This window comes from Micromonospora sp. NPDC023869, from assembly GCF_055559695.1.
Genome location: NZ_JBVHKD010000001.1, coordinates 1,104,663 through 1,159,311, shown reverse-complemented (window position 1 = coordinate 1,159,311; position 54,649 = coordinate 1,104,663). Strand labels below are relative to the sequence as shown.

General features: G+C 71.5%; 63 protein-coding genes and 1 tRNA gene (2 of these 64 only partly in view). 46 read left to right on the top strand and 18 right to left on the bottom strand.

What is annotated here, in order from left to right:
• The 7 genes from ACZ31C_RS05095 to ACZ31C_RS05065 form a co-directional block, all read left to right on the top strand.
• On the top strand, positions 1-954 hold the 3' portion of the coding sequence (locus ACZ31C_RS05095) for a DUF5047 domain-containing protein (protein WP_465794229.1). 168 nt of this gene lie to the left of the window's left edge; 954 of the gene's 1,122 nt are visible here — the last part of the coding sequence; its start codon lies beyond the left edge, outside the window; the stop codon is at positions 952-954.
• A gap of 1 nt (position 955) precedes the next feature.
• A complete protein-coding gene (locus ACZ31C_RS05090) occupies positions 956-1,651 on the top strand; it encodes a hypothetical protein (protein ID WP_465794228.1) in 696 nt (231 codons plus the stop codon).
• Between the two features lie 12 nt (positions 1,652-1,663).
• Positions 1,664-2,230 (top strand): hypothetical protein, encoded by a 567-nt coding sequence (locus ACZ31C_RS05085; protein WP_465794227.1) that lies wholly within the window; start codon positions 1,664-1,666, stop codon positions 2,228-2,230.
• A gap of 15 nt (positions 2,231-2,245) precedes the next feature.
• Positions 2,246-3,184, top strand: a complete 939-nt coding sequence (locus ACZ31C_RS05080; protein WP_465794226.1) for a hypothetical protein — start codon at positions 2,246-2,248, stop codon at positions 3,182-3,184.
• Positions 3,181-3,612 carry a hypothetical protein gene (locus ACZ31C_RS05075; protein ID WP_465794225.1) on the top strand — a complete coding sequence of 144 codons (432 nt, stop codon included), beginning with the start codon at positions 3,181-3,183 and terminating at the stop codon, positions 3,610-3,612. Before ACZ31C_RS05080 ends, ACZ31C_RS05075 begins: the two co-directional genes overlap by 4 nt.
• Positions 3,585-3,965: a hypothetical protein gene (locus tag ACZ31C_RS05070; RefSeq protein WP_465794224.1), complete on the top strand. Its 381-nt coding sequence runs from the start codon at positions 3,585-3,587 to the stop codon at positions 3,963-3,965. The genes ACZ31C_RS05075 and ACZ31C_RS05070 overlap by 28 nt, the downstream gene beginning before the upstream one ends.
• 229 nt (positions 3,966-4,194) lie before the next feature.
• Complete coding sequence (locus ACZ31C_RS05065; protein WP_465794223.1) at positions 4,195-4,572, top strand: hypothetical protein; 378 nt, start codon at positions 4,195-4,197, stop codon at positions 4,570-4,572.
• Between the two features lie 189 nt (positions 4,573-4,761).
• On the opposite strand, the gene ACZ31C_RS05060 is transcribed toward ACZ31C_RS05065, so the two are convergent.
• Positions 4,762-5,010: a hypothetical protein gene (locus ACZ31C_RS05060; RefSeq protein WP_465794222.1), complete on the bottom strand. Its 249-nt coding sequence runs from the start codon at positions 5,008-5,010 to the stop codon at positions 4,762-4,764.
• A gap of 149 nt (positions 5,011-5,159) precedes the next feature.
• On the bottom strand, positions 5,160-5,426 hold the full coding sequence (locus tag ACZ31C_RS05055) for a hypothetical protein (protein WP_465794221.1): 267 nt from the start codon (positions 5,424-5,426) through the stop codon (positions 5,160-5,162).
• A gap of 131 nt (positions 5,427-5,557) precedes the next feature.
• Between ACZ31C_RS05055 and ACZ31C_RS05050 the strand changes: the two genes are divergently transcribed.
• The 10 genes from ACZ31C_RS05050 to ACZ31C_RS05005 all read left to right on the top strand — a co-directional run bounded on the left by ACZ31C_RS05050 (position 5,558) and on the right by ACZ31C_RS05005 (position 11,029).
• Complete coding sequence (locus tag ACZ31C_RS05050; protein WP_465794220.1) at positions 5,558-5,767, top strand: hypothetical protein; 210 nt, start codon at positions 5,558-5,560, stop codon at positions 5,765-5,767.
• A gap of 89 nt (positions 5,768-5,856) precedes the next feature.
• On the top strand, positions 5,857-5,985 hold the full coding sequence (locus ACZ31C_RS05045; RefSeq protein WP_465794219.1) for a hypothetical protein: 129 nt from the start codon (positions 5,857-5,859) through the stop codon (positions 5,983-5,985).
• 78 nt (positions 5,986-6,063) lie between these two features.
• Positions 6,064-6,225 carry a hypothetical protein gene (locus tag ACZ31C_RS05040; RefSeq protein WP_465794218.1) on the top strand — a complete coding sequence of 54 codons (162 nt, stop codon included), beginning with the start codon at positions 6,064-6,066 and terminating at the stop codon, positions 6,223-6,225.
• Positions 6,222-6,479, top strand: a complete 258-nt coding sequence (locus tag ACZ31C_RS05035; protein WP_465794217.1) for a hypothetical protein — start codon at positions 6,222-6,224, stop codon at positions 6,477-6,479. Before ACZ31C_RS05040 ends, ACZ31C_RS05035 begins: the two co-directional genes overlap by 4 nt.
• Entirely contained in the window at positions 6,476-6,646 is a 171-nt protein-coding gene (locus ACZ31C_RS05030; protein ID WP_465794216.1) for a hypothetical protein, read from the top strand. The genes ACZ31C_RS05035 and ACZ31C_RS05030 overlap by 4 nt, the downstream gene beginning before the upstream one ends.
• The gene (locus ACZ31C_RS05025) at positions 6,643-6,882 is read left to right on the top strand and encodes a hypothetical protein (protein WP_465794215.1); all 240 of its coding nucleotides are present in this window, start codon (positions 6,643-6,645) and stop codon (positions 6,880-6,882) included. The genes ACZ31C_RS05030 and ACZ31C_RS05025 overlap by 4 nt, the downstream gene beginning before the upstream one ends.
• Positions 6,882-7,196: a hypothetical protein gene (locus ACZ31C_RS05020; protein ID WP_465794214.1), complete on the top strand. Its 315-nt coding sequence runs from the start codon at positions 6,882-6,884 to the stop codon at positions 7,194-7,196. Before ACZ31C_RS05025 ends, ACZ31C_RS05020 begins: the two co-directional genes overlap by 1 nt.
• Positions 7,193-8,632: a hypothetical protein gene (locus tag ACZ31C_RS05015; RefSeq protein WP_465794213.1), complete on the top strand. Its 1,440-nt coding sequence runs from the start codon at positions 7,193-7,195 to the stop codon at positions 8,630-8,632. Before ACZ31C_RS05020 ends, ACZ31C_RS05015 begins: the two co-directional genes overlap by 4 nt.
• 3 nt (positions 8,633-8,635) lie before the next feature.
• Positions 8,636-10,648 (top strand): cell division protein FtsK, encoded by a 2,013-nt coding sequence (locus tag ACZ31C_RS05010; RefSeq protein WP_465794212.1) that lies wholly within the window; start codon positions 8,636-8,638, stop codon positions 10,646-10,648.
• A 144-nt stretch (positions 10,649-10,792) separates the two neighbouring features.
• Positions 10,793-11,029, top strand: a complete 237-nt coding sequence (locus tag ACZ31C_RS05005) for a hypothetical protein (protein WP_465794211.1) — start codon at positions 10,793-10,795, stop codon at positions 11,027-11,029.
• Positions 11,030-11,257: 228 nt separating this feature from the next.
• Here ACZ31C_RS05005 and ACZ31C_RS05000 read toward each other — a convergent pair whose 3' ends face one another.
• Positions 11,258-11,422, bottom strand: coding sequence for a hypothetical protein (locus ACZ31C_RS05000; RefSeq protein WP_465794210.1), 165 nt, complete (start codon positions 11,420-11,422; stop codon positions 11,258-11,260).
• A gap of 206 nt (positions 11,423-11,628) precedes the next feature.
• Here ACZ31C_RS05000 and ACZ31C_RS04995 point away from each other — a divergent pair, with 206 nt between their 5' ends.
• From ACZ31C_RS04995 to ACZ31C_RS04980, 4 genes are all read left to right on the top strand, one after another.
• Positions 11,629-11,871, top strand: coding sequence for a winged helix-turn-helix domain-containing protein (locus ACZ31C_RS04995; RefSeq protein WP_465794209.1), 243 nt, complete (start codon positions 11,629-11,631; stop codon positions 11,869-11,871).
• Between the two features lie 55 nt (positions 11,872-11,926).
• A complete protein-coding gene (locus ACZ31C_RS04990) occupies positions 11,927-12,334 on the top strand; it encodes a GntR family transcriptional regulator (protein ID WP_465794208.1) in 408 nt (135 codons plus the stop codon).
• A gap of 212 nt (positions 12,335-12,546) precedes the next feature.
• Complete coding sequence (locus ACZ31C_RS04985) at positions 12,547-13,566, top strand: hypothetical protein (protein WP_465794207.1); 1,020 nt, start codon at positions 12,547-12,549, stop codon at positions 13,564-13,566.
• Between the two features lie 130 nt (positions 13,567-13,696).
• A complete protein-coding gene (locus ACZ31C_RS04980) occupies positions 13,697-14,128 on the top strand; it encodes a hypothetical protein (RefSeq protein ID WP_465794206.1) in 432 nt (143 codons plus the stop codon).
• A gap of 85 nt (positions 14,129-14,213) precedes the next feature.
• On the opposite strand, the gene ACZ31C_RS04975 is transcribed toward ACZ31C_RS04980, so the two are convergent.
• Positions 14,214-14,300: transfer RNA gene (locus tag ACZ31C_RS04975), tRNA-Ser, on the bottom strand.
• Between the two features lie 192 nt (positions 14,301-14,492).
• Here ACZ31C_RS04975 and ACZ31C_RS04970 point away from each other — a divergent pair.
• On the top strand, positions 14,493-15,470 hold the full coding sequence (locus ACZ31C_RS04970) for an NAD(P)H-quinone oxidoreductase (protein ID WP_465794205.1): 978 nt from the start codon (positions 14,493-14,495) through the stop codon (positions 15,468-15,470).
• Here the strand turns inward: ACZ31C_RS04970 and soxR are convergent.
• Positions 15,467-15,949 carry a redox-sensitive transcriptional activator SoxR gene (gene soxR / locus ACZ31C_RS04965; RefSeq protein ID WP_465794204.1) on the bottom strand — a complete coding sequence of 161 codons (483 nt, stop codon included), beginning with the start codon at positions 15,947-15,949 and terminating at the stop codon, positions 15,467-15,469. The two genes, ACZ31C_RS04970 and soxR, sit on opposite strands and share 4 nt — an antisense overlap.
• Before the next feature lie 46 nt (positions 15,950-15,995).
• On the opposite strand from soxR, the gene ACZ31C_RS04960 reads away from it, so the two are divergent.
• Both ACZ31C_RS04960 and ACZ31C_RS04955 read left to right on the top strand, forming a co-directional pair.
• Positions 15,996-16,721 carry a transketolase gene (locus tag ACZ31C_RS04960; protein ID WP_465794203.1) on the top strand — a complete coding sequence of 242 codons (726 nt, stop codon included), beginning with the start codon at positions 15,996-15,998 and terminating at the stop codon, positions 16,719-16,721.
• 2 nt (positions 16,722-16,723) lie between these two features.
• Positions 16,724-17,614: a transketolase family protein gene (locus ACZ31C_RS04955; RefSeq protein WP_465794202.1), complete on the top strand. Its 891-nt coding sequence runs from the start codon at positions 16,724-16,726 to the stop codon at positions 17,612-17,614.
• Positions 17,615-17,672: 58 nt separating this feature from the next.
• Here the strand turns inward: ACZ31C_RS04955 and ACZ31C_RS04950 are convergent, their stop codons facing one another.
• Positions 17,673-18,380 (bottom strand): glycosyltransferase family 2 protein, encoded by a 708-nt coding sequence (locus tag ACZ31C_RS04950; RefSeq protein WP_350698076.1) that lies wholly within the window; start codon positions 18,378-18,380, stop codon positions 17,673-17,675.
• Between the two features lie 125 nt (positions 18,381-18,505).
• Between ACZ31C_RS04950 and ACZ31C_RS04945 the strand changes: the two genes are divergently transcribed.
• On the top strand, positions 18,506-20,740 hold the full coding sequence (locus ACZ31C_RS04945; RefSeq protein ID WP_465794201.1) for a hypothetical protein: 2,235 nt from the start codon (positions 18,506-18,508) through the stop codon (positions 20,738-20,740).
• Between the two features lie 28 nt (positions 20,741-20,768).
• Here the strand turns inward: ACZ31C_RS04945 and ACZ31C_RS04940 are convergent, their stop codons facing one another.
• From ACZ31C_RS04940 to ACZ31C_RS04930, 3 genes are all read right to left on the bottom strand, one after another.
• Entirely contained in the window at positions 20,769-21,281 is a 513-nt protein-coding gene (locus tag ACZ31C_RS04940; protein ID WP_465794200.1) for a hypothetical protein, read from the bottom strand.
• A 117-nt stretch (positions 21,282-21,398) separates the two neighbouring features.
• Positions 21,399-22,397 carry a phosphotransferase gene (locus ACZ31C_RS04935; protein ID WP_465794199.1) on the bottom strand — a complete coding sequence of 333 codons (999 nt, stop codon included), beginning with the start codon at positions 22,395-22,397 and terminating at the stop codon, positions 21,399-21,401.
• Positions 22,398-22,453: 56 nt separating this feature from the next.
• Positions 22,454-23,626 (bottom strand): thiolase family protein, encoded by a 1,173-nt coding sequence (locus tag ACZ31C_RS04930; protein WP_465794198.1) that lies wholly within the window; start codon positions 23,624-23,626, stop codon positions 22,454-22,456.
• Between the two features lie 112 nt (positions 23,627-23,738).
• Between ACZ31C_RS04930 and ACZ31C_RS04925 the strand changes: the two genes are divergently transcribed.
• The gene (locus ACZ31C_RS04925) at positions 23,739-24,200 is read left to right on the top strand and encodes a PH domain-containing protein (RefSeq protein WP_465794197.1); all 462 of its coding nucleotides are present in this window, start codon (positions 23,739-23,741) and stop codon (positions 24,198-24,200) included.
• On the opposite strand, the gene ACZ31C_RS04920 is transcribed toward ACZ31C_RS04925, so the two are convergent.
• The gene (locus ACZ31C_RS04920; RefSeq protein WP_465794196.1) at positions 24,184-25,095 is read right to left on the bottom strand and encodes a rhomboid family intramembrane serine protease; all 912 of its coding nucleotides are present in this window, start codon (positions 25,093-25,095) and stop codon (positions 24,184-24,186) included. The two genes, ACZ31C_RS04925 and ACZ31C_RS04920, sit on opposite strands and share 17 nt — an antisense overlap.
• 143 nt (positions 25,096-25,238) lie before the next feature.
• On the bottom strand, positions 25,239-25,769 hold the full coding sequence (locus ACZ31C_RS04915; protein ID WP_350698069.1) for a peptidylprolyl isomerase: 531 nt from the start codon (positions 25,767-25,769) through the stop codon (positions 25,239-25,241).
• A gap of 59 nt (positions 25,770-25,828) precedes the next feature.
• On the opposite strand from ACZ31C_RS04915, the gene ACZ31C_RS04910 reads away from it, so the two are divergent.
• Positions 25,829-26,644, top strand: a complete 816-nt coding sequence (locus ACZ31C_RS04910) for a hypothetical protein (RefSeq protein ID WP_465794195.1) — start codon at positions 25,829-25,831, stop codon at positions 26,642-26,644.
• 54 nt (positions 26,645-26,698) lie between these two features.
• On the opposite strand, the gene corA is transcribed toward ACZ31C_RS04910, so the two are convergent.
• The 3 genes from corA to ACZ31C_RS04895 form a co-directional block, all read right to left on the bottom strand.
• Positions 26,699-27,757: a magnesium/cobalt transporter CorA gene (gene corA, locus ACZ31C_RS04905; protein WP_465794370.1), complete on the bottom strand. Its 1,059-nt coding sequence runs from the start codon at positions 27,755-27,757 to the stop codon at positions 26,699-26,701.
• 471 nt (positions 27,758-28,228) lie between these two features.
• A complete protein-coding gene (locus ACZ31C_RS04900; protein WP_465794194.1) occupies positions 28,229-29,323 on the bottom strand; it encodes an aminotransferase-like domain-containing protein in 1,095 nt (364 codons plus the stop codon).
• Between the two features lie 147 nt (positions 29,324-29,470).
• The gene (locus ACZ31C_RS04895; RefSeq protein ID WP_465794193.1) at positions 29,471-29,965 is read right to left on the bottom strand and encodes an ester cyclase; all 495 of its coding nucleotides are present in this window, start codon (positions 29,963-29,965) and stop codon (positions 29,471-29,473) included.
• A gap of 137 nt (positions 29,966-30,102) precedes the next feature.
• Here ACZ31C_RS04895 and ACZ31C_RS04890 point away from each other — a divergent pair, with 137 nt between their 5' ends.
• The 5 genes from ACZ31C_RS04890 to ACZ31C_RS04870 all read left to right on the top strand — a co-directional run bounded on the left by ACZ31C_RS04890 (position 30,103) and on the right by ACZ31C_RS04870 (position 33,873).
• Positions 30,103-30,552, top strand: coding sequence for an NUDIX domain-containing protein (locus ACZ31C_RS04890; RefSeq protein ID WP_465794192.1), 450 nt, complete (start codon positions 30,103-30,105; stop codon positions 30,550-30,552).
• The gene (locus ACZ31C_RS04885; RefSeq protein WP_465794191.1) at positions 30,549-31,316 is read left to right on the top strand and encodes a hypothetical protein; all 768 of its coding nucleotides are present in this window, start codon (positions 30,549-30,551) and stop codon (positions 31,314-31,316) included. Before ACZ31C_RS04890 ends, ACZ31C_RS04885 begins: the two co-directional genes overlap by 4 nt.
• Before the next feature lie 73 nt (positions 31,317-31,389).
• Positions 31,390-32,121: a phosphocholine cytidylyltransferase family protein gene (locus ACZ31C_RS04880; protein WP_465794369.1), complete on the top strand. Its 732-nt coding sequence runs from the start codon at positions 31,390-31,392 to the stop codon at positions 32,119-32,121.
• Positions 32,109-33,176, top strand: coding sequence for an iron-containing alcohol dehydrogenase family protein (locus tag ACZ31C_RS04875; protein ID WP_465794190.1), 1,068 nt, complete (start codon positions 32,109-32,111; stop codon positions 33,174-33,176). The genes ACZ31C_RS04880 and ACZ31C_RS04875 overlap by 13 nt, the downstream gene beginning before the upstream one ends.
• The gene (locus ACZ31C_RS04870) at positions 33,160-33,873 is read left to right on the top strand and encodes a CDP-alcohol phosphatidyltransferase family protein (RefSeq protein WP_465794189.1); all 714 of its coding nucleotides are present in this window, start codon (positions 33,160-33,162) and stop codon (positions 33,871-33,873) included. Before ACZ31C_RS04875 ends, ACZ31C_RS04870 begins: the two co-directional genes overlap by 17 nt.
• Positions 33,874-34,449: 576 nt before the next feature.
• Here the strand turns inward: ACZ31C_RS04870 and ACZ31C_RS04865 are convergent.
• Complete coding sequence (locus tag ACZ31C_RS04865; RefSeq protein WP_465794188.1) at positions 34,450-35,853, bottom strand: glycosyltransferase family 4 protein; 1,404 nt, start codon at positions 35,851-35,853, stop codon at positions 34,450-34,452.
• A gap of 24 nt (positions 35,854-35,877) precedes the next feature.
• Here ACZ31C_RS04865 and ACZ31C_RS04860 point away from each other — a divergent pair, with 24 nt between their 5' ends.
• The 8 genes from ACZ31C_RS04860 (at position 35,878) to ACZ31C_RS04825 (ending at position 45,459) form a co-directional block, all read left to right on the top strand.
• Entirely contained in the window at positions 35,878-36,738 is an 861-nt protein-coding gene (locus tag ACZ31C_RS04860; protein ID WP_465794187.1) for an Fpg/Nei family DNA glycosylase, read from the top strand.
• Positions 36,739-37,063: 325 nt separating this feature from the next.
• Positions 37,064-38,575 (top strand): sugar transferase, encoded by a 1,512-nt coding sequence (locus tag ACZ31C_RS04855; protein ID WP_465794368.1) that lies wholly within the window; start codon positions 37,064-37,066, stop codon positions 38,573-38,575.
• A 39-nt stretch (positions 38,576-38,614) separates the two neighbouring features.
• Positions 38,615-39,841 carry a sensor histidine kinase gene (locus ACZ31C_RS04850; protein WP_465794186.1) on the top strand — a complete coding sequence of 409 codons (1,227 nt, stop codon included), beginning with the start codon at positions 38,615-38,617 and terminating at the stop codon, positions 39,839-39,841.
• A complete protein-coding gene (locus ACZ31C_RS04845) occupies positions 39,838-40,617 on the top strand; it encodes a LytR/AlgR family response regulator transcription factor (protein ID WP_350698057.1) in 780 nt (259 codons plus the stop codon). The genes ACZ31C_RS04850 and ACZ31C_RS04845 overlap by 4 nt, the downstream gene beginning before the upstream one ends.
• A 187-nt stretch (positions 40,618-40,804) precedes the next feature.
• On the top strand, positions 40,805-41,206 hold the full coding sequence (locus ACZ31C_RS04840) for a hypothetical protein (protein ID WP_465794367.1): 402 nt from the start codon (positions 40,805-40,807) through the stop codon (positions 41,204-41,206).
• Entirely contained in the window at positions 41,207-42,847 is a 1,641-nt protein-coding gene (locus ACZ31C_RS04835; RefSeq protein WP_465794185.1) for a sodium/solute symporter, read from the top strand.
• A 174-nt stretch (positions 42,848-43,021) separates the two neighbouring features.
• The gene (locus ACZ31C_RS04830; protein WP_350698055.1) at positions 43,022-43,786 is read left to right on the top strand and encodes an ABC transporter ATP-binding protein; all 765 of its coding nucleotides are present in this window, start codon (positions 43,022-43,024) and stop codon (positions 43,784-43,786) included.
• Positions 43,771-45,459, top strand: coding sequence for an ABC transporter permease (locus tag ACZ31C_RS04825; protein WP_465794184.1), 1,689 nt, complete (start codon positions 43,771-43,773; stop codon positions 45,457-45,459). Before ACZ31C_RS04830 ends, ACZ31C_RS04825 begins: the two co-directional genes overlap by 16 nt.
• Here the strand turns inward: ACZ31C_RS04825 and ACZ31C_RS04820 are convergent.
• The 3 genes from ACZ31C_RS04820 to ACZ31C_RS04810 form a co-directional block, all read right to left on the bottom strand.
• Positions 45,443-46,216, bottom strand: coding sequence for an endonuclease domain-containing protein (locus ACZ31C_RS04820; RefSeq protein WP_465794183.1), 774 nt, complete (start codon positions 46,214-46,216; stop codon positions 45,443-45,445). The genes ACZ31C_RS04825 and ACZ31C_RS04820 overlap by 17 nt on opposite strands.
• A 1,006-nt stretch (positions 46,217-47,222) precedes the next feature.
• On the bottom strand, positions 47,223-47,429 hold the full coding sequence (locus tag ACZ31C_RS04815; protein ID WP_465794182.1) for a DUF397 domain-containing protein: 207 nt from the start codon (positions 47,427-47,429) through the stop codon (positions 47,223-47,225).
• On the bottom strand, positions 47,426-48,226 hold the full coding sequence (locus tag ACZ31C_RS04810) for a helix-turn-helix domain-containing protein (protein WP_465794181.1): 801 nt from the start codon (positions 48,224-48,226) through the stop codon (positions 47,426-47,428). The genes ACZ31C_RS04815 and ACZ31C_RS04810 overlap by 4 nt, the downstream gene beginning before the upstream one ends.
• 766 nt (positions 48,227-48,992) lie before the next feature.
• On the opposite strand from ACZ31C_RS04810, the gene ACZ31C_RS04805 reads away from it, so the two are divergent.
• From ACZ31C_RS04805 to ACZ31C_RS04780, 6 genes are all read left to right on the top strand, one after another.
• Positions 48,993-49,760, top strand: a complete 768-nt coding sequence (locus tag ACZ31C_RS04805) for a flavin reductase family protein (RefSeq protein WP_465794366.1) — start codon at positions 48,993-48,995, stop codon at positions 49,758-49,760.
• Positions 49,761-49,952: 192 nt separating this feature from the next.
• The gene (locus ACZ31C_RS04800) at positions 49,953-50,306 is read left to right on the top strand and encodes a DUF485 domain-containing protein (protein ID WP_465794180.1); all 354 of its coding nucleotides are present in this window, start codon (positions 49,953-49,955) and stop codon (positions 50,304-50,306) included.
• 5 nt (positions 50,307-50,311) lie between these two features.
• Positions 50,312-51,979, top strand: a complete 1,668-nt coding sequence (locus ACZ31C_RS04795) for a solute symporter family protein (RefSeq protein WP_465794365.1) — start codon at positions 50,312-50,314, stop codon at positions 51,977-51,979.
• Positions 51,980-52,144: 165 nt separating this feature from the next.
• A complete protein-coding gene (locus ACZ31C_RS04790; protein WP_396743554.1) occupies positions 52,145-53,119 on the top strand; it encodes an NAD-dependent epimerase/dehydratase family protein in 975 nt (324 codons plus the stop codon).
• Positions 53,120-53,187: 68 nt separating this feature from the next.
• Entirely contained in the window at positions 53,188-54,408 is a 1,221-nt protein-coding gene (locus ACZ31C_RS04785) for an LCP family protein (RefSeq protein WP_465794179.1), read from the top strand.
• A 235-nt stretch (positions 54,409-54,643) separates the two neighbouring features.
• Positions 54,644-54,649: the start of an LCP family protein gene (locus ACZ31C_RS04780; RefSeq protein WP_465794178.1), read on the top strand. It continues 1,182 nt past the right edge of the window; the window shows 6 of its 1,188 coding nt (coding positions 1-6); the start codon lies at positions 54,644-54,646; the stop codon falls past the right edge of the window.

The following is a 54,649-nucleotide window of genomic DNA, read 5'->3' as shown; positions in this document are numbered from 1 at the left end:
ACGGTGGACCTGCAGGTGGTCGGCCGTGGCCTGTGGCCGACGTCGCCGGCCTCGCTGCTCGCCCCGTACGGCAACGAGCTGCACATCCGACGCGGCATCCGGTTCGGCAACGGCACCACCGAATGGGTCAGCCTCGGATACTTCCGGATCTACTCGCCGTCACAGGAGCAGGTGCCCGATGGGCCGATCCGGATCGCGGCGCAGGACCGGATGTCCGGGATCGTCGAGGCCCGGCTTCTCGCCCCGGTGCAGTGGTCGGCGGGGACGTCGCTCGGCGCGATCGTCGAGCAGCTGGTGACCGAGGTGTATCCGTCGGCGGTGATCGAGTGGGACGACAACGCGCACCTGGAGCCGCTCGGCCGGCAGCTGCTCGCCGAGGAAGACCGCTACGCGTTCTTGTCGGAGCTGGTGACCGGGGCGGGGAAAATCTGGTACTGGGACCACCGCGGCATCCTGGTGATCAAGTCGCCGCCGCCGGTCACTACCCCGGTGTATCGGGTCTCCCACGGTGAGGGCGGGGTGTTGGTGCGGCTGTCGCGGGAGTTGACCCGCGAGGGCATCTACAACGGCGTGGTCGCGTATGGGGAGGCGGCGGACACACTCGTGCCGGCGCGGGCCGTGGTAGTCGACGACAACCCGGCCTCTCCGACCTGGTGGCATGGCCCGTTCGGCAAGGTCCCCCGCTACTACAGCTCGCCGTTTCTGACGACGAACGGTCAGGCGGCCTCGGCCGCGGCGTCGATGCTGACCCGCGCACTGGGCCTGCCCTACAGCGTGTCCTTCTCATCGGTGCCGAACCCGGCCCTCGAACCGTTCGACCCGGTGCAGATCACGTACCCGGGTGGCCGGGCGGAGACGCACGTCATCGAGCGGCTGACGGTGCCGCTGACCGCCGCCGGCGAGATGCCGGCCGTCACCCGGGAGCAAACCCTGATCATGCTCGGAGAGATCTGACATGCGCGGCGACGACCTGGTGCCGCTGCTCGTGCCACCCCCACAGACTGGGCTGGGTTTCCGGCAGGGCGTGATCCAAAGCTGGAACCCGGACACCGCTGAGAACCTGGTGCTGGTCGGCGGGACCCTCGTGCAGAACCTGCCGATCCTCAACACCAGCGAGGCGTTGCTGCTCGGCGAGGGCGCGGTGGTCGCCGTCATCACCTACGGCCCGTCGTGGTTCATCCTCGGCCGGGTGACGATCCCGGGCACCCCGGACGCCGCCAGCGCGCTGCAGATGGTCGCGAGCCGACTCGTCACCCACGTCATCCCCACCTCGCAGGCCACCACCTCCGGCACCTACACCGACCTGGCCACCGTCGGGCCGACTGCAGCGGTACGCGTCGGCCTGTCCGGGAAACTGCTCGTCACGATCTCCGCCACGATCAACTACAACTCGGCGTCGGGCGGCACCGACGGCGGTGAGATGAGTTTCGACGTGGCGGGCGCGTCCACCGTGGCGGTCGGCACCCACCAAGCATTCGACATCGGCGGCGTGAGCGGGTCGGTCGTGTTCGGCCGCGTCGGCACCGTCGGCGGCACGTTCCTGCTCACCGGCCTCAACGCCGGCATGCACACCGTCACCGCCAAGTACCGGTCGTCCTTCGCCCGGTCGGTGTCCTTCTACAACCGCGTCCTCGTCGCGCAAGGACTGTGATCAAGGAGAGTCATGGGCACCACACCGATCTACGAGCTCCGCTACCAGACACTGGACGACTCGCCGGACGGCCCGGACCTCGGCGAGAACCTCGCCCTGGACGTCGAGACAGAGCTCGCCCGCATCGACGCCGCCATGGTGCCCCGGCCGATCGGGAAAGCGTTCTCAGCCACGGCGCAGACCGGTGTCACGGCCGAGGCGGTCTCCCTGACGGTCGCCAGCTTCACCTTTCGGGCCGGCCGGGCGTACCGGGCGAGCATGAGGGGCGCGGTGTACGGCACGGCCGCCGCCCAGGCCCATTTCCGGATCCGCAAGACCAACGCGTCCGGGGCGGACTGGGGTGAGTACGGGCGGGTGCGCTGCGAGGGCACCAGTCAGGGCACCTCGGCGATGGCCAACGGATCGCTGATCCTGCTCCGCACGGCGGGCACCGACCTGACGACGGACGTCGCGCTGACGGTGGCCGGAGGCTCCGGCACCGTCAACGTTTTCGCGGCCGCCAGCTCGCCGCGCTACCTGCTGATCGAGGACATCGGCACCGCGACCGCGTACGCCGACCTCGGCGTAGCCGTCACCTGACCTCAAGGAGCGACCATGACGCGCGCACCCGCGAACCTGATGGCCGTCCGCCGGCTACTGCTCGACCATCTCGACGTCGACCCCGGCCGCGCCCGCGATGCCGACCTGGAGCCCAACGAGGTCGGCATCGTCGGCGACGCCAACCACCGCGGCGGCTACCACACCGGATCCGACCGGATCGTCACGAACGACTACTCGGTGATCGAGTCGCCCCGGGACCGCAACGGTCTGACCCTGGACGCGTCCGCGCTGGACGTCGGCATGTTCCGGGTGGCCTCCGGCGGCAAGGTGTACGACCTGCCGCACTTCTCCGCGTGGTGCGTCGCCCAGTGCGTCGCGAACACGGCGGACTCCCGCGACATCCGCGAGATCATCTGGTCGCCGGACGGCAAGGTCGTACTCCGCTGGGACCGGCTCAAGCGGCGCAGCACCGGCGACCGTTCCCACCTGTGGCACACCCACTTCAGCTTCTTCCGCGATTCGATCAAGGCGGGGCGTGACCAGACGCCGCTGTTCCGCCGCTATCTGACCACCATCGGGCTCATCAAGGCCCCGACCAGCCCAAGCAAGGAGACGGACGCGATGGACCAGGCGACTTTCACGAAGCTCTACCTCGGGGCGATCCGGAGCGACGCGGTGTCGCTTCAGGAGCGGGCCCGGCCGTGGCAGTACGTCGGTGGCGGCATCCCGCAGGGGATGTCCACCCTCGGCGTCTTGAACGGCATCTACCTCACCGGGCGGGCCACGCTCGATGCCATCGAGGGCCTGGACACGGCGGCGATCCTGCGCCGTATCGACGAGCACGCGGCCGCCGAGGCGGCCCGGGACGAGGCGGCGTCGGTCGACCGTGCCGCCCTCGCCGAGCTGGTGCGGCAGGGGCGATCCGGGGAGCTCGACGCCGACGAGGTCGTCCGACTCATCGGCGAGCGGCTGACCGTAGCGCCGACGTCGTGACCGGAGCGCGGCTGCGCGGCCGACCCGGCCGACGCGGCACCGCGCTGCTCGTCTTCGCCGGCCTCGACGTCGCCTACGCGCTGCGCCTGGCCACCGTGCCGCCACCAGCGCAGGACTTCTACGCCTGGCTGCACTCCCCGATCCCGCTGTGGGCGTGGGGCATCCCGTGGCTGGCCGTCGCCGTCCTGTGCGTCGCCGGGGCATGGCAGGACTGCGACCGGGTCGCGTTCACCGCCGCCATCGGCATCAAGGTGCTGTGGGCGTGCCTCTACCTGTCCGGATGGCTGATCGGCGAGGTGCCCGACGGGTGGCTGTCGATGTGCGTGTGGGGGGCGTTCGCGGCGTGCGTGTGGCTGATCGCCGGCTGGCCAGAGCCGGTCAACGGGAGGGGGAGGCCAGCGTGGACGCCGCCGTCTGGGCAGCCATAGCGTCAGGGCTGGCGGCGGTGCTGGCCAGCGTCATCACCAACCGGGTCGCCGGCCGGGCATCCCGCCGCGACTCCCTGCTGAAGTGGGCCGAGCAGCTCCAGGCCTCGGAGGAGGCGGCCCGGCAGCGCGCCGACCGAATCCGCGATCAAGCCGACGCCGACGTGGAAGAGCTGCGCACGAAACTCAACGGCGTCATGGACCAACTCCGCCAGGCGCAGGGGCTGGCGGCCCGGCTGACCGACACCCTGACGTCGGTGGCCGCCGAGGTGTGGCGACCCGAGCCGGACCTTGCGGCGTTGCGACGGCTGGTGGGCCGCCCGACGTCGCCGGGCGTCAACGGGCATCCGCTGTAGGCCACTCCCACGGGTGCCCGTGCTGCACCACCCACCGGCACCCGTCGGCCTGGCATCGCCACTGGCGGCCCATCTCGTGACACACCCGGCACTGCCCCCACCCGGGGGTGGTGCGCGGCCGTCCGTCCGGGCTGCGATGCAGCGCCGGGCACACCTCAGGCACCTCGGCGACACCGCCGGGGACCTGCCGCAACCTCGTCACACCCAGACCGTACCCATGGAGGTACCTGTGAAGATTTTCGGCCGCGAGCCCGCGCTGGTCATCGGCGCCATCGGCTCCCTCATCACCGTGCTGGCGGCACTCAACCTGCCCGGCCTGTCCGCTGGGCAGGCCGCCGCCATCACCGCGCTGGTCACCGCCGCCATCATCGCCTGGACGACCCGACCGGTCGCCCCCGCCCTGTACGTCGGTGTGGTCGCTGCCACGGCGGTGCTGCTCGCGCAGTACGGCTTCAACGTGTCCGACCAGGCGGTGGCCGCGATCGGCGGTGCGGTGCTGGCCGGGTTCGCGCTGTTCGGGGTGCGCCCGCAGGTGACGCCGGCCGCCGATCCGAGACCCGGTGTCGGCGCGTCGGAGCACCGGATCGGTGTCGCACCCGGTCGGTAGACTCCACGGCGCGGTGCCGGCGGTACGCGACCGGCCGGGACCGACCACATGCAGACGGCCCCGCTCTCCCTGGTGGGAGGGCGGGGCCAGTCTGTGTGTCCAGGCAAGCGGGGGAGGAAAGCGGTTTCCGGCGGCTGGTGTGCCGCCCGGGCGGGTGGGTCGGGTTGCCCCGGCCCACCCGGGGTGGGGTCACCCCCAGCAGGCGCACCCGATCTTCGGGGCCTTCACCTCGGCAGTGTCGCAGTTGAAGCACCAGGCGAGCCCGGTCTCCGGGTCGATCTCGTACTCACCGTCGACCATGTGGCCGGGGCAGGTGATGAGCCGGCCGGCCTGGGTGCTCTTGCAGTAGCCGCACCGCTCGCCCTCGGTGAGCTGGCTGGCGATCTCGATCATCCGCTCGATGGTGGTCTGGGGGGCGGTGGTGGTGGTGGCCTGCATCTTCGTCTCCCTCGCTTGCTTGCCTGTACCTAAAGTGTAGTGGGTACCTAGTCACTTTGACAAGCCCCCCACTACACCCACTTTCCGCCAACGACGAAGCGCCCCCTCCGCCACGCGGCGGACAGGGGGCGCTTCGTCGTTGATGCAGGTCACGCGTCCGGCTTCGCACCCTTCCCGCCGCCTGCGCGGCCCTCGGCGATCTGCTGGATGCGGTTGCGGTGCAGCCCCAGCTCCTTGCCGATGTCAGCGAAGCTCATCTGCCGGCCGCGCATCTCCAGTACGGCGGACTGCCGGATCTTGCGTAGGCGCTCCTGCCACGCGGGCACGGCGGCGAGGCGCTGGCCGGCTTGGCGTGCGCGCTCGGCGGGGTCGGTGATGCGTTCGATGTCGTCGATGTCGGCCAACGGGTTCTCCACCTCGTGATCGTAAGGGCTCCCTGTGCAAACACGAGTGTAGTGGGTACCTTGACGCTTGCCTAGGTACCCACTACATTTGGGTTCAGCGGCCAAGCCAGACCGGCTGGCACCAGACGAGAGAGGAGCCCCACGTGGGCCTGTTCAGCGACAAGACCCGACGGATGGCGGCGGACCTCGGCGTGACGCCGGAGGCACTCCCGCACGCACTCAAGCAGTCCGAGCAGGAGCGGCAGGGCCGCGACAAGCAGTTCCAGCGATCGAAGGCCATCACCGACGCGCACGCCGCCGGCCAGTCCTGCGGCGGCGACTGCGCGGTCTGCCGTGGTCGCGGGCTGATCTGACCGCTCCCGTGGCCACCGGCACAGCGCCGGTGTCGGTGGCACGCGGAAGGGGCCAGACCGGCTGGCACCGAGACAGAACGGAGTACGGAATGGCCAAGGGGATCGTCCAGAAGATCAAGGACAAGGTCGCCTACGAGAGGAAGTCCTACCGACTGAGCAGCGAGGAACTCAAGAGGGTGCTCGGCAAGGACAACAAGGGCGACAAGAACAGCAAGTAGACCAGCAGGACGGCCCCCGGCCAGGCGACGCAACCGCCGGCCGGGGGCCTCAGACCAGACCCCACGGAGGTCCGACCCATGTCCATGATGATCGACCGCTGGGTGAAGCGCACCGTTCTGGTGGCCGCCGCCCTCGCCGGTTTCGCGTTCTACGCCAACCACACGACCCAGCCCTGCACCGGCCACCAGGTGGGCGCGGGCGGCATGTGCGTCACCGTCCAGGCCGGAGGTGCCCGGTGAGCCTCGGAAGCCGCATCTGCACTGTCACGTTCGGCTCGCTGCCGTTCACCGCCGCGTGGGAGTTCGCCATCCACGCCACCGCCGACACCGCTCCGCCGACGTGGATGGTGCTGGCCGGGCTCGCCCCGCAGGTCATCGCCGGGGTCATGGTCGTCGCCCTGATCGTCGAGGAGTTCGGCGGCGCGTCGGACCCGGCCACCGTGCCGACCCAGCGTCGCGCACCCGCACCGGCCAGGCGGGAGCTGGCCCGATGAGTAGCCACCACGAGCGCATGCAGCGCGACATCCGCGACACCTACCAGCGCCGGGAGCGCGGCGAGCTGACCGAGCGGCAGCGGATGGACCGGCTCAAGGAGATCCACGACGAGCACCTCGCCGCCTGCCGGGACCAGCACGAGAAGGCCGAAGGGGGAGCCCGATGAGCGTGCAGTGGTGGTCGTGGGCCCTGACCCTCATCGGCCTCACCGGCTGGTGGCTCACCGGCCGCCGCCTCTGGCACGGCTGGGCCGTCAGCCTCGCCGTCCAGGCCCTCTGGCTGGCGTACGCGCTCGCCACCAGCCAGTACGGGTTCATCGTCGCCGCCCTCGCCTACGGGGCGATGGCCGCCCTCAACCTCCGCCGGTGGCGCGCCGAGGCCCGACAGGAGGTGCCGGCCTGATGTGCACCATCTCCGGCACCTGCGGCTGCAAGGGCGGCACCGGCACCTTCCTGGCCGCCCTCGCGCTGCGGCGGCTCGCCAACCTCGCCCGGTGGCTGCTCCAGGCGCTGCAACTGCTCGCCCTGGCCCTCATCGTCGCCGGACGGTGGGCGATCCCGCGCGGCTGGCGGCTGACCGTACGCGGCGCCCGGGCGGTCCGGCGCAGGTGGGCGATGCGGCCCGTCCTGCTGCCCGACCGGCCCGCCATCACCGACACCAGCACCGCCCCGACCCTCGCCGACCTCATGCCGAAGCAGGAGGCCAACGTCCGATGATCTTCCGACGTGCCATCGACCCCGAGATGGAGCGTGCCCGCGCCGAGGCCGCCCGCGAACAGGCCCGCGCCCAGGTCGAAGCCGAACGGCTTCGCGCTCAGCTCGCCCGCGACCAGATGGAGGCCCAGGCCGAGTTCGACCGCCGCCAGGCCATCGCCGACGAGCAGGAGAAGCGTCGCCGCGACGCCTTGCGCCGCACCGAGCGGGCCGAACGCCGCGACCGCAACCGCAAGGCCCGCGCCGAGTTCACCGCCAAGGCCCGCCCCGTCCTGCCGCTGCTGCTCATCAACGGCGGTGCCGCGTACGCCCAGGCCGCCTACGCCTACGAGTCCGTCGCCCCCGGCGCCTGGAACGTGCCGTCGAAGTTGGCATTCGCCGTGGCGTTCGCGGTCGCCATCGAGTCCATCGCCGTCTACGTGCAGTGGCACGCCCACGACGCGCTCATGCTCAACGCCCACGCCACCGCCGCATCGCTGCGCCGGGCCTCGTGGGGTATCGCCGCCGTGGTCGCCGGGATCAACTACGCCCACTTCGCCGCCGAGGGCGGTGCACCCACCGCCGCCGCCGTGGCGTTCGCCCTCCTGTCGCTGCTCTCCCCGTGGCTGTGGGGCTTGCACACCCGCCGCGCCCAGCACCTGCAACTACTCGCTGAGGACGCCGACCTCATCGACGAGGGCGGCGTGGAGTTCTCGCCGCAGCGGCGCCGGGCGTTCCCGATCCGCGCGGTGCTCGCCAAGCGGTGGTCGATCGACAACTACGAGCGGGATCCGCGTAAGGCGTGGGAGGGCTACAACGCCGAGCGGACGGCACGGCGGACCGCGCAGACAGCGGTCGGTCCCCGCCGCCGCCCCAAGACGTGGCCGCTGATCGCCGGCATCGTGCTCACCCTCGTCGGGTTCGTGGCTCCGGAGTCGGTGCGCTGGATGGCCGTCTACCCCGGGCTGCTGCTGAACACGCTGTTCGTGGTGTGGTGGCTCAACGCGCCACGCGTCACCCCGCCGACGCCCGCCGTCCCCGACGACGGCCAGGGCGACAGCCTGTCGGCGCTCGTCGATGTCGTCACCCCGGCCACCGACCCAGTGACCGTGGCCGCCGACGCGCCGGTGGTCGACCGGCCACGCCTGCGGCCATCCGCCGGCCGGACCATGTCCCGGCTCGCCCGCCGTCGACCGGCCATCAACGTCACCGTCGTGGCCGCCCCCGCGCCGCGCCGACCGGCCACCGAACCGGCCAACGGTGGCCGCCGGACAGCCGGGGGCGGGGCGGCCAAACCACCGGCCACCACCGAGGCGAAGGTGGCCGCTGCCCGAGCCAAGAACCCGACCATGACCCAGGAGGAGGTGGCCAAACTCCTCGGCTTCGGGGAGCGCACCGTCCGCCGCCACTGGAAGCAGCCCGCCACCGTCAACGGCCACAACCACACCCAGGAGCAGTAAGCCATGACCACGCTCCCCGCCGAGTACGACGACGAGCGGCACGTCATCCAGGCCGACAAGGTCGGCGGGCCCGTCGACCCGCCCGACCGCAGGGCGACGTTCGCCGACGTCCTCGGCCGCGACGACGAGCGGCCGCCCATCGTGCCCGCCGCCCTCCGGTCCGCCGACGGACGCCGAGCCGCCGCACGCTGGGCGGTCCGGTACGCCCTCTACCTGGCCGGACGGCACGCCTGGAACTCGCCCAAGTACCTGGTCAAGCTGTCCTGGTACGCGCCCAAGGGTGCGCTGCGGCTGGCCTTCCAGGCGTGGCGGTGGGCGTACGACATGGAGCAATGGGCCGAGCGACAGCGCGTCGCGAACCGCGACGACGTTGACGCGTACCTGCGGCTCATGAGCACCGCCGACCGGCACCGCCGTGGCCGGGTGCCGATCCTCCTCGCCTGCCTGATCGCCCTGGTCGCGCTGGTCGCCCTGGTCGTCGTGTTCGCGCCGTGGTGGGTGCAGGTGGCCGCCGCCGCCGGCACCACCGCAGTGCTCGCCCGGGTCGGCCGCCCCGTCGACAAGCCGATCCTCGACCGAGTCATCACCAAGGCCCCGTTCACCAAGCTCACCGGCGAGATGGTCCGCCGCGCCGTCGTTGACCTGGGCATCGGGGTGAAGGAACCCGGCCAGATCGTGTTCCCGCCGCCCGGCATCCACAAGAACGGGCCGGGCTGGATGGCCCGCTTCGACCTGCCCGGCGCCATCGTGGCCACGAAGGTGCTGGAACGGCGCGACGGCCTCGCCGCATCGCTGCGGCTACCCGTCGACCAGGTGTGGCCCGAACCCGGCGACGGCCACCCCGGACGCGTCGACCTGTGGGTGGGCTTCCAGCCGTCCAGCAAGATGGGCCAGCCGCGCTGGCCGCTCGCCGCCGACAACGCCCGCACCAGCGTGTTCGAGCCGCAGCCGTTCGCCACCGACGCCCGACAGCGCCTCATCTCCACCGTGCTGTTCGAGCGGAACTTCCTCATCGGCGGCCAGCCCGGATCCGGGAAGAGCTACGGGGCCCGCACCCTGGCCACCATCGCGCTGCTCGACCCCACCGTCGAGCTGAAGGTGGCCGAGTTCAAGGGCGTCGGCGACTTCCTCGACATCGCCGACCTGTGCTCCACCTACGTCGTCGGCGTCGATGACCAGGCGTTCGAGACCGGAAGCGACATCATCGCGTGGGCGCTCGCCGAGTGCGAACGCCGCGGCAAGCGGATCCTGGCGGCCAAGAAGCGTGGCGAGGCACCCCACGGGAAGATCACCCCCGAGTTGGCCGCGAAGCCGGGCTCCGGGCTGCACCCGGTGGTGATCGTGCTCGACGAGGTTCACGAACTCTTCGCCGCCGAACCGACCGCCGCCGAGGGCTGCGAGCGGGCCATCAAGCGCGGCCGGGCACTGGGCATCATCTTCGTGCTGGCCACGCAGATCCCCGACAAGGACAGCCTGCCGCCGAACATCACCCGCTGCGTCACCGTCCGCTGGTGCCTCAGCGTCGGCGGCCAGGTCGAGAACGACATGATCCTGGGCACCGGCGCGTACAAGAAAGGCCTGACCGGCACCGTCTACCGGCCGGGCGTCGACGCCGGATGGGGCGTCATCACCGGCCTAGACAAGCCGGGCAGCGTCCGGTCGTTCTTCCCCAAGCCGGAGGTGACTGCGGCGATCGTCGCGCGCGCCGGCCAGCTACGCGGCCACCGGCCGGTCGGTGAGCAGATGGAGCGGGTCGAGGCCCGGGACATGCTCGCTGACGCCCGCACCGTACTGCTGCCGGGTGAGTCGGGCCTACCGTGGGCGGTCCTCGCCGAGCGGCTCGCCGAGCTGGCGCCCGAGTTCTACACCGGGATCACCGCCGACATGGTCCGGGAGTCTCTCGCCCGGTACGGCGTCGACTCCCAGGACGTGAAGGTGGGCCGCAACAACATCAAGGGCGCCCGCCGGACCGCCCTCGACGCGGCCCAGCAGCGCCGTGAAATCGAGTCCGAGTAGGTCGCGGAGGATGGTCGCGGCGCAGGCCTTGGTCGCGGAAGTGCGACCAGCCCCGCGACCAGCCCTGACCTGCAAGAACGTGTCGTTGGTCGCGGGTCGCGGCACCCCCGCCGCAACCCCGAAAACCACCCCTGGAGGCACCTCGTGACCCTCACGCTGACCGCGACCGTCGCCGCTGTGCTCCTGGCGGTGGGCTACTACATCGAGTGCGCCGTCTTCCCGTGGGGGAAGTGCCTCAAGTGCGAGGGCAACGGCAAGAAGATGTCCCCGACGGGGAAGCACTGGCGGCCCTGCCGACGCTGCAAGGGCACCGGTAAGAGGCTGCGGGTCGGCCGCCGGGTGTGGAACTGGCTCCAACGCCGACACCGCGACGCCACCTGACCCCCCGCACACGACTGCGCCCCACCAGCCAGACCGGCCGGTGGGGCGCATCGTCGTCTCAGACCCTCCGCCGGCCATCCTCGTCGACCAGCGTCCGCGCCCACGCATGCTGACCACACCCGGCACCCGGACACCCCGGATAGCAGCGCCGACCCGCCGCATGCGCCCGAACACTCCGCTGAGCCGCCACCACCAGCGACGCCTCGTCGACCGCCTCGTCCAGGTGGCTCACCGCAGCACCCCCACCAGCACACCCAGCACGACCACGACCAGGCAGGCGACCAGGCGCAGACGCTCACGCAGCGGGGCAGCAGGGAGGCTCTCACGCGGCCACGGGCGACGCTCACGATCGCCATCAGGGACCGGGCTCGCGGGAGGGTACGGGTTGTCCATCGGGTGCCTCCCCAGCAGCAGGAAAGGGGAGGGCCAGCGCGGGCCGGAACGGGGGACCGCCCCGCGCTGGCCCCAAGCCGCGGTCGTGCCAACGAGACGCGGTGCACCCGAAAGTAGGACTCCAAGTACTCCAAGTCAACCCAGGACACACAGTGCGTCATCGCTGCTGGCAGGCTCGGAAATGCCAACGAGACCGAGGTACCGCCATGCCCAGAACGCCCGTGTACCGCCAGATCATCAGCGACATCAAGGCCGCGATCGAGAGCGGACAGCTCAAGCCCGGCGAGCGCCTACCCACAATCGCGGCCCTCTGCGAGCAGTACCAGGCCAGCAACACGCCCGTGAAGTCCGCGCTGAGGCTGCTGGAGGAGATGGGCTTGATCGAGACCTGGCAGGGCAAGGGCATGTACGTCCGCCGTCGAACAGGCGACGACCAGCACATCACCTGATGACCGGTTAACCGGCGAACCGGTGGTCCGTCCAGCCCTCCCTACGGTCCGGACCGTGACCCTCGACCCGCACTCCGGAGTGCCCCTACATCGGCAGCTCGCGGCTGCGCTGCGGGCCCGGATCGTGGCCGGCGAATGGCCGGCGGGCGGGCTGCTGCCATCGCAGGCCCGGATCGGGTACGACTACAGCGTGGGGAAGGCGACGGTCCAGGCGGCCGTATCGACACTGCGGGCCGAGGGACTGATCACCGTGGAGCGGGGAGTCGGCATCCGCGTACGGGAGCCAGTGGAGATGGAACGGGTGCCGGTACCGCGCGGCGCGGTGATCACCGCCCGGCCGCCGACGCCGGACGAGCGATCCCGCCTGGCCGTACCGGAAGGTGCACACGTCCTGGTGGTCACGGTAGGCGGCCGGGTCAGGGGCGTGTATCCGGCCGATCGGGTCGGTTTGTCCACCGCCTGACGGGCGATCTTGACCAATGGGCTGGTCAGCGTACAGTTACGCCCATCCCCGCCATTTTTCGGCATTCGCAAAGTCGGACCCGTCAATGCCCCCCGAGACGGGCCATTCGGACTGCCACCAAGTGCAAATTGCAGCTGACGGGATGCGCAATTCTTAACCGTCGACAAGTATGTGCACTTCACCCGCCACGAGACCGCCATGGGGAGGCCGTCTTGCAGGTCCAGCGCACCATCATCCGAGCGGCCCTCACCTGCGCCGCCGCCGGACTCACCTGGGCAGCCTGGACCGGCATCGACACCCCCACCGCGCACGCCCACGACGGGCCACAACCGATCGTCGACCTCCTCGACCGCCTCACCCCGGCACCCGACGACACCGCCGACGACCGAGACAAGCCCCGCGGCGAACGACCCCGGCGCGACCGGGCCGACACCACCCCGGACCGCCACCGCGGCGAACGGCCCCGCACCGCACGGACCACGCCGGCCCCCGAGCCCGAGCCGACACCCGACGCCCCGACACCCACCCCGGAGCCAGCGCCGCCCGCCGACGAGGCCCGCACCGAAGCGCCAGTCCTCGACCTGCCGCCCGTCGAGGTGCCGCCCGTCGCCGACATCCTGCCCACCCCGGCGCCCGTCGTGCCGACACCGACCGCGCCGGTGATCAGCGAGCCCGTCGTCATCGACCCGCCGCCCATCACCCTGCCGAACCCCACCCCGACGCCGACAGCCGCGCCGAGCGAACAGCCCACCGAGCCAGTGCCGGCCCAGCCCGACCCCGGGCTGCTGCCGCCGCCGGACCTCGAGCTGCCACCACCCACCGGCCAGCCCAGCGCCGAGACACCCGCGACATGGCCGGCACCCGCAGCCGATGCGCTCACCTCGACGTGGACACCAGGCCCCACCTGGACACCCGACGTCCACCCGCAGCGCGTCACACCCTGCGACCCGGCACCGCACCGCACCACCCACCGACAAGGCCACGTCCGCACCACCGGGCCACCCGCCCCCGTCGTACGGCGGCCGGGCGCACCCTGCCCCGACGGGCCCGTCCCGGCTCCGCCCGCACGCCTGTCGACGATGCTGCCCACCGCTGGCGGCCTCGAATCTCCAGGCGACGCCACCGCAGCCACCTGGCTACCCGCGCCCACACTGCGGCGCCTCCACCTGGCGGCACAGGACGCCACCAGAGCCAGCGAACGTGGTGACGCACCCGAGCCCGGCCCCGCATGACCGGGCGCCGCTCTGCGTCAGAATGATCTGTGAGCCAGCCGGACGCCTCGCGGACGGCGGGAGCCGGGTTGACCCCCGCTCTCCGATCACCCTCCCCCGTTCAGCCGTATTGATCGGAGTGACCATCACCATGCGTCACGCAGCACGCCCCACACCTGCCACCTACGGGCTCGCCGGGGCCGTCGTCGCCATCGGCATCGCGGCGATCGCCGCCCGTGGCGTCAGCAAATACACGACGTTCGTGATCCAAGAGCCGTTCGACAGCCTCACGTTCATCCTCGCCGGCCTGTGCGGCGTCGGTGGGCCGGTCTTCGCCGCCTACCTCGCTCTGCGGGGCCTGCGGCAGCAGTGCCAGGAGTTGCTCGCGGAGAATGTTCGCCTACGGGCTGAGCAGCGCCAGCACACCGAACTGCTCGACGCGATCCGGTCCACCGACGCGCAGGGCGAGGTCAACACGGTCCTGCTGCGCAAGCTGCTCAAGGGGCAAGAAGAGCAGCGGCTCATCGACCAGGACACGGTCCCGCTCACTCGACTGCACTCCATCAACGGGGGTGCTTCGTAGCGACTCCCCCCACCAGTCCCCCCAGCGGCGATCAGCCCCGGCCTGAGAACCGGGGCTGAGCTGCTCCTAGGGAGATCAACAGGAGCGGAGGGTGTGGGATTCGAACCCACGAAGACATCGCTGCCTTACCGGTTTTCAAGACCAGCGCCATCGGCCACTAGGCGAACCCTCCCGGTGCCACGCACGGCGCGGCCGTGCACAGTCTGCCACGTTCGGCAGATCGGCGAAGGAGTGAGCCACCCCGACCCACGTGACCGTCGCGGCGGGCGTCCGAAGGCTCCACAGTGTCCGACCAGCACGGATTTCGCCGGTTCGAGGCGTGGCCGGGGCGTGGAACGGCGCAACGATCGGGTAAGACTGGGCAATGCGCGCGATCGTGATTGCCGAGCCCGGTGGGCCAGAGGTGCTGAGCTGGGACGAGGTGCCCGATCCGGAACCAGGGTCGGACGAGGTGATCATCGACGTGCGGGCCACGGCAGTGAACCGGGCGGATCTGCTGCAACGGCAGGGGCGCTATCCGCCGCCGCCGGGTGCGCCCGCGTACCCGGGATTGGAATGCTCGGGTGTGGTGAGCGCCACCGGTGCGGACGTCACCGGGTGGCGGGTCGGTGACGAGGTCTGTGCGTTGCTGGCCGGCGGCGGGTACGCGGAGCGGGTGGCCGTGCCGGCGGGGCAACTGCTGCCGGTGCCGGCGGGGGTCGACCTGGTCGATGCCGCCGCGCTGCCCGAGGTGGCGTGCACGGTCTGGTCGAACGTGGTGCAGGTGGCCCGGCTGTCGGCGGGCGAGACGCTGCTGGTGCACGGTGGTGGCAGCGGTATCGGCACGTTCGCGATCCAGCTCGGCACCGCGCTCGGGGCGACGGTGGTGGCGACCGCGCGGGCGGCGAAGCATCCCCGGTTGCGTGAGCTGGGCGCGGTGCACCTGGTCGACTACCGGGAGCAGGATTTCGTCGAGGAGGTCCGGCGGGTCACCGACGGGCGGGGCGCGGACGTCGTACTCGACATCATGGGCGCGTCCTACCTCGGCCGGAACGTGGCGGCGCTGGCCCCGGACGGGCGGCTGGTGGTGATCGGGATGCAGGGTGGCCGCAAGGCCGAGCTGGACCTGGGCGCACTGCTGGCCAAGCGGGGCACGGTGGCGGCGACCGCGCTGCGCGCCCGCCCGCTGGACCAGAAGGCCGCCATCGTGCAGGGGGTACGCGACGAGGTCTGGCCGCTGGTCGAGGCGGACCGGGTCCGTCCGGTCGTGGACCGGCGGCTGCCGATCACCGAGGTGGCGCAGGCGCACCGGCTGGTCGAGTCGAACGAGCACCTCGGCAAGGTGCTGCTCACCGTCGGCTAGCTACTCACCGCACCGGGCGGCAGCGACGTCTGACACGCCGGGGTGTTCGGCAGCGCCAGTCGGGGGCCGGGGCCCTCGGCGCCGAGCCGGTCGTCCATGTTGTTGAGCGCGCAGCGCTGGAGCGACAGGCAGCCGCAGCCGACGCAGCCGTCGAGGTCGTCGCGGAGCTTGCTCAGCAGTTTGATCTTCTCGTCCAGCCGGTCCCGCCAGATGGCGGAGAGTCGGGTCCAGTCCTCGGCGGTCGGCGTACGGGAGGCTGGCAGCGAGTCGAGGGCGGCCCGGATATCGTCCAGCGAGATGCCGACCTGCTGCGAGATCCGGACGAACGCCACCCGGCGTAGCTCGCTTCGGTGGTAGCGGCGCTGGTTGCCGCCGGTGCGTTCGGCCCGGATCAACCCCATCCGCTCGTAGTAACGCAGCGCCGACTGGGCCACGCCGCTGCGGTCGGCGAGCTGACCGATGGTGAGGGCTTCCTGCATCACACCGCCTTGAATTGAACCTGACTTGAACTTGCAGAGTATCCGCATGACTACTCTCGCCACCACCGCCCGCGTCGCCGAGGCCGCCGCGCCGCTCGACGGCCGATCACCGGTCGCACCACTGCTGGAACGGATCCGCGCCAGCCGCGTGTTCGGTGCCAACGTCCACTCGACCGTCGACGTGCTCTGGGTGCTCTACGACCGGATCCTCCGGATCACCCCGGACACCGTCGACGACCCGGCTCGTGATCGTTTCCTGCTCTCCAAGGGACACGCGGTCGCCGGCTACTACGCGGTGCTCGCCGCCAAGGGTTTCGTGCCGCTCGACTGGCTGGACGACCAGGGCGGGCCGGAGAGTCGACTCGGCGACCACCCGGACCGGACGCTGGTCCCCGGGGTCGAGATCGGCTCCGGCTCGCTCGGGCACGGTCTCGGGCTGGCCGTCGGGACCGCGCTCGGGCTCCGCGCCCAGGGGCTGCTCGACACCCGGGTGTACGCCCTGCTCGGTGACGCCGAGCTGGACGAGGGCTCCAACCACGAGGCGATCGCGTACGCGGGGGCGACCGGCCTGCCGAACCTGACCGCGATCGTGGTCGACAACTCCTCCGCCACCCACGGCTGGCCCGGTGGCGTGGCCACCCGGTTCACGGTGAACGGGTGGACCGCCGTCACGGTCGACGGACGGGACCACGGCGCGCTGCACACCGCCCTGACCGGGCACCACGGACACCGGCCGCACGTCGTCGTCGCGGTCGTCGAGAGCGGGGAGTAGCCATGCGGGACAGTTTCATCGAGACCACCACGCACCTGCTGGCCGAGGATCCGCGTACCGCCCTGGTGCTCGCCGACATCTCCGCCGACGCGTTCGCCCCGGCCGCCCGGCGGCACCCCGACCGGGTGCTCAACGTCGGTATCCGGGAGCAGTTGATGCTCGGGGTGGCCGGTGGGCTGGCGCTGACCGGGTTACGGCCGATCGTGCACAGCTACGCACCGTTCCTGGTGGAGCGGGCGTACGAGCAGATCAAGCTCGACCTCGACCACCAGGCGGCGCACGCGGTGCTGGTCAGCGTGGGCGCGTCGTACGACCGGGCGGCTGCCGGACGCACCCACCTGAGCCCGGCCGACGTCGCGCTCTTCGACACCCTGGCCGGCTGGACGGTGCACGTGCCGGGGCATCCGGCCGAGGTGCCCGGTCTGCTGCGCGCCACGGTCGCCGGGGACACCTCGGCGTACCTGCGGTTGTCGACGTTGCGCAACGCGCGGCCGTACGCCGGCGACGGGGATCTGGTGGTGGTCCGCGACGCCGGACCCGGCGCGCCGCTGCTCGTCGCGGTCGGCCCGGTGCTGGACGCGGCGGTGGCAGCCGCAGCGGATCTGCCCGTCACCGTGGCGTACACCCACCGGCCGCGCCCGTTCGACACCGCCGGCCTGCGGGCGCTCGCCGGCACCGAGGTGATCCTGGTCGAGCCCTACCTGGCGGGCACCTCGACCCGGGTGGTCACGGCGGCACTCGCGGACCGGCCGCACCGGCTCCTCGCACTCGGCGTCGGACGCGACGAGCTGCGTCGCTACGGCTCGGCAGACGACCACACCCGCTGGCACGGGCTGGACGCGGCGGGCCTGCACCGCGCGCTGACCGGGTTCCTGTCCCCGGCTCTGGTCTGAGGACCGGCGTCGCCCGCGCCCGGCGGGAAGGCCGCCCGTCCTCGCCCCGGCTGCCGCGTCAGGCGGCGGGACCGCTCCCGGGGCGGCGGCGGGTCCGTTCGCGGCCGAGGATCCAGATCGCCTCGACGCCGTCCCGCCAGGTGATCTTCTTGCCCTCCTCGCGACCCCGGGCCCGGTAACTGATCGGCACCTCGTACGGCCGGATCCGGCGGCGCAGCAGCTTGCCGGTCACCTCGGCCTCCATGCCGAAGCCCCGGGACCGCACGTCGAGCGAGCGGTAGAGCTCCACCGGCATCAGCTTGAAGCAGGTCTCCAGGTCGCCGATGTAGGAGTTGAACATCACGTTGGCCGCCATCGTGACGCCCTTGTTCCCCATCACGTACCAGAAGCTGTAGGCGCTGTGGCTGCCGAAGGTCCGATTGCCGTAGACCACGGTCGCCCGGCCGTCGAGCACCGGGGCGAGCAGCTTGGGGATGTCCTGTGGGTCGTACTCCAGGTCCGCGTCGAGGATGACCATGTATTCGCCTTCGGCGCTGGCCACCGCCGTCCGGATGGCCGCGCCCTTGCCGGCGTTGCGCTGATGCGTGATCACCCGCAGCCGCGCGTCGTCGGCCCGGCCCAGGATCTCCCCGGTGCCGTCGCGGCTACCGTCATCGACCACCACGAGTTCGATCTCGCACGGGTACTCGACCGCCAGCGCCTGCTTGAGCGCATCCGCGATGCGCTCCTCCTCGTTGTAGACCGGCATGAGGATCGACAGCTTCACGGGAATCTCCACGAGGGCGGCAGTGTGTCGGCCATAGCGTAGCCCCGGCAGATCGATCCTGTGGTGGCGACCGCCTCAGCAGATCGAGCGTCGGGCACCCCGGCCGATGGTGTTTACTTCCGGCCATGTCGGCCGCCGGCTTCCCGTTCGTCCTCGCTCCCGTCGTCGCCGTCGTGCTGGCCACGGTGGCGTTGCAGCCACGGTCCGCGCGCCACACCGCGCCACGGCGGCTGGCGGTGATCCGAGCGAGTCTCGCCGTCGGCGCTTTCGCGGTGCTGACCGTCGAGGTGCTGGGTGCAGTGGGCAGGTTGACCGCGCCCGCGTTCGGCGTGGCGTGGCTGCTCTTTCTCGCGGGTGTCGGGGTCGCCGCCGCACGGCGGCGGGCGGCCGCTGCGACCGGCCGGACCCGGGAGGCGGATCGCCGTACCTCCGGCAGCGCGACCGGGTCGGTCGGTGGTCGGCCCGCCGCGCCGTCGTCAGCGAGTGTCCTCACCGGAGCGTCGGACACTCGCGCCGCGGTCGGTACGGTCACCGCGGCCGACCCGGCGACGACCTCCGGCCCCGACGGCCCACCGGCGGCGGGCTGGCGCGCGTCGGTCACCGACTTCTGGCGTACGGCGAGTCGCGGCGAGCGGGTGCTGGCCGGTACGGTCGCCGGGCTGCTCCTCGTCGAGCTGCTGATCGCCCTGCTCGCCGCGCCGAACAACTTCGACTCGCAGACCTACCACCTGCCCAAGGTGGAGCGTTGGGTGGCGCAGGGCGACCTGTCGCTCTGGGCGACCGCGATCCACCGGCAGGTCACCATCCCGCCGGGTGCCGAGTACCTGCTGTTGCACCTGCGCCTGTTCACCGGCGGCGACGCGCTTCACCACCTGGTGCAGTGGGCCGCCGGGGTGCTCTGCCTGATCGCGGTCGCCCGGGTGACCGCGCAGCTCGGCGGCGCCCGCCGGGCCCAGTTGCTCACCGTGTTCGTGCTGGCCACCACGCCGATGGTGACGCTCCAGGCGACCAGCACCCAGACCGACCTGGTCTGCGCCGCCTGGGTGGCGTGCGCGGCCACGCTCGCGCTGGACGGGCTGCGTCACCGCGCCGGCTTCGGCGAGCTGCTGGCGCTCGGGGCGGCCACCGGCCTGACCGCCGTGACCAAGACCAGCGGCCTGCTCGCGGTCGGCCCGCTGCTGGTGCTCTGGGGACTGGGCCAGCTCCGTCTGGCGTACCTGGAGCGGTCGGGCGCGGGCCGTCGGCTCCCGGTCGGCCCGACCGCCCGGACGGTCGGTGCCTCTGCGCTGATCCTGCTGGTCGCCGTCACCGTGGTCGGCCCCTTCCTGGGCCGGGTGTACGCCGAGTTCGGCCACCCGCTCGGGCCGGAGCGGCTGCGCGAGTCGGTGCCGATGGAACGGCACGACGCGCTGTCGGTGGTGGTGAACGCGCTCCGCATCGGACACACCGCGCTGGACACCCCGCTGGCCCCGCTGCGGGACGCCTCCGCTGCGGCGATCATCGGCGTGGCCGGGCTGCTCGGAGTGGACCCGCAGGACCGGGCGATCACGTTCGGGCGGGAGGTCTTCCCGGTGCCGTCCTGGTACCCGGACGAGGACCGGGTGGCCTTCCCGCTGGCCGGTGCGCTGGTGCTGATCGGTGCCGTGGCGGCGCTGCGCCGTCCGGCGCGGGTCAGCCCGGAGACGGCCGGTGCGCTGCGCGCGTACGCACTGGTGGTGGTGGTCGCCGTGGCGCTGCACGCCACGATGATCAAATGGCAGCCCTGGGGCAACCGGTTGATCCTCTACGCCCTGGCCGCCTCGGTGCCGCTGGCCGGGCTCTGGCTCGACGCCGTGCTGCGCAGTGCGCGCCAGAAGGCCGGTGCCGGGCGGGGAGCCGGTGCCGGGCGGGGTGGCCGACGACCGATCGCAGCGACGCTCGCGGTGACGGTGCTGGCCACCTGCGCGCTGGCCGGCGTGCTCGCGCTGTCGTACGGCTTCCCGCGCCGACTGGTCGGCGAGGGCTCGGTCTTCACCACCTCCGACTGGGAGAGCCGCTTCCTACGGCGTCCGCAGTGGGCGGAGGAGTACCGCTGGGCAGCCGACGCGGTGCGCGCCGCCGACGCCCGTCGGATCGGTCTGTCCCAGCGCAACGACGACTGGGAGTACCCCTGGTGGCTGCTGCTACGGGACGCCGACGGCGGGTCACCGGAGCTGCTGGCGCTCCAGTCGGTGCTGGACCACCGTCCGGCGGCCGACCCTGCGGAGATGGATGCGATCGTCTGCACCGGCAGCCGCCGGCTCTGCGCGGATCTCGTGCCGCCCGGCTGGCGGTTCGAGTTCCGGGACTACGTGGGCTACGCCCTGCCGACCGGTCGCTGAACCCGACGCGGTGGTCGGCTGTCCTGCGTCAACGCGCCACGGCGGGATGCAGCGTGGTCGGCCGGGTGGCGGTGGGCGCCTCGGCCACGGTCGCCACGATCCGGGGCAGCGCGCTGCGTACCCGGGTGCGGAAGGCGTGGTTGAGCAGCGCGTCGAGCTGCCACACCTGCTTCGGGAACTGGGTGCGGATCAGGAACCGCTCACGGATCCCGTCGATCGCGGTGGCGGCCAGCTCCACCGAGTGCAATCGAGGGTCGGGGCTCCACGTGACGTGGCTCAGCTCGCGTAGCTCGGCGTTGAGGTGCAGTCGCAGGCGGTGCAGCACCGGCGTCTGCCGGGTCACCACCAGCCGTCGATGGGTGAGTAGGAGAAGGTAGTCCCCCGACATCGGCCGATCGGGTCGGCCGCAGCGGGTGACCAGGATGGTGGCGTCGCCGGAGCCCACACAGCGACGGAACACCGGCATGTGGCGCGTGGCGGTCTGCACCGCCAGGCCGGCCTCGGAGGCGGCCGGGAGGAACGTTCGGGAGAAGACGTCCATGACCTGCCCAACGACGATGTTCGCTGGGTGACGTGGCTCACGGACATGCTTTTTGCAAATTCCACGTTACGTCTTGCACGGCCGATCGGGACCTATTCGACCGGCCTATCGACGCGCTCAGGCGAACTCGGTGACCAGCAGTTCGTCCAGCCACCCGGGCACGCTGGCGGCGAACTCGGCACGGCTCGGGTCGGTGGTGTCCAACGCCCGACGCCAGGACAACGCCCGGCTGGCCATGGTCACCCCGGCCGCGACCTCGGCCAGCCGGAGCAGGGTCGGCCGGTCGCAACGGTCCGTCCACGACTCCAGGTACGCGTCGCGCAGCCGAGCCAGCGCCGGGTCCCCCGCGTCGAGACCGCTGACGTACGCGACCGACCGCAGCGTCACCAGCAGCGTGCCGAACGGGTGCGCCACCGACGCGTCACCCCAGTCGAAGAACCGGTGGCCGTCGCCGGTGACGAAGACGTTCCCGTCGTGCAGGTCGTCGTGCTGGACGGTGGGCCCGATCGGCCCCTCGGCCAGCAGTCGGCACCGCTGCGCGTACTCGGGCAGCAGGGACCGCAACCGGTCGCGGGCCTCGGTGGTGAGCCCGTCCGGAGTGTCCAGCAGCAGAGCCGCGTCGTCGTCGAGCAACTCGGCGAGGTGCCCCGGCATCGCCTCCGGACGATGATCGGGTACGCCGAGACCGAACAGTTCGTCGACGTGCGCCGCGGTGGCCCGTTGCAGATCGGCATACTCGGGCAGGATCCGTTCCCACCGGGCCGGGTCCGGCTCGCTGGCCAGCGCCTCGCGCAGCGTCGCGCCGCCGTGCGGCAACAGCGCCCAGCGCCGCCGGGTGTCCACCGCGATCGGGTCGAGCACCCGTCCGGGCGCCAGCCGGGCCAAGGCGGCGGTCAGTGCCGTCTCGAAGCCGGTCCCCGCCGCGTTCGCCTTGAACCACACGTCACCGGCGTCGGTGGGCACCCGCCAGATCAGCGCCCACGGTCGGACGCGCGGCTCGACCGGACCGGTGATCCGCTGCCCGGTGCGGGCGAGCGTCTCGGCCACCCATTCCCACGCGGCGGCCCGCCACGTCCGGTCGTCCCAGTCGATGTGCGGTGCGGTCGCGGCGGTCACGGGGGCACGCTAGCCCGCTCCCGGCTCGACCCGCGACGGGTTTTACGCCGTACGGATCAGAGCAGCTCGACGATGGTGGCGTTGGCCATCCCACCGCCCTCGCACATGGTCTGCAGGCCGTACCGCACCCCGTTGTCGCGCATGTGGGCGAGCATCGTCGTCATGATCCGGGCACCGGAACCGCCGAGCGGGTGCCCGAGCGCGATGGCGCCGCCCCGAGGGTTGAGCCGCTCCGGGTCCGCCTCGGTCTCCGCCAACCAGGCCAGCGGCACCGGGGCGAACGCCTCGTTCACCTCGTACACCCCGATCTCCTCGATGCCCAGCCCGGCGCGGCGCAGCGCCTTCGCGGTGGCCGGGATCGGCGCGGTGAGCATGGCGACCGGGTCGTCGGCGGCGACCACGGCGGTGTGCACCCGGGCCAGCGGACGCAGGCCGTGCCGACTGGCCCACTCGCTGGTGGTGACGGCGAGCGCCGCCGCGCCGTCGGAGATCTGGGAGGCCGAACCGGCGGTGACCACGCCCTCCGGGTGGAACGGGGTGGCCAGTTCGCCGAGCTTCTCCAGCGAGGTGTCCCGACGGATGCCCTCGTCCGCGGTGAACTTCCCGCCGTCGGCCAGCGGCACCGGGGTCAGCTCGGCCTCGAACGCCCCGGCGTCCTGGGCAGCGGCGGCCTTCTCGTGGCTGGCCAGCGCGAACTCGTCGAGCTGGGTCCGGGACAGCCGCCAGCGTCGGGCGATCAGCTCCGCGCCGACGCCCTGGTTGAACGGCAGCGGCGAGTCCTCGGCGACCCCTTCGACGCCCTGGTAGCGGGCCAGGATCTGCCCGCTGAACGGCAGCCCGCCCGCCGCGCTGGAGCCCATCGGCACCCGGGTCATCGACTCGACGCCGCCGGCCACCACCAGATCGGCCTGTCCGGAGAGCACGGTGGCGGCGGCGAAGTGCAGGGCCTGCTGGCTGGAGCCGCACTGCCGGTCGACCGTGGTGCCGGGCACCGACTCGGGCCAGCCGGCCGCGAGGACGGCGTTGCGGGCGACGTTCCACGACTGCTCGCCGACCTGGGAGACACAGCCCCACACCACGTCGTCGACGAGCGTCGGGTCGATGCCGGTGCGTTCGGCGAGGGCACGCAGCACGTGCGCCGACAGGTCCACCGGGTGGACCGTGGCCAGGCTGCCCTTGCGCCGCCCGACCGGGGTACGCACCGCGCCGACGATAACCGCGTCACTCATGTCTACTCCCCGGTAACCTGGGCTGCTCCCGATCCTACGCCGCCGTCGCGGCGACGTCGTCGCCCGTGGGCACCGGCATGCCGGTCACCTGTCGCGCTGGCATGCTGGTCGGGTGACGTTCGAGACGGTCGCCCGGCAGTGGCGGGTACGCCCCGCCCTGCCGATCCTCAAACTGGCCGGCGCGGTCGGCGTACTCGCCCTGGGACTGCTGCTCGCCGACGGTGACCTGCTCCGGCCGGCGCTCGGCGTACTGGCCGGCGCGGCCCTCGCCGCCTGGGGCGTACGGGACCTGGTCGCACCGGTCCGGCTCGCCGTGGACGCCGACGGCGTCACCGTGCCGACCGGGTGGTGGACCGGGCGACGGCACCTGCCCTGGTCGACGATCGAGACCATCGAGGTGAACCGCCGGGCCGGGCGCGGGGTGAGCGGTCCGGTGTTGGAGATCGACACCGGCGGGTCGCTGCACCTGTTCACCCGACAGGACCTGGACACCGACCCCGACGAGGTGGCCGACGCCCTCCGGGCCGCCCGACCGACCGACCAGTCCGGCGGTGGGCTCAGCCGAGCAGGGTGAACGTGCGGAACAGGGCCAGCACCAGCAGCACCACCAGGAGGAACGCGCCGCCGGTGAGCTGCACCAGCGTCCGGTGGGACCGGGGCGCGTACGCCAGCACCAGCGCCATCAGCGCGCCGAAGACCAGGCCGCCCAGGTGACCGGCGATCGAGATCTGCGGCACGGTGAACGTGAAGATCAGGTTGATCACCAGGATCGGCACGATGGCTGACGTGTCCCGACCCAGCCGCCGCATGATCACGAAGGTCGCCGCGAAGAGGCCGAAGATGGCGGTGGAGGCACCGGCCGACATCTGGTTGGGCGCGCTGAACACGTACACGGCGACGTTGCCGCCGAAACCGGCGATGAAGTAGAGCGCGATGAAACGCAGTGGCCCGAGCACCGCCTCCAGGGACCGGCCGAGGACCCAGAGCGCCCACATGTTGAGCAGCAGGTGCACCACGCCGTAGTGCAGGAACATCGCGGTGACCAGGCGATACCACTGACCCTCGGCGACGCCGCCGATGCTGCCGTCGAGGAACATCGCCCGGCCGAGCACCGCACCCCACTCGGTCAGCGGGGTGCTCCCGCCGAGCAGGCCGCCGAAGCCGGAGCCACCGGCCGCCGCGTCCCCGCCCCGGTCGGAGGCGATCGAGATCAGCATCACCACGAGGTTGATGCCGATCAGCGTCTTCGTCACGTACCCGAGCCGACCGGTCTCGCCACCGCCGAAGGCGGTGCGCGCCGGGCGTACGCTCCGGCGTCCCTGCGCCACGCACTCCGGGCACTGGAACCCGACCGACGCCTCGTTCATGCAGTCCGGGCAGATCGACCGGTCGCAGCGGGTGCAGCGGACGTACGTCTCCCGGCCCGGGTGGCGGTAACAGACCGGTGTGGTCGGCGGGGATTCGCTCACCGGGTGACCCAGGTGCCCGAGCGCTCAGTCATGCGAGCAAAGGTACCTCGGACCACCGATGGGACGGGTCAGGCGACCGTACGGCCGGTCGGTGCCCGCCGCGCCCAGGCCCGGGCGGCGGGCACCACCTGTGGCGGCCGGTGTCAGGCCGACTGCCGCTCGATCTCGACGCGCTCGATGACCACGTCCTGCAGCGGCCGGTCGCTCGGGCCGGTCGGCGTGTTGGCGATCGAGTCGATCACCTTCGCGGACTGCTCGTCGGCCACCGCACCGAAGATGGTGTGTCGGTTGTTCAGGTGCGGGGTCGGCGAGACCGTGATGAAGAACTGCGAGCCGTTGGTGCCGGGCCCGGCGTTCGCCATCGCCAGCAGGTACGGCCGGTCGAACCGCAGCTCGGGGTGGAACTCGTCGGCGAAGGTGTAGCCCGGACCACCGCGACCGGTGCCGGTCGGGTCGCCCATCTGGACCATGAAGCCGCTGATCACGCGGTGCGAGATGGTGCCGTCGTAGTACGGCCCGTTGCCCGGCTTGCCGGTGCGCGGGTCGGTGTACTCACGCGTGCCCTCGGCCAGGTCGACGAAGTTGCGAACCGTCTTCGGCGCGTGGTTGGGGAAGAGCTCCAGCCGGATCGGGCCGGCGTTGGTGTGCAAGGTGGCGTAGACAGCCTCGGCCACGGGTACTCCTTATTCGTTGGTCAGTTCCTTGCGGATCCTCCCATGTGCCCGATCTGGACATGCGGAGGCATCCGAAGGTGGAGGATGAGACGAAGCAACTCCCAGGAGGTGGGACCGTGTTTGGAATCGGGCGCCGCAGGACTGAGGGGCAGTTGGCCCGGGCCGAGCTCAATCGGGGGATCGGTCACCTGAGGCTGGCCGCCACGCACGCGGCGAAGGGAGCCGGGTCCACTGTCGGCCCGCGCGTCCAGACGGCCCGCGACGCGGTGGCACCGACCGCGGTGCTGGTCCGGGACCGTGCCGCGAGCGGCCTCGCCACCACGGCCGCCGCGATGGCACCCCTGGCCCTGGCCATGCGCCACGCACAGGCCGAGGCCGCCGGTCGGGCCGCGTCAGGCAAGAAGGTCGTCGCCAAGCAGGCCGCGGCCGCCAGGAAGGTCAAGGCGAAGAACATGAAGAAGATGAAGCGGAAGAAGTCCCGCCGCAGCGGGACCATGCTGGCCGGGATGCTCGCCGCCGGCGTGGTGGCCGGGCTGGCCGGTGCGATCGCACTGCGACGCCACCGCGAGCAGCAGGAGTGGACCGAGTACGACGCGACCACGACGCTGGAGCCGATGCACGAGGAGGTGGAGACCATCGAGGTGCGTACGACCGCCCCGTCGGGGGTCGCGAAGGCGTCGACCGGAGCCGGCAGCTCGACGGTGGTCTCCGGTGACAGCGCGTCGACCACCGCGCCGCCGAAGCCGTCCCCGGTGACGCCGACGGACAAGGTGCCGTCGGTCGCCGAGGGTGCCCGGACCACGAGCGGTCGTCCCGCCGACGACCTCACCACCGCCCTGAGCAAGGCGCCCAGCAAGTCCAACGGGCGCGCCTGATTTCGCGGTCCCGCCTCCGCCCCGCCACCTCGGCGGGGCGGGCGGGCTGCGGGTTCAGAGCCAGTCGTTGCGGCGGAACCACCGATAGAGCGTCAGCGAGATGGTGAGCATCAACGCCAGCACCACCGGGTAGCCGTACACGATCTTCAGCTCGGGCATGAACTCGAAGTTCATGCCGTATATCCCGGCGATCGCCGTCCACACCGCCGCGATGGCGGCCCAGGCGGCGATCTTGCGCATGTCGTTGTTCTGGTCGACGGTCACCTGGGCCAGTCGGGCCTGCAGGATCGAGTTCAACAGGTCGTCGTACGAGTTGACCTGCTCGACGGTGCGGCTGAGGTGGTCCTGCACGTCGCGGAAGTAGCGACGGACCTCCTTGGGCACCTCGCGGCTCATCTGGGCGGTGAGCGCGAGCAACGGCCGCTGCAACGGCATCACCGCCCGCTTGAACTCCACCAGCTCCCGCTTCATCTGATAGATCCGCTGGATCCGGCCGCTGGCCTGCCGGTCGAAGACCTCCGTCTCCAGCACGTCCATGTCGTCTTCGAGCTGGTCGGCGACCTCCAGGTACAGGTCGACCACCCGGTCCGTGATCGCGTACGCGACCGCCCAGGGGCCGTGCAGCAGCAGCTCCCGCCGCGCCTCCAACTCCTCGCGGACCGGCGCCAGCCGGCAGGCGTCACCGTGCCGGACGCTGATCAGGAAGTGCGGGCCGATGAAGAGCATCACCTGCCCGGTCTCCACCACGTCGGTCTTCTCGGTCAGCTCGGTGTGCTCGCAGTAGCGCGCGGTGCGCAGCACCAGGAAGCTGACCTCGCCGAAGCGCTCCAGCTTGGGCCGCTGGTGCGCCTTGACCGCGTCCTCCACGGCCAGCTCGTGCAGCCCGTAGGTGGCGGCGATCTCGCTCATCTCGGTCAGGTCCGGCTCGTGCAGACCGAGCCAGACGAAGCCGTTCTCGGCGCGCCGCGCCTCGGCGAGCGCTTCGGCGTAGCCGCAGTCACCGCCCTGCCGTCGCCCGTCGAGATAGAGCGCGCAGTCCACCACGGCGCTGCGTCGAGGACCCACCGGAGCCTCCACCCGCTGGGACCCGTCCGGGTTGAGCCGGCGGGTCACCGCGCGTACCGGCGACCAGGCGCGGGAACGCGGCGACCGGGCGAGCGGCGGCGGGACCGGCTGGGCGTCGGTCTGGTCACCGCCGGTGGGGGCGGTCCCCTCCCGTTGCATCCGCTCCGTCATCACGCCCCCCGTCCGCGCTCGGCTGCGGCTTGCAGGGTACGCCGCCGTACCGATCATGGCGGTGGCGCGGCGGCGGAGGGGTGGCGCCGGACGGACCGGATCGCATCGGGGGGTGAGGGGGCGATCCGGCCCGCCCGGCGCCGTGGGGGCGGGGGGTTGTGCTGACCGCGTCACACCACAGTGCGGGCGGTCGGGCCGCACCCCGACATCGGCGTCACGCCGGCCGGAACCGGCGTGACCTGCACTACATGTGGTGAAGGACGCTCGCAGCATTGTGGGCCGCCAGCCGCCACAGCGGGAGTCCCGAGCACGCCGGTATCGCCGTTCTGTCGGAAACCCGACAGATTTTCAGCCTCGGACCGCCTCCATCGCCTCGGCCAGGCGTCGGACTCCCTCGTCGATGCGATCGGCGGTCACCGCCGAGTACGCCAGACGCAGCGCGTGCTGGCCACCGTCCACCACGAAGTCGCTGCCCTTGACCACCGCGACGCCGCGCTCGGCCGCGGCCGGGGCGAGCTTGTCGACGAGGACGTCCTCGGGCAGCTCGACCCAGAGGAAGTAGCCGCCGTCCGGCTCCACGAACCGGGCCTCGGGGATGTGCCGCCGCAGCGCCTCGGCCAGCGCACCGGCCCGCTCGCCGAGCGCCGCCCGGACCGTCTCGATCGACCGGGCGATGTCGCCGGAGACGCAGAACTGGTGAACGATCGCCTGCGCCACCATGCCCGGCGAGATATAGAGGCTGGTGGCCTTCTTCGCGATGTCGGAGATCAGGTCGGCCGGACCGACCAGGTAGCCCACCCGGACGCCGGGGCAGACCGTCTTGGTGAAGCTGGAGGCGTGCACCACGACGTTCCGGGTGTCCAGCGACAGCATCGACGGCAGCGGCTCACCCCGGAACCGCACGTCGGCGTACGGGTCGTCCTCGAAGATCGTGAAGCCGTACTCGGCGGCCAGGTCGAGCAGCTCACGCCGCTTGTCCTCGGAGAGCGTCACGCCGGCCGGGTTCTGGTAGTTCGGGATCACGTGCGCCAGACGCGGCCGCACCCCGGACTCCAGCAGCTTGCGCAGCTCGGCGGTGTCCAGACCGTCCGGCTGGATGGTGACGCCGTGCACCTCGGCGCCCATCCGCTGCAGGTTCAGCAGGGTCCGGTCGTAGGTCGGCCGCTCCACCACCACCGCGTCACCCGAGCGGACCAAGTGGTCGAAGAGGAAGGCGTCGGCCTGCAACGAACCGTTGGTGATCAGCACCTGCTCGGCCGTGACCCCGTGCTTCTCCGCGACCCACTGACGCAGCGGCAGGTAGCCGACGGAGGTGCCGTACGCGGTCACCCCGGCGGGATCGGCGTCGAACGCGCGGACGGCGGCGGCCTTGAGCCCTTCGACATCGACGATGTCCAGAGAGGGGGCGCCACGGGCGAAGGAGATCAGCTGCTCGGCGGTCATGGCTGTTCAGCGTACGGGCGGCGGCCGGGTGAGCGCGTACGGCACGGCGATGTCCGCATCCTGAGCCACCGAGTCGGGTGAACCGGTGCGGACCGGGCGTCCCGCCCGCACGGACCGACCGAGTAGCAGGTCAGGCCGGACGACGGATCAGGCCGCGACCGCCTGGGGCGCGGCGGTGAAGGCGGGCTCGTCGGGAAGCGACCGATCCGGGGCCTGCTGCCGGGACAGCCCGGCCACGTGCAGGCCGAGCAGGGCGATCAACTGTCCCCAGTCGAAGTAGGACCGCCAGGCGGCAATCCGGCCCCGGCGTACCCGGACCATGTCCACCACCTCCCAGGAGACGGTGCGTCCGGTGGGGGCCACCGTGCCGAACGGGGTGTGCAGCACACCGGTGTGGGTGCCGGTGAGCCGCTGCTCGACCGCCGCCCCACCGGCCGTACGCACCGAACCCAGCACGTCGACCCGCAGGTCCGGAAAGGCACCCGTCCAGGTACGCAGCAGGGCGGGCAACTCGACCGGCCGGACCGTCACACCGGGCATCGCGTAGTACCCGTCCCGGGCGTACAGGTCGGGGAGTCGGGCCACGTCCCGTCGCAGGAGCATGGCGTACTGCTGCTCGACCAACTGGTCCGCGCCGCGCATGTCGACCTCCTCGCGTGCGCGTCTCGGCCCGCGCCCGCACCCAACCCATACCCCCGGTCCGGCCGGTCCACACCAGTGGAGAAGTCCGCCCGAGCGGACATCGCCGCAGCTCGGCACCGGCGGCTACTGTTCTTGGGGTGTCCACCGAGCCGCTGCGCTGCGCCGGAGCGCTGATCGTCCACCCCGACGGGCGCATCTTCTTCCAACGCCGCTCGCCACACCGCCGTCTCTTCCCGAACAGTTGGGACATCGTCGGCGGGCACCTCGAACCCGGCGAGACCTTCGAGCAGGCGCTGCGCCGGGAGGTCACCGAGGAGACCGGCTGGCGGGTCTCGGAGATCATCGCGCTGGTCGGCGAGTACCGGTACGTCGGCGACGACGGCCTGGCCCGGCTCGAGAGCGACTGGCTGGTCCGGGTCGACGGCGACCTGACGGCGCCGGTCCTGGAGGTCGGCAAGCACACCGAGTACCGCTGGCTCGGCCCGGCCGACCTCGACCTGCTCGACGAGGACCGCGACGTCAACGACGGGCTGATCCGGCGGATCGCCGAGGAGGCCTTCGAACTCCTGGGTCCGACCGGTTCGTGAGCGACAGCGTCGGGCTCGCCGCGCACCGGTACGTGGCGCTGGTCGCCCCCGTCCTCGACCGGGTGGTCCGCGCGGCGATACAGGCCGGTCAGGACGGCGGCGGAGCGGAACTCAGCCAGCGGTACGGCGGCATGCCCGCCACCAGCTTCCTGGTGGAGATGCGGACACGCCTGGCGGCCGGTGGCACGGTCGACGGTGCCGGATTCGCCGCGATCACCCGGTACCGGGACCCGATCGCCTGTCAACGGGCGCTGGACCGACACGTCGCGTACGGGATGATCCACCGGCGGCCGGACGGCGGGCTCACCGCCACCGAACGCGGCAGCGCGTTCCTCGCCGAGCTGTACCAGGTGCACGCCGAGGTGACCGAGGAACTCTGGGCCGGTCACGACGACCGGGTGCAGCGGTCGACCGAGACCGCCGGGCGGCTGCTGACCGCCGCCCTGTCGCCGCGCGGTGACGAACCGGTGCCCAGCCCCGGCGCGTTCGACGCGGTCGCCCCGCCGTACGAGCCGGACGGCACCCCGTCGGGCGTGCTGCTGCTCAACCGGCTCGGCACGCTGCGGTACCACCGGGCCGACGCGCACACCGACGCCTGGGCGGCCGCCGGACACACCCCGGCGAGCATCGCCGAACTGACCGACGGGTCGCAATGGCGGGCCATCGAACTGGAGACCGACCGGCGGGCGGCCGGCCCGTACACCGCGCTGACCGCCGAGGAGCGACTGACCTTCCTCGCCGACCTGGCGGCCCTGCCCGGCTGACCCCCGACAGCCGGCCGCCGCGCGGCGCTATCCTCCTTCGGTGAACGCCGTGAGAACAGGAACTGATGTCGGCATGGTCGGGATGGTGCTGGCGGCCGGGGCCGGGCGCCGCCTGCGCCCGTACACCGACACGCTGCCCAAGGCGCTGGTCCCGGTGGACGGCGAGATCACCATCCTCGACATCGCACTGCACAACCTCGCCGAGGTGGGGCTGACCGACGTCGTCGTGGTGGTCGGCTACGCGGCGGACGCGGTCCGCGACCGCCAGGCCGACCTGGAACGCCGCCACGGCGTGACGCTCACCCTCGTGCACAACGACAAGGCCGAGGAGTGGAACAACGCGTACTCGCTCTGGCTGGCCCGCGACTGGTTCGCCCGGGGCGTGCTGCTGGTCAACGGCGACACCGTGCACCCGGTGAGCATCGAGAAGACGCTGCTGGCCGAGCGCGGGCCCGGCGTACTGCTCGCGGTCGACACCCTCAAGCCGCTGGCCGAGGAGGAGATGAAGACCACCTTCGACGCCGCTGGGCAGCTCACCCGGATCACCAAGCTGATGGACCCGGCGCAGGCGTACGGCGAGTACATCGGCGCGACGCTGATCGAGCCGCAGGTGGCCGGGGCGCTCGCCGACGCGCTGGAGGCGACCTGGCGACGCGACCCGAACCTGTACTACGAGGACGGATACCAGGAGTTCGCCGAGCGCGGTGGCGAGGTCCGCGCCGCGCCGATCGGTGACGTGTCCTGGGTCGAGGTCGACAACCACGACGACCTGGCCCGGGCGCGGGAGATCGCGTGCCGTTACTAGCCCGAACGGTCACCACACCGCTGTCGATCGAGGTCCGCCGAGGGGCCGTGGCCGACCTCGGCGCGTTGCTGGCCGACCGGCGGATCTCCGGCGGTGGCGACGTCGCGGTGGTGGTCGGCCCCGGACAGGGCGAGAAGATCGCCGACCTCTGCCGACCGTCGCTCGGCTCGGCCGACATCTTCACGGTGGCCGGCGGCACCGTCGACTCCGCCAACGAGCTGGGCGACCAGCTCCGGCGACGGCACTACGACGCGGTCGTCGGCATCGGCGGCGGCAAGACCATCGACACCGCCAAGTACGCCGCCACCCGCTACGCCATCCCGATGGTCACCGTGGCGACCAGCCTCGCCAACGACGGCATCGCCTCCCCCGTGGCGTCGCTGACCCACGAGGGCGGCAAGGGCTCGTACGGCGTGCACATCCCGATCGCCGTCCTGGTCGACCTCGACTTCGTGGAGAACGGGCCGGACCGGCAGACCCAGGCCGGCATCGGCGACGCGGTGAGCAACCTGAGCGCCTGCGCCGACTGGGAACTCGCCCACCAGGTACGCGACGAGCCGATCGACGGGCTCGCCGTGACGCTCGCCCGGACCGGGGCCGAGGCACTGGTCAACCACCCCGGCAAGATCACCGACGACGCGTTCCTCACCACGCTGGCCGAGGCGCTCATCCTCGGCGGGATCTCGATGTCGATCTGCGGTTCCAGCCGCCCGGCCAGCGGCGGCGACCACGAGATCTCACACGCCATCGACCACCTGTACCCGGGCACCGGCTCGCACGGCGAACAGGTCGGCCTCGGCGCGTTGTTCTGCACCTTCCTCCGGGGCGACCTGGAACGCTTCGGCCAGCTCAGCAGGTGCCTGCACCGGCACGGCCTGGCCGTCCGGCCGGCGGAGCTGGGCCTCACCGACGAGCAGTTCGTCGAGGCGGTCGCCTTCGCGCCGCGCACCCGACCGGACCGCTACACCATCCTCGAACACCTCGCGTTGTCCGCTGACGACATCCGGACCCGGCTGGGAGACTACGTTGACGCCCTCCGTGAGCACCTTGGCTGAGCCGTCCCACCCCACGGTCGCCGACTTCCACCGGGTCAACCGGGGCGGTGGCCTGTTCAGCGAGTCGGTGAGCCAGTGGATCGGTGCCGTCTTCGCGCTGGTCGCCCAGCGGCTCGGGCTGCGGCCGACCGCGTTGACCATCACCAACCTGGTGCTCGGGCTGGCCACCTCGGTCACCGTGGTCGCGCTCGCCGGGCCGGTCGCCGCCGGGGACGTACCCGCCTGGGTGGTCGGGTTGCTCGCGTTGGTCGGCTGGCAGATCGCGTACGCCCTGGACTGCGCCGACGGTCAGCTCGCCCGGGTCACCGGTCAGGGCAGCGCGGCCGGTGCCCGGGTCGACGTGCTCTGCGACGTGGCGGCCCAGATCGCCCTGGTCGCCGCGCTCTCCGCAACCGCCGTGGCGCAGGTGCCGTCGACGCCGGTGTGGTTGGTGGCGGCCTTCGCCGGCACCTGGATGGTCAACCTGGTGACCTCGGTGATGCAGTCCGGCCCGAACGCGGCCAGCATGGTCACCTCCACCAGCCTGCCGGTACGCCTGGCGAAGCTGGTCCGCGACTACGGCGCAGTGATCTTCGTAGCCGCGTTGGTGCTGGCCTTCGCCCCGGCGCTCGTCTTCTGGGTTCTCGTGGCGTTCACCGTCGTCAACGGTGGGTTCCTGCTCGCGAGCATCGCCTTCTCCGCCCGCGCCTCGCTCTAACAGGCAGGTAAGGAAGGGCACCTTATTAACGCCTCGTGCATAGCAAGGGCCCCCTGTTAACGCGGCCAGCCGACTTAGCCGCCTGACGCGGCAGCCGACAGACCGTCGGCGCAGGGCCAGCGACACCGTGCCGAGCGCGCCCCGGTCTCCAAGATCGTGCTCGATCCAGGATCGAGTGGCATCGACGCGCCGCGGTAGCCACTCGATCCCCGATCGAGTGGCTACCGGGTGCGATCACGACAGGTTGCGCTCGTCGCTTTCGAGGGAGTCGACGAGCGCTCGGCAGCCGTAGGCGCCGACGGCAGCACGGGCCTCCGATGAGGTCAGGCCCGACCAACGGGCCCGAGCGCCCCCGCTACACGCCATCCACTCCCGCCCTGGGCAGGCCTAGCTTGTCGATCAAGGAGTTGTGGCTGTCGACTCATGCCGCTTTTTGCGACTGCCGCAACTCCATGATCGACGCAAGAGGCGCGGGGCACGCGCGGGGGACACGCGAGCATCCGGTGCGGGAAGCGGGGGCGCAGAGGACAGGGGGCGGGGGCGCAGGGGGCGGGGGGGCGCAGGGGGCGGGGGTGGTCAGCGGAGGGAGGCGTACACGTCGATGAGGCGCTTGGTGACCACCTCGGGGTGGAAGGTGCGGTCGTAGCGGGCGCGGGCGGGCCCGGCCAGGGCGGCGGCTCCGGCGGCGGCCACCGGCAGGGCGGCGGCCAGGGCCGCCGGGTCGGGCGGCACCACCCAGCCGGCCTCCCCGGCGCGGATCCCGGTCGGCAGGGCGGACTGGTGTGGAGTGACGACCGCGTCGACGTGACCGAACACGCCTGCGGCATCGGCCTGACCGACGGAGCCAACGAAAACGCCGGAGCCCGGAACGCTGGAGCCGGGAACGCTGGAGCCGGGAACGCTGGAGCCGGCGGGGCCGACCGGGCCACCGGGGCTGGGCGGGGCCGAGGCCGAGGCGGCCACGGCCGGGCCGGTGCCGGCGGGTTCGCGGGGAGTGTCGGCGCCGACCAGGTACGGGATGCCGCCCAGCGCGGTGCCGAGCACCGGCCGTCCGCTGGCCAGCGCCTCGATGATCACGGTGGGCAGCACGTCGTGCCAGGTGGAGGTCGCCAGCACCACGGCGCTCGCGTTCAGCGCCTCGCGGACTCCGGCCCGGTCGAGCGGGCCGAGGAAGGTGACGTCGGCACGTTCGGCCGCCGCCGCCTCGACCAGTGGGCGCAGTTCGCCGTCACCGGCCACGCGCAGCGGCCCCAGCGCGCCGTCCGGGTGTCGCCGCCACGCCTCCAGCAGCAGGTCGAGCCCCTTCTCGGGGGAGAGCCGACCGAGGAAGAGGAAGCCCCGGCCCAACGGCGCGGGATTGCCCGGGTCCGGGATGGCGTTGGGCTTGACCACGATCCGGTCGTCCGGGATGCCGTAGTCGCGCAGGTGGTCGGCGACGGCACTGGTCAGCGCGATGAACCGGTCCACCGACTTCCAGGTGCCCCGGTGCACGGCCAGGGTGGTCGCCATCAGTGCGCTCTGCACCCGCGAACCCCGGTAGCAGCGGTGCACCACCGCAGGTACGCCCAGCGTCCGGCCCCGGCAGTCCTGGCAGATCACCCCGTCGCGGAAGTACAGGCCGGAGGAGCAGACCTGGCGGTAGTTGTGCACCGTCTGCACCACGGGCACGCCGTGCCGGTGCGCGGTCCGCACCACCCAGGGCGAGAGCAGCGGGTACGGGTTGTGCAGGTGCAACACGTCCGGACGGTGCTCGGTGAGCAGCCGACTCAGCTCCTGCTGCGCCCGGGGGGCGTAGATCGGGGAGATCGGCAGCAGCGCCTTCGCCGACTTCGGCATCGACGGGATCTCGTCGGAGCTGCGCAGGAACGGCAGCACCTCGACGCCTGCCGCCGCGAGCTGGGAGATCTCCACGTCGACGATGGTGTTCTCGCCGGACGGCTGGGCTTCCCGGTACCGGTTGTGCGCCACCACAATCTTCACGGCAAAGAAGGCTACCGTTGACCTGTGCCCGAACTACCGGAGGTAGAGGCGCTCGCAGGCTACCTGCGACAGCGCGCAGTGGGCCGGCGTGTCGACCGGTTGGAGGTCGCCGCGATCAGCGCCCTGAAGACGTACGACCCGGCGCCGAGCGCGGTCGTCGGCCGGACCGTGACCGACGCCCGGCGGCACGGCAAGTTCATCGATGTCGTCTTCGACGGCGCCCTGCACCTGGTGGTCCACCTGGCCCGCGCGGGTTGGCTGCACTACCGGGAGGCGTTCGCCTCGACCGTCCCGCTTCGCCCCGGAAAGGGGCCGATCGCCCTCCGGGTACGCCTCGACGACGGCTCCGGCTTCGACCTGACCGAGGCCGGTACGCAGAAGAAGCTCGCCGCCTATCTGGTCACCGACCCGCAGGAGGTGCCCGGGGTGGCCAAGCTCGGGCCGGACGCGATCGCCGCCGACCTGGGCACCTTCGCCGAGGCGCTGCGCAGCCGCCGGGGCCAGGTCAAGGGGATACTCACCGACCAGTCCGTCCTGGCCGGGGTGGGTAACGCGTACTCGGACGAGATCCTGCACGCCGCGAAGCTGTCGCCGTTCGCGCTGACCGACCGGCTCAGCGACGACCAGATGGCGACGCTGCACGCGGCGACCCGCCGGGTGCTCGGCGACGCGGTGACCCGCTCGCTGGGACAGCGCGCCGCGGAGCTCAAGAGCGAGAAGCGCTCCGGGCTGAAGGTGCACGCTCGCACCGGGCTGCCCTGTCCGGTCTGCGGGGACACCGTCCGGCAGGTCTCGTTCGCCGATTCGAGCCTCCAGTACTGCCCCACCTGCCAGACCGGCGGCAGGCCGCTGGCTGACCGACGGTTGTCCCGACTTGTACGGTGAGTGACGTTGCTCATCGACTACAGAGCGGAATCGGACGTGGGTGCCGAACCACCGCTCGGACGCTCTACCCGGGCCACAATCCATCGGTATAGTGGCCCGGTCCCCGGCTTCCGGACGGCGCGAAGTCGGCCAGATCCCAGGCGAACACGAGTCTGTCGCGCAATGTCCTCCGGGTCGCCGACGGGCGCGGACCCGCGTGGGAAGCTGGAACGGTGGGCGACGCGAGCCCTCACAGCGAGTGAGCGGCGCGTGTCATGCGGGAGGACATGGTGAGGTGACGACTAGCCTCCAGCGCCCGGTGACCAACGAAGGCCGGAGCAAATTCGTGCGGCACGTCGACAGCTTCGAGATCCAGCCGCCGAGCCCACCCTCCACCAGCGGCGTACCGCGATCGGTGTGGGCGCGGGCGCGGCGACGCGTCTCCCGCTGGCACCGTCCGTACACGGCGATCCTGCTGCTGCTCGACTTCGCCGCCGTCGCCTTCTCCAGCTACACCGCGATCCACAGCTTCGACCAGGCCACCGCCGGTTTCTACGACGCGCAGAACGACCCGACCTGGTTCTTCACCGTGGCCTTCCTGCTGTTGCCGTTGGGTTGGCTGGTGGTCCTGTGGTTCAACGGCGCCTACGACCGGCGCTGTCTCGGGCTCGGGCCGGACGAGTTCAAGCGGGTGATCCGCGCGGGGGTCGCGGCCTGCGCCACGGTGTCGTTCCTCGCCTTCGCCACCAAGACCGACCTGTCCCGGTTCACCGTCGGCACCGCCCTGCTGATGGCCCTGCTGCTGATCCTGCTGGGCCGGATCCTGGCCCGTTTCGTGCTGCACGTGGTCCGGCGCAACATCCAGCAGGCGGCGCACCGGATGGTGCTGGTCGGCACGCTGCCGGACTGCCTGGAGGTCTACACGGCGGTCACCCGCAACCCGTCGGCCGGGCTGGTCCCGGTCGCCATCCACATCACCGACGGGTACGCGGCAGCCCGGGGCGTGCAGACCCCCGTGCCGGTGTACGCCGGCCGCGACGTGCTGGCACTGGTCCGCGAGGTCGGTGGCGACACCATCGCGGTCTGCGGCTCGGCCAGCTCCGAGCCCGGCGAGTTGCGCCGACTGGCCTGGCAGTTGGAGGGCTCCGGGGTCGACCTGGTGGTGGCCCCGCAGTTGACCGACATCGCCGGCCCCCGGGTGCACATCCGCCCGATCGAGGGTCTGCCGCTGCTGCACGTCGAGGAGCCGACCCTGTCCGGGCCGGCGCTGCTGGCCAAGAGCATGATGGACCGGGTCGCCGCCGGCCTCGGCCTGCTGATGCTGGTGCCGGTCTTCATCGCCATCGCCGTCGCGATCCGGATCTCCGACCCGGGTCCGGTCTTCTTCCGCCAGCCCCGGGTGGGGCACGAGGGACGGACGTTCCGGGTGTGGAAGTTCCGCACCATGTACGTCGACGCGGAGGACCGGCTGGCCAGCCTGACCGACCAGAACGAGACCGACGGCATGCTGTTCAAGATGAAGCAGGATCCCCGGGTCTTCCCGGTGGGCCGCTTCCTGCGCGCCTCGTCGCTGGACGAACTGCCTCAGTTGATCAACGTGCTCAAGGGTGAGATGTCGCTGGTCGGGCCGCGCCCGCTGCCCGCCGACGACGGTGACTTCCTGGGCGACGTACGACGTCGACTGCTGGTCCGTCCCGGTATGACCGGCCTATGGCAGGTCTCCGGCCGCTCGGACCTGTCCTGGGACGAGGCCGTCCGACTGGACCTCTACTACGTCGACAACTGGTCGCTGGCGTACGACCTGAGCATCCTGTGGCGCACGGTGGGCGTCGTGCTGGCCCGCAAGGGCGCGTACTGACTCTTGGCCCGGCGGCCGGAAACGACCAGGATCGTCGGCGTGGGTGGCAACCTCTCCGCCGTCGTCGGCGTCATCTCCCTGGTCGCCGTGCTGGCCGGGGCCCTGTACGCCGTCGGTCGGCTGCGTGGTCGCCGTGGCATCGCCACCCCGGGCCAGCGGGCCACCTACGAGGTGCTGCACACCGCCGGGCTGGCCGCCGAACCGCTGCGTTCCGGGCTGAACCCGGCCGGCGCGGCCAAGGCCGCCCGCCACCTGCGCACCCTGGTCGGTGCCGAGGGGCTGGCGTTGACCGACACCGACGACCTGCTCGCCCTGGACGGGCGGGGCGCACACCACGGTGACCAGCTACGCGCGGCGGCCCAGCGGGTGGTGGCGTCGGAGCGCTCGACGGTGCTCGGCGAGGCGGAGCTGTTCTGCGACCGCGTGGACTGCCCGGTGCGAGGCGCGGTGGTGGCCCCGCTGGCGGGCGCAGAGGGCCGGATAGCCGGTGCCCTGGTCGCCGTCACCGACGGGGTTCCCGCGCCCGGTCTGGTGCAGGCCACCCTGGAGACCGCGCACTGGGCGGGCAGCCAGCTCGCCCTCGCCGAACTGGACTCGTCCCGGGAGCGGCTGGCCCGCGCCGAGGTACGGGCGCTGCGGGCGCAGATCAGCCCGCACTTCATCTACAACGCGCTGACCGCGATCGGCTCGTTCGTCCGCACCGACCCGGAGCGGGCGCGGGAGCTGATCCTGGAGTTCGCCGAGTTCACCCGCTACTCCTTCCGCGCGCACGGGGAGTTCACCACGTTGGCCGAGGAGCTGCGGTCGATCGACCGCTACCTGACCATCGAGCGGGCCAGGTTCGGCGACCGGCTCCAGGTCCGGCTCCAGATCGCCCCCGAGGTGCTGCCGGTTACCCTGCCGTTCCTGTGCCTGCAACCACTGGTGGAGAACGCGGTCCGGCACGGCTTGTCGCGCAAGCCCGGCACGGGCATGGTGAGCATCGAGGCCCGGGATGCGGGAGCCGAGTGCCACATCACGGTGGAGGACGACGGAGTGGGGATGGATCCGGCCACGTTGACCGCCGGGATCGCCGAGTTGGCCGGCGCCACCGGCGACCCCGGCGACGACCCGGGCCAGCACGTCGGCCTCTCGAACGTCGACGAACGACTCAGGTCGGTCTTCGGTGACGACTTCGGCCTGGTCGTGGAGACGGGCCTGGGCTCGGGAACGAAGGTGAGCATGCGGGTGCCGAAGTTCCATCCCGGCGTACGGGCCGGCTCGTGACCGGCAACGGCGGCCCGGCGGCCCCCGGTTTCCTGCGCGTCCTCGCGGTGGACGACGAACCGCCCGCGCTCGACGAGTTGGCGTACCACCTGCGCGCCGATCCCCGGGTGGCCCGGCTGCACACGGCCGGCGACGCCACCGAGGCGCTGCGGGTGCTCCGCGACGGCGACATCGACGTGGTCTTCCTGGACATCCGGATGCCTGGCCTGGACGGCATGGAGCTGGCCCGGGTGCTGCGCCGGTTCGCCCGGCCACCGGCGATCGTCTTCGTCACCGCGTACGACGACGGCGCGGCCGACGCCTTCGACCTCGGCGCCACCGACTACGTCCGGAAGCCGGTCCGGTCCGAGCGGCTCTCCGAGGCGTTGCGCCGGGTGGTCGGCTCGCGGGTGGTGCCGTCGCATCCGGCCGCGCTGGCCCGGGCTGAGGAGGACCCCACCATCCCGGTCGAGTTGGCCGGCAGCACCCGGATGCTGCCCCGCTCGGCGGTGCGGTGGGTGGAGGCGCAGGGCGACTACGCCCGGCTGCACACCGTGGACGGTGCCCACCTGGTCCGGGTCTCGCTGGCGACGCTCGCCGAACGCTGGGCCGACGCCGGTTTCGTCCGGATCCACCGGTCGTATCTGGTGCAGCTCCGGCTGATCGCCGAGCTGCGGCTGGTCAACTCCGGGTACGTGGTGGTGGTCGACGGCACGGAGCTGTCGGTAAGCCGGCGGCACATCCGGGAACTCAAGGACAAGCTGGTCCGCGCCGCGAAGCAGGAGTGGAGCCGCTGACGGTGTGACCGGCGTACACCGGGTTATCCACAGGCTGCATCGGTTGTCCACAGGTTGTGCACAGCCCTCTTGACATTCCTGTCCGGCGGACGAGACTGCCGGGGTGGCCGCTGCCGACGATCCCGTCCCGGCGCCCGGGGCGGCGGCACGGCCCGGGGCGCAGCCCCGCCACGCCGACGCCGGTCGCGTGCCGCCGCAGGGCGGCCCCCCGACACCCGAGGCGCCCACGCGCACCCGGGTGGTGCTGGCCGAGGTGTCGCAGCGGCAGCGCCCTGCCGCCGGTACGCACACCGAGCTCACCCAGCAGACCCGGGTCGGAGAAGCCCTGGTCCGGGGACTGGTCCGCGCCCAGTTGGCGCTGGCGTTGCAACTGTCGGCGGTGGTGCTGGTCGGGCTGGGCGGCCTGCCGTTGCTGTTCGCCATCGCGCCGTCGGTCGGGCGGATGACCGTGCTCGGCGTCAATCTGCCGTGGCTGCTGCTCGGCGCGCTCTCCTTCCCGTTCCTGGTGGCGGTGGGCTGGACGTACGTACGGCTGGCCGAGCGCAACGAGCAGGACTTCACCGACCTGGTCCGGCGGCCGGAGCGCTGAATGGGCAACGACCTCGTCGTACCCGCGATCGTGGCGGTCACCCTGATCACCCTGGGGATCGGGTTCTACGGGCTGCGGCTGGCCCGCACCACCTCCGATTTCCTGGTCGCCTCGCGGGTGGTCAGCCCGACCTGGAACGCCGCCGCGATCGGCGGGGAGTACCTGTCGGCGGCGAGCTTCCTCGGCGTGGCGGGCCTGGTCCTCAAATACGGCGTCGACGTGCTCTGGTACCCGGTCGGTTTCGCCGCCGGCTACCTGGCCCTGCTGCTCTTCGTGGCCGCACCGCTGCGCCGCTCCGGGGCGTTCACCCTGCCCGACTTCTGCGAGATGCGGCTCGGTTCCCGCCGCCTGCGCACGCTGGCCACCGTCTTCGTGATCTTCATCGGGTGGCTCTATCTGGTGCCGCAGTTGCAGGGCGCCGGGCTGACGCTGGCCACGCTGGCCGGCTCGCCGTACCCGGTGGGTGCCCTGGTGGTGGCCGCGGTGGTGACCGCCAACGTGGCACTCGGCGGAATGCGCGCGGTCACCTTCGTGCAGGCGTTCCAGTACTGGCTCAAGCTGACCGCGCTCGCCGTACCCGCGATCTTCCTCGCCCTCCAGTGGCAGGCCGACGGGCGTCCGCCGGTGACGCCGCCCGACGGGCCGACCTTCCGGACCGCGACCACCGTCGTGGTCGAGCACCGCGCGGTGCTCACGCTGCCCGACGGTGAGACCCGGGAGGTACGCCCCGGCGACGAGTTGACCTTCGCAGCCGGTGAGCCGGTGCCGGAGGTCTCCGGGGTGGCGAACGGGTCCGCCGAGTGGCTGCTGCCCAGCACCGCCGCCGACGACGACCGGGGACTGTTCGCCACGTACTCGCTGATCCTGGCGACCTTCCTGGGCACCATGGGGTTACCGCACGTCCTCGTACGCTTCTATACGAATCCGGACGGCGCAGCCGCCCGCCGGACCACGCTCGTGGTGCTGGCGCTGGTCGGGGTCTTCTACCTGTTACCCACGATCTACGGCGTACTCGGCCGGATCTACACCCCGCAACTGCTGGTCACCGGGCAGACCGACGCGGTGGTGGTGCTGCTGCCCGAAGCGGCGCTCGGCGCCGGGACCACCGGCCGACTGCTGGCCGCCCTGGTCGCCGCTGGCGCCTTCGCGGCCTTCCTGTCCACCTCGTCCGGCCTGCTCACCAGCGTCGCCGGAGTGATCTCCACGGACGTGCTCGGTCGTGGCTCGGTACGCGGCTTCCGGCTGGCCACCGTGATCGCGGGCGGAGTGCCGACGGTGCTCGCGTTGAACGTCTCCGGGCTGGACGTCTCGCAGGTGGTCGGGCTGGCGTTCGCCGTCGCCGCGTCCAGCTTCTGCCCGCTGCTGGTACTCGGCATCTGGTGGCGCGGACTCACCGACGCGGGCGCGGCGGCCGGCATTCTGGTCGGCGGCGGCGCGGCGGTCTCTGCGGTGCTGGTCACCGTGCTCGGCCCACCGCTGGCCGGCTGGCCCGCCACCCTGACTGCCCAGCCCGCCGCCTGGACGGTGCCGCTGGCCTTCACCGTGATGGTCGCCGTCTCGCTCGCCACCCGCCGCCGCGCCCCGACCGACATCGCCCGCACCATGCTGCGCCTGCACGCCCCCGACGCCCTCCGGCGGTGACGCCCTCCGGCGGTAAGGAAGGGCCCCCTATTAACGCCTGCGGTATAGGAAGGGTCCCCTGCTAACGTCCGTCGGCTTGCAGGGTCGACGGGCGTGACGTCCGCCTCGCGGATGAGTCGTGAATCGTCCTCCGGGCGGGCGGTGCACTGGTCAGGACCGGATACGGTCGGGCTCATGACTGGTGAGCACCCGGCGCTGGCGCTGCGCGGCCTGGCGAAGAGGTTCGACAGCAAGATCGCGGTAGCCGGTGTGGATCTGGACGTGCCCGCCGGCTCGTTCTACGGCCTGCTGGGCCCGAACGGCGCGGGCAAGACCACCACGCTGTCGATGGCGGTCGGACTGCTGCGGCCCGACGCCGGTGGCGCCCAGGTGCTCGGGCACGACGTGTGGGCCGACCCGGTCACCGCGAAACGGCTGCTCGGCGTGATGCCGGACGGCGTACGCCTCTTCGACCGGCTCAGCGGGTCCGAGCTGTTGGCGTACCACGGCCTGCTGCGCGGCATGGACCCGGCGGTGGTCGACCAGCGGGCCGGGGAACTGCTCGACGTGCTCGCCCTCGCCGACGCCGGCCGCACCCTGGTGGTGGACTACTCGGCCGGTATGAAGAAGAAGATCGGCCTGGCCTGCGCGCTGCTGCACGGGCCGCGACTGCTGGTGCTGGACGAGCCGTTCGAGGCGGTCGACCCGGTCTCGGCCGCGTTGATCCGCGACATCCTCCAGCGGTACGTGACCGGCGGTGGCACGGTGGTCTTCTCCAGTCACGTGATGGAGGTCGTGCAGCGGCTCTGCACGCATGTGGCGATCCTCGCCGAGGGCACCATCAAGCGGGTCGGCACGCTGGAGCAGGTACGCGGCGAGCGCTCGCTGGAGGAGGTCTTCGTCGAGGTGGTCGGCGGGCGTACCGCAACCGGTGAGGAGCTGGCGTGGCTGTCTCAGTGACCGCCCCGGCGAAGCCGGTACGGGCCGTCTCGGCCCGGCACTTCGTCCGGCTCAAGCTGCGGGTGATGGCCAACAACTTCCGTGGTCAGGGCTGGCGGGTCGCGCTGTTCCTAGCCGGGTCGCTGTTCGGGCTCTGGATCGCGGTGGGCGCCTTCTTCGGCATGGCCGCCCCCGGGCTGGCGGGCAACGACACGTACGCGCTGCTGATCGCCGCGCTCGCCGGCAGCCTCACCGTGCTCGGCTGGATGCTGCTGCCGCTGGTCTTCTTCGGCGTCGACGAGACGCTCGACCCGGCCCGCTTCGCGCTGCTGCCGCTACCCCGCCGCACCCTGGTCAAGGGACTGTTCGCGGCGGCGCTGGTGAGCGTACCGGCGATCGCCGCCCTGGTGGCGTTCTCCGGCCTGGTCGTCACCGCCGGCGTCTTCGGCGGCTGGTCCGCCGCCGTGGTGGCCGCGATCGGGGTCGTCCTGGGGATGTTCGTCTGCGTCGCCGGTGCGCGGGCGATGACCAGCGCGTTCGCCACCATGCTCCGCTCCCGGCGGGTCCGTGACCTGGCCGCCGTCCTGCTGGCGGTGTTGGCCGCGATGCTGGGGCCGTTGCAGATCGCGGGCGTGGCCGCGATCGGCGAGGTCGACTGGGACCGGTTCGTCCCGGTGGCGACCGTGCTTGGCTGGACCCCGCTGGGCGCACCTTTCACGGCCGGCATCGACCTGGCCCAGGGCCGGGTCTGGGCCGCACCGCTGAAGCTGGCGATCGCCGTGCTCACCATCCTCGCGCTGTTGGCGTGGTGGTCGCGGTCGCTGGAGTCGGCGATGGTGGGTGCGGCGAGCAGCGGACCGGCCCGGGTCCAGGCGGGACCGACCGGCGGCGCGGTCGCCCAGTTGTTCCCCCGTGCGGCCGGCTGGCTGCGCCGAGATCAGTTCGGCGCGCTGGTCGCCCGGGAGGCCCGGTACTGGTGGCGGGACGCCCGGAGGCGGGCCAACCTGATCACCATCGCGGTGGTCGGTCTCTTCGTGCCGGTCATGGTCAACTTCGGCGCGCAGGGCTTCGCCTTCGACAGTGATCAGGGCTTCAGCGTCGGCGACTCGTCACCGGTGCTGGTCAGCGTCTCCATGCTCTTCGTCGGGCTGCTCGCCGCGGTCACCCTGGCCAACCAGTTCGGCTTCGACGGCAGCGCGTACGCCGCGAACGTGGTGGCCGGCGTACCCGGTCGGCAGGAACTGCTCGCCCGGATGGCCGCCTTCTCGCTCTACGTACTGCCGATGCTGGCCGTGGTCGCGGTGGTGATCGCACTGGTCATCGGGGAGCCCGCGTGGATCGGGTTCATGGCGGGCGCACTGGTCGCCACGTACGGCGTCGGGCTGGCCGTCAACTCGTTCATCTCGGTGCTCGGCGCGTACTCGCTGCCGGAGACGAGCAACCCGTTCGCGATGAACAGTGGTGCCGGCGTGGTCAAGAGTCTGCTGACGCTGCTGTCGATGGTCGTCACCGCCGTGCTCGGCGTACCGATGGTGGTGGCCGCCGCACTGCTCGGCGACACCTGGCTCTGGCTGGGCCTGCCGCTCGGCGTGGCGTACGGCGTGGGTGCGGCGCTGCTCGGCGCGTACCTGGCCGGTGACACCCTGGACCGCCGCCAGCCCGAACTGCTGGCCACGGTCACCCCGCGCCGCTGAACGACGGTGGGACGTGCCCCCGGGAGCGAAGGGCGGCCTGGACCTCGGCGACGAAGCCCGCGAAGTCGTCACGGAGGCGCTTCGCGGTGACGTGCAGGATGATCCAGTCGCGGCCGACCAGTCGGTTGAGCCGTCTGCGGTCCGAGTGGAACTGCTCCGGGTCGGCGTGCCAGAGCCCGTCGTACTCCACCGCCACCCGATAGTCCGGCCAGGCCAGATCGAGACGAGCGACGAAACGGCCTTGGTCCGACACGACCCACTGGGTACGAGGCCGGGGCAACCCGGCCAGCACCAGCCGTACCCGGGTCCGTGTCTCCTGGGGCGACTCGGCGCCAGCGTCCGCGAGGTCGACCGCCCCGAGCATCGCCCGCCAGCCACGGCGACCCGCCCTCGCGAGCGCGTACCCGCGTAGCGCAGACACGTCGATGAGTCTGCGTGCCAACAACGCGTCGATGACCACCACCGCCTCCACCAGGTCGAGCCAGAGTGCCAGGTCCCAGCAGGTACGCACGGGGGACGTGACAGCCGTGCCCGCGCGATCGAGGACGTCCCCCGGGTCGATCGGCCCGCGATGGATGCGCAGACCAGCGATGACACCGACGCGTACGTCACGCGGCACGATGACGTCCACCGGCTCGTCGGAGGCGACCTGGGCGCATCCGTAGAGTGCCGCAGCGGATCGACCGGCGATCGCCCCGGCTGGCGGGATCAGCCACCGGCCGGCAGCAGTGCACCTGGTCCGGTGAGTGACGGGCACCTTGGCGTCCGCGTACACATCTCGAAAGAGCGGACGCCAGGCGGAACTGCGGAGATCGTTGCGGGTGAGCAGGCCACTAGTGATCGCGTGAGACCCGCGAAAGATGCGCCCCCGCAACTGCGGAGGCCGACGAGGCGATCTGGACATGCCATCGACGATTGCAGTCACCACGCCCCGCGCGCTGCCCCTGTGGATAACGCGGCCACCCGTGCCGCCGCCTGTCGGCGGCCCCACCCGATCACGGCGGCCCACCCGATCACGGGCCACCCACACGATCACGGACGGCCCGCATGGTCACGGACGGCCCGCATGGTCACGGACGGCCCGCATGATCACGCTCGATCCAGGATCGAGTGGCTCCCGAGCAACGACGAGACCACTCAATCCTGGATCGAGCGTGATCTTTCCGAGCATTGGGCACGCCGCACACGCCGCCAGTCAGGAGATCAGCCGGGTTGCGGGGCCCGATGCCTCTCGGGCCAGGTCGAGGGAGGCTCGCTCACGGCCCGCAAGACCCGGGGCGGCCCGCACAATCACAAGCAGCCCGCACAAACCAGATCGGCCCGCACGACCCGGGAGGCCCGCACGATCCCGGGAGGCCCGCACGATCCCGGGAGGCCCGCAAGACCCGGGAGGCCCGCAAGACCCGGGAGGCCCGCAAGACCCGGGAGGCCCGCACAAACCCGGGAGGCCCGCACGATCACTGGCTCCCACATGATCACGGACTCCCCGCACGATCAAGGGAGGCCCGCACGATCAGAACTCCCCACATGATCACGGGCGACTCGGATCACGGGCGGGCACGAACACGGGCGGCGCACGATCACCCGACGACTCGCACGATCGTGCTCGATGCAGGATCGAGTGGTTACCGCGCTACAACGAGGCCACTCGATCCCGGATCGAGCGTGATCTCCGAGTGGGTCGCACGTTGCGCGACCGGTGCGCCGGGGGCGTCGCACGCCCCGGCAGGGAATGTCGCACGTACGCCCCGGCAGGGGGTCGGTCAGCAGGCAGCGGGGGTCGATGCCTCTCGGGCCAGGTCGAGGAAGGATCGCCAGGCGGTCGGTGCGAAGGTGAGCGACGGGCCGGAACGATCCTTACTGTCCCGCACCAGCACCACCCCGGGCAGGTTGTCCGCCACCTCGACACAGTTGCCGCCGGAATCGGTCGAGCGAGTCGACGTGCGCCAACGGGGTTCGGCAGCGTTCATGGCGTGACCTTCAGCTTTCGGATCAGGTCCAGCGAAGTACTCGTGGACAGTGCTTCGCCGAGCAGGCTATCCCACTTCCGGTCCATCAGGCGGACCGTCTCGGGGCCGTTGATCACGTGTCCGCGAGCGGCATTCTCCAGGTAGATCGCCTGCTCGAGGTCGGGAAGTTCGACAAGCACGAATCCGCCACCAAGGCCAACGTGTGCACCGACGCTGTTCGGAACGATGTGCAAACGGACCTGCGGCAGTTGCGCCTCCTCCAACAGTCGGCCGAGCTGCGCGTCGAGCACTGCCGGACCGCCGACGGGTCGCCGCACGGCCGTCTCGTCGAGCAGGAAGACGCATTGCGTCGGGTCCTCCTGCCGCAGGAGCTGCTCGCGCAGCAGTTCCTGCCGCTCCATTCGGACGGCCACCAACTCGTCCACCATCGCTGGCGGCTGTAGCCCTCCGGCCGAGATGACGGCTCGGGCGTACTCCTCGGTCTGGAGCAGGCCCGGCACCAGACAGGGCTCGAAGGCGCGCAGCCTGGTCGCCTCCTGCTCGTAGCCGCGCCACGCCGCGAACCAGGAGGGACCGCGTTCCCGGTCGGCCTCCTTGAGGAGTTCGGCGAGTAGGCCACCGGTTTGCAGCGCCTCGTCGGAGGCCACGGCGAATTCCATCGTCGGTCGGCGGCGGCCGGTCTCGATGGCGGCAATCAGCGACGGGCTCCACTTGATCAGAGTGGCAAGACCCTCCTGGGAGACGCTGGCGGCGGCACGGGCGGCCTTCAACGCCCTGATCCACATCTCGAAGTTCATCACTCACCCATCTGGTAAGTACGCGAACGCGCCGAGTAGTAACCGCTGGCATCCTCCCCTGCGACGAGTGCGGAGTCCAGGGTGGAATCGCGCGGCCCGGCCGGTGGAGGCGACGACCCGGCGGCCGGTCCTGCGTCGGGTCGCCCCGGTCATTCCCCCGGCCGGGGCGACCCCCGAAGCGAAGGAGGTCACCCCATGTACAACGTGTTCCACAGGTGTCGGAACGTCGCGCTGCGGGCGTACCGCCGCTCGTCGCCATCGAGAGCGAACCCGGAAGTCGTCCCGTCGCGCCGTACCCCGTCGGGATGGCGGTGCTGGCGGCCAGTCGGCTGGTTCGCCCGCAGCACCCCGGCGCAACTGGCCGTGACCCGCACCGCCGACCCGAGAAGGCTGGCCCACCTACGCGTGCGTATCCGGGCCGAGGGCCCGGTCGCGCCGGGGACATCGCCGCCTTCGACGCCCGGGGCCAGCCCGCACACCGACCGCTCGACACCCGAGGCACACACGGGTGCCAGCCGACGGCGACCCGAGCCATGCCCGTACGTCAGCCCTTCGGCGCGCGAACGTTCGGCGTATCCGCTTCCGAACTGGGCTGCCTGGCCGACGATCGCCGAGCCCCGGCCCGGCCGAGGCGGCTGGCTCACTCTCGCGCAGAAGTGGCGGGCGAACGGGGGCCGCTGGTGACCCTGGCATCTGCCGCGCCGGAGAGGCCAGCCTGGCACGGACGGTCGGCTCGATCGTGAGCCGCTTCGTGCCGCACCTGCCGATGCGACCACTCTGGCGCTGTCGAGCGTGCGGGGCGCACTGGCCCTGCCAGCCTGCCCGCCTCTCGCTGCTGGTCGAGTACCGCGAGGATCGGATCGCGCTCCTGGTGTATCTCGGACTGCTGATGACGGAAGCCCACGCCCAGCTCAGCCAGCTCAACGGGCAGCTTCACCACACCGACCTGCACGACCGGTTCCTGACCTGGGCACGGGCCCGTGAACCGGCCGGGCGGGTCACAATGTTTCACGTGAATCATCAGCCGGGTGCCCAGATCCACCACACCGACCCGTTCGCCGTGCCAGCGAGCGACCGTTCGCCCGTACGCCGCTTCCGGGGTCGGCTCGCCGCACCGGTGACGCTCTGGACCGCACCCGGGCCGGCCGGGCTGACCGTCTCCTCCACGCTGGCGGCCGAGGGCGAGCCGGACCGACTGCTCGGCCTGATCGACGCCGAGTCCGACCTGTGGGCGGCGGTCGAGGAGGCCGGTCGGTTCGCGGTCGCGCCGCTCGGCCCACCGCATCGGCAGCTCGCCGACCGGTTCGCCGGCCTCTTCCCGTCGCCGGGTGGCCTGTTCGCCACCGGCGACTGGACCGAGACGCCCTACGGGCCGGTGCCCGCCGACGCCGGCGGGTGGGCGGGATGCCGACTCGACAGCGCACGGGAGTACGGCTGGAGCCTGCTCGTCGAGGCGACGGTCGAGCAGGTGGAGTTCGGCGACGACATCGCGCCGCTGCTGCACCACCGGGGTCGCTACCGCGAACTGGGCTGACCGCAGCCGGCGGCGGACGAATCTGGACGGACTTCACCTACCGCTCAACGGAGTGAGCTGGGTCACTCGGCGCAGCGATGCTGCCGTTCGGCGCAGCCGTCGACCGACACCGATCTCAGCCTTTTCCGGCGGGGAGTGCGCTTCTTACCGTGCGCGAAACTCCTGACGCCTGTGAAGGTGGTGATCCACAAGATGTCCACGGACACACCCGCGACCGCGCCGACCGATTCGACGCCCGAGCGGTACCTCGCGGTCCAACGGTCGGACGAATTCGCCGGACTGCGCCGCGCGCTGCGCGGATTCGTCTTCCCGATGACCATCGCGTTCTTCCTGTGGTACTCGCTCTACGTGATCCTCTCGGCGTACGCGCGAGACTTCATGGGCACGCGCCTGTTCGGCAGCAACATCAACGTGGCGCTGGTCTTCGGCCTGCTCCAGTTCGTCTCCACCTTCCTCATCGCCTGGCTCTACAGCCGGTACGCCGACCGGAAGATCGACCCGGTGGCCGACAAGATCCGTGAAGAGCTGACCGGAGGTGAGTCGTGACCACGATGATCCTCGCGGTCGAGGCGGGCAACACGACGGCCCGGAACCTGACCATCGTGCTCTTCCTGGCCTTCGTGGCCGCCACCCTGGGCATCACGATCTGGGCCAGCCGGCAGACCAAGACCGCCACCGACTTCTACGCGGGCGGCCGGTCGTTCTCCGGCTTCCAGAACGGCATGGCGATCGGCGGCGACTACATGTCCGCCGCGTCCTTCCTGGGCATCGCCGGCATCATCGCCCTCTACGGCTACGACGGCTTCCTCTATTCGATCGGCTTCCTGGTGGCCTGGCTGGTGGCCCTGCTGCTGGTCGCGGAGCTGCTGCGGAACTCCGGCCGGTACACGATGGCCGACGTACTGGCCTTCCGGATGCGGCAGCGTCCGGTGCGTACCGCGGCGGCGGTTTCCACCATCACCGTGTCGATCTTCTATCTGCTGGCCCAGATGGTCGGTGCGGGCGCCCTGGTCGCCCTGCTGCTCGGCATCCGCCCCGGCACCACCTTCCTGGGCATGGACGCCAGCACCGCCAAGGTGGCGACCATCATCCTGGTCGGCGCCCTCATGATCATCTACGTCACCGTGGGTGGCATGAAGGGCACCACCTACGTACAGATCGTCAAGGCGTTCCTGCTGATGGGCGGCGCGCTGCTGATGACCCTGCTGGTGCTGGCGAAGTACAAGTTCAACCTGTCGTCCCTGCTGGGTGACGCGGCGGCGAGCTCCGGCCACGGCAGCGCGTTCCTGGAACCCGGGCTGCGGTACGGCGTCGAGGTAGCCGGCAACGCGACACAGACCTTCTACAACAAGGTCGACCTGCTCTCCCTCGGCATCGCCCTGGTGCTCGGCACCGCCGGCCTGCCACACATCCTGATCCGCTTCTACACCGTGCCGACGGCCAAGGCGGCCCGCAAGAGCGTGCTCTGGGCGATCGGCATCATCGGCTCGTTCTACCTGCTCACCCTGGCCCTCGGCTTCGGTGCGGCGGCGCTGGTGGGTGGTGACGCCATCCGGGAACAGGACGCGGCCGGCAACACCGCCGCACCACAGCTCGCCGAGGCGCTCGGGATCGACTTCTTCGGCGGCGATCTGGGCGGGGCGGCGATGCTGGCGATCATCGCGGCGGTCGCCTTCGCCACCATCCTCGCGGTGGTCGCCGGGTTGACCCTGGCGTCGTCGTCCAGCCTGGCGCACGACTTCTACGCCAACGTCATCAAGCGGGGCAACACCTCAGAGCGCCAGGAGGTACGCGTCGCCCGGATCTCCGCGTTGGTGATCGGCGCGGCCGCCATCGCCCTGTCGATCTTCGCGCAGAACCTGAACGTGGCGTTCCTGGTGGCACTGGCATTCGCGGTCGCCGCCTCCGGCAACCTGCCGGCGATCCTCTACAGCCTGTTCTGGAAGCGGTTCAACACCTCGGGCGCGGTGTGGGCGATCTACGGCGGTCTGCTGGCGGCCGTACTGCTGGTGTTCTTCTCGCCGGTGGTCTCCGGAGCACCGACGGCGATGTTCCCGGACCACGACTGGCAGTGGTTCCCGCTGTCCAACCCGGGCATCCTGTCGATCCCGTTCGGCTTCCTCTGCGGCTGGATCGGCACCCTCGTCTCCAAAGAGAGCGACGAGGACAAGTACGCCGAACTGGAGGTGCGTTCGCTGACCGGCGCCGGCGCGCACTGACGACCCACCGGCGGGCACTGAGCGTCGATCGGCGCGCAGTGCCCGCCGAGTGTTAGTAGGGGTCCCCTGTACTACGCGAGGCGTTAGCAGGGGACCCCTCCTTCACTCCGGTCGGCCTGCGGCAGGCTCGACCGCCCTCATGAAACAGGCCTTACTCTGGTCGGCGTGAAGGTTGAGCAGCGTTTTGGTCCCGGTCACCGCATCCTGGTCACCGGCGGTGCCGGTTTCGTCCCGTCGCACCTGGTGGATTCCCTGATCGGTCGCGGGTGCACGGTGGTCGCACTGGACAACTTCGTCACCGGGTCGAAGGAGAACGTCGCCCATCTGCTCGACGAACCGTCCTTCACTCTGGTGGAGGCGGACATCTCCGACGGGCTGCCGGATCACCCCGCGCTCGCCGAGCGGTTCGACGCGATCCTGCACATGGCGTCCCCGGCGAGCCCGACGGACTTCGAGAAGCTGCCGGTGGAGATCCTGCGGGTGGGCTCGGTCGCCACCCTGCACCTGCTGGAGCGTGCCGCCGCCGACGGTGCCCGGTTCCTGCTGGCCTCGACCTCCGAGGCGTACGGCGACCCGAAGGAGCACCCGCAGCGGGAGACGTACTGGGGCAACGTCAACCCGATCGGCATTCGCAGCGTGTACGACGAGGCCAAGCGCTTCTCCGAGGCCGCGACGATGGCGTACCGGCGCAGTCGGGGCGTGGACACCGCGATCGTGCGGATCTTCAACACGTACGGTCCGAGGATGCGGCCGGACGACGGGCGGGCCATCCCGACCTTCATCTCCCAGGCGCTGCGCGGTGAGTCGATCACCGTGCACGGCACCGGCAACCAGACCCGCTCGATCTGCTACGTGGCGGACCTCGTCCGGGGCATCCTGCTGCTGCTCGACTCGACCGAGAGTGGACCGGTCAACTGCGGCACCGAGCACGAGATGAGCATGCGGCAACTGGCCGAGACGATCGTGTCGCTCTGCGAGAGCAAGTCCGAGGTGACCTACGTCACGCGCAGTGCCGACGATCCGGAGATGCGCCGTCCCGATCTGACCCTCGCCCGCGAGGTCCTCGGGTACGAGCCCTCCGTCGCGCCCGAAGTCGGCCTGCGACGCACGATCGACTACTTCCGCGAGCGGATCGGGTAGCACCGGGGCCGGCACCGGCCGGGTTTCACGACGGGCGACAGTGGCGAGGCCTGCGTACCCTGAGTTACATGTCAGCCACCAACTCCGCCGCACTGCCGGCCCTCCACCTGCACCGCAGCGCCGGGCGCGCGGCGGTACCGGCCGGCTCGGGCCGGGGCGGACGCGCTGCCCGAGCGAACGAGACCAGCCGGTTCCCGGCGTACGACGAGGCACCCGGTGGGCCGGGCGGTCCGCGTGGCCCGGTGGGGCCGGGCGGGCCCGGCGGTCCGCCGCCGCCTCGTGGCCGCCGCCCGCGGTGGGGCCGGATCGCCCTGCTGACCGGCGTCGTGGTGTTGGTGCTGGCGCTGCTCGGCGGCGTCGGCGCCTGGTTCTACGCCCGCAGCCTGGACAACAACCTGGCCCGCACCGACCCGTTCTCGGAGATCACCGGCGGACGGCCGGCGAAGGCGGTGGACGGTGCGCTCAACATCCTGATGGTGGGCACCGATTCGCGGGATCCGGACGCGCCGATGGACCAGGCCGGTGAGTGGCGCGCCGACACGATCATCGTCATGCACATCCCCGCCGACCACCAGGAGGCGTACCTCGTCTCCATCCCCCGCGACCTGTACGTGCCGATCCCGGAGAGCGCCGCCTCCGACTGCGACTCCGGCCAGCGTCGCAAGATCAATGCGGCGTTCGCGTTCGGCGGCCTGCCACTGGCGGTACGCACCGTCGAGTGCTTCACCGATGTGCACATCGACCACGTCATGGCGATCGACTTCGGGGGCTTCAAGCAGGTCACCGACGCGCTCGGCGGCGTCGAACTGGAGGTCGAGCGGACCATCACCTCGATCCACAAGCCGTACCGGAAGTTCACCAAGGGCACCAACCAGATGAACGGCACCGAGGCGCTGGACTGGATCCGGCAGCGGAAGCAGTTCCCGGACGGCGACTTCGCCCGGATGCGCCACCAGCAGGAGTTCCTGCGGGCGCTGATGGACAAGGCGGCGAGCAGCGGCACGCTGACCAACCCGAAGAAGCTCAACGCGTTCCTCCGGTCGGTCACCGACGCGGTCACGGTCGACCAGGGCTTCTCACTGACCGACATGGCGGTGCAGTTCCGCAACCTGCGGGGCGAGAACCTGACGTTCGTCACCAGCCCGCACCTGGGCAGCCAGACCATCAACGGCGAGTCGGTGGTCGTCTCCGACCGGGAGAACGCCCTGGCCATGTACCGCGCGATGTCCGGCGACACGATGGCCGACTGGTTCAAGGCGAACAAGGAGTCACGGGCCGGTAACGGCTGATCACGCCACCGGCCGACAGTCGGGCTTCTCGCTCACCGCGCGTGACCGAGAAGCCCGACTTCTGCTGTGAAAATCCTGGGAGCCAATAGTCGATCGTCCATTTTGTTCTGCCCGTTTGTCCATTTCCCCAGGATGACGTGGCGGAGAACGGTAACTGAGCGTCAGACGAACTCGCCACGGCGGGATTGCGTCCGTAAAGTGTTCCCGCCCCCCACATTCACGAGCTGGAGCACGCATGCCG

What these genes read in the sequence shown, in the direction of transcription:
- ACZ31C_RS05090 (WP_465794228.1), top strand. Translation starts at nt 956, where the DNA reads ATGCGCGGCGACGACCTGGTGCCGCTGCTCGTGCCACCCCCACAGACT.
- ACZ31C_RS05085 (WP_465794227.1), top strand. Translation starts at nt 1,664, where the DNA reads ATGGGCACCACACCGATCTACGAGCTCCGCTACCAGACACTGGACGAC.
- ACZ31C_RS05080 (WP_465794226.1), top strand. Translation starts at nt 2,246, where the DNA reads ATGACGCGCGCACCCGCGAACCTGATGGCCGTCCGCCGGCTACTGCTC.
- ACZ31C_RS05060 (WP_465794222.1), bottom strand. Translation starts at nt 5,010, where the DNA reads ATGCAGGCCACCACCACCACCGCCCCCCAGACCACCATCGAGCGGATG.
- ACZ31C_RS05045 (WP_465794219.1), top strand. Translation starts at nt 5,857, where the DNA reads ATGGCCAAGGGGATCGTCCAGAAGATCAAGGACAAGGTCGCCTACGAG.
- ACZ31C_RS05040 (WP_465794218.1), top strand. Translation starts at nt 6,064, where the DNA reads ATGTCCATGATGATCGACCGCTGGGTGAAGCGCACCGTTCTGGTGGCC.
- ACZ31C_RS05030 (WP_465794216.1), top strand. Translation starts at nt 6,476, where the DNA reads ATGAGTAGCCACCACGAGCGCATGCAGCGCGACATCCGCGACACCTAC.
- ACZ31C_RS05025 (WP_465794215.1), top strand. Translation starts at nt 6,643, where the DNA reads ATGAGCGTGCAGTGGTGGTCGTGGGCCCTGACCCTCATCGGCCTCACC.
- ACZ31C_RS05020 (WP_465794214.1), top strand. Translation starts at nt 6,882, where the DNA reads ATGTGCACCATCTCCGGCACCTGCGGCTGCAAGGGCGGCACCGGCACC.
- ACZ31C_RS05015 (WP_465794213.1), top strand. Translation starts at nt 7,193, where the DNA reads ATGATCTTCCGACGTGCCATCGACCCCGAGATGGAGCGTGCCCGCGCC.
- ACZ31C_RS05010 (WP_465794212.1), top strand. Translation starts at nt 8,636, where the DNA reads ATGACCACGCTCCCCGCCGAGTACGACGACGAGCGGCACGTCATCCAG.
- ACZ31C_RS05000 (WP_465794210.1), bottom strand. Translation starts at nt 11,422, where the DNA reads ATGGACAACCCGTACCCTCCCGCGAGCCCGGTCCCTGATGGCGATCGT.
- ACZ31C_RS04995 (WP_465794209.1), top strand. Translation starts at nt 11,629, where the DNA reads ATGCCCAGAACGCCCGTGTACCGCCAGATCATCAGCGACATCAAGGCC.
- ACZ31C_RS04980 (WP_465794206.1), top strand. Translation starts at nt 13,697, where the DNA reads ATGCGTCACGCAGCACGCCCCACACCTGCCACCTACGGGCTCGCCGGG.
- ACZ31C_RS04970 (WP_465794205.1), top strand. Translation starts at nt 14,493, where the DNA reads ATGCGCGCGATCGTGATTGCCGAGCCCGGTGGGCCAGAGGTGCTGAGC.
- soxR (WP_465794204.1), bottom strand. Translation starts at nt 15,949, where the DNA reads ATGCAGGAAGCCCTCACCATCGGTCAGCTCGCCGACCGCAGCGGCGTG.
- ACZ31C_RS04960 (WP_465794203.1), top strand. Translation starts at nt 15,996, where the DNA reads ATGACTACTCTCGCCACCACCGCCCGCGTCGCCGAGGCCGCCGCGCCG.
- ACZ31C_RS04955 (WP_465794202.1), top strand. Translation starts at nt 16,724, where the DNA reads ATGCGGGACAGTTTCATCGAGACCACCACGCACCTGCTGGCCGAGGAT.
- ACZ31C_RS04945 (WP_465794201.1), top strand. Translation starts at nt 18,506, where the DNA reads ATGTCGGCCGCCGGCTTCCCGTTCGTCCTCGCTCCCGTCGTCGCCGTC.
- ACZ31C_RS04940 (WP_465794200.1), bottom strand. Translation starts at nt 21,281, where the DNA reads ATGGACGTCTTCTCCCGAACGTTCCTCCCGGCCGCCTCCGAGGCCGGC.
- ACZ31C_RS04930 (WP_465794198.1), bottom strand. Translation starts at nt 23,626, where the DNA reads ATGAGTGACGCGGTTATCGTCGGCGCGGTGCGTACCCCGGTCGGGCGG.
- ACZ31C_RS04910 (WP_465794195.1), top strand. Translation starts at nt 25,829, where the DNA reads ATGCGGAGGCATCCGAAGGTGGAGGATGAGACGAAGCAACTCCCAGGA.
- ACZ31C_RS04900 (WP_465794194.1), bottom strand. Translation starts at nt 29,323, where the DNA reads ATGACCGCCGAGCAGCTGATCTCCTTCGCCCGTGGCGCCCCCTCTCTG.
- ACZ31C_RS04895 (WP_465794193.1), bottom strand. Translation starts at nt 29,965, where the DNA reads ATGCGCGGCGCGGACCAGTTGGTCGAGCAGCAGTACGCCATGCTCCTG.
- ACZ31C_RS04880 (WP_465794369.1), top strand. Translation starts at nt 31,390, where the DNA reads ATGGTCGGGATGGTGCTGGCGGCCGGGGCCGGGCGCCGCCTGCGCCCG.
- ACZ31C_RS04835 (WP_465794185.1), top strand. Translation starts at nt 41,207, where the DNA reads ATGGGCAACGACCTCGTCGTACCCGCGATCGTGGCGGTCACCCTGATC.
- ACZ31C_RS04830 (WP_350698055.1), top strand. Translation starts at nt 43,022, where the DNA reads ATGACTGGTGAGCACCCGGCGCTGGCGCTGCGCGGCCTGGCGAAGAGG.
- ACZ31C_RS04815 (WP_465794182.1), bottom strand. Translation starts at nt 47,429, where the DNA reads ATGAACGCTGCCGAACCCCGTTGGCGCACGTCGACTCGCTCGACCGAT.
- ACZ31C_RS04810 (WP_465794181.1), bottom strand. Translation starts at nt 48,226, where the DNA reads ATGAACTTCGAGATGTGGATCAGGGCGTTGAAGGCCGCCCGTGCCGCC.
- ACZ31C_RS04805 (WP_465794366.1), top strand. Translation starts at nt 48,993, where the DNA reads ATGCGACCACTCTGGCGCTGTCGAGCGTGCGGGGCGCACTGGCCCTGC.
- ACZ31C_RS04800 (WP_465794180.1), top strand. Translation starts at nt 49,953, where the DNA reads ATGTCCACGGACACACCCGCGACCGCGCCGACCGATTCGACGCCCGAG.
- ACZ31C_RS04795 (WP_465794365.1), top strand. Translation starts at nt 50,312, where the DNA reads ATGATCCTCGCGGTCGAGGCGGGCAACACGACGGCCCGGAACCTGACC.
- ACZ31C_RS04785 (WP_465794179.1), top strand. Translation starts at nt 53,188, where the DNA reads ATGTCAGCCACCAACTCCGCCGCACTGCCGGCCCTCCACCTGCACCGC.